General features: G+C 73.3%; 54 protein-coding genes, 1 tRNA gene and 2 pseudogenes (1 of these 57 only partly in view). 23 read left to right on the forward strand and 34 right to left on the reverse strand.

Annotated features, from left to right (window positions below):
• Positions 1-127 precede the first annotated feature (127 nt).
• Positions 128-214: transfer RNA gene (locus tag JJV70_RS08655), tRNA-Leu, on the forward strand.
• Positions 215-402: 188 nt separating this feature from the next.
• Here the strand turns inward: JJV70_RS08655 and JJV70_RS08660 are convergent.
• The 5 genes from JJV70_RS08660 to JJV70_RS08680 form a co-directional block, all read right to left on the reverse strand.
• Entirely contained in the window at positions 403-945 is a 543-nt protein-coding gene (locus JJV70_RS08660) for a GNAT family N-acetyltransferase (protein ID WP_219047191.1), read from the reverse strand.
• Positions 942-1634: a lasso peptide biosynthesis B2 protein gene (locus JJV70_RS08665; protein WP_219047192.1), complete on the reverse strand. Its 693-nt coding sequence runs from the start codon at positions 1632-1634 to the stop codon at positions 942-944. Before JJV70_RS08665 ends, JJV70_RS08660 begins: the two co-directional genes overlap by 4 nt.
• On the reverse strand, positions 1577-3274 hold the full coding sequence (locus JJV70_RS08670; protein ID WP_219047193.1) for an albusnodin/ikarugamycin family macrolactam cyclase: 1698 nt from the start codon (positions 3272-3274) through the stop codon (positions 1577-1579). The genes JJV70_RS08665 and JJV70_RS08670 overlap by 58 nt, the downstream gene beginning before the upstream one ends.
• Positions 3275-3341: 67 nt before the next feature.
• The gene (locus tag JJV70_RS08675; RefSeq protein ID WP_219047194.1) at positions 3342-3470 is read right to left on the reverse strand and encodes an albusnodin family lasso peptide; all 129 of its coding nucleotides are present in this window, start codon (positions 3468-3470) and stop codon (positions 3342-3344) included.
• A 173-nt stretch (positions 3471-3643) separates the two neighbouring features.
• Complete coding sequence (locus JJV70_RS08680; RefSeq protein WP_219047195.1) at positions 3644-3829, reverse strand: hypothetical protein; 186 nt, start codon at positions 3827-3829, stop codon at positions 3644-3646.
• Between the two features lie 155 nt (positions 3830-3984).
• On the opposite strand from JJV70_RS08680, the gene JJV70_RS08685 reads away from it, so the two are divergent.
• Together JJV70_RS08685 and JJV70_RS08690 are read left to right on the forward strand one after the other, a co-directional pair.
• Positions 3985-5238 carry a helix-turn-helix transcriptional regulator gene (locus JJV70_RS08685; RefSeq protein WP_219047196.1) on the forward strand — a complete coding sequence of 418 codons (1254 nt, stop codon included), beginning with the start codon at positions 3985-3987 and terminating at the stop codon, positions 5236-5238.
• A 14-nt stretch (positions 5239-5252) separates the two neighbouring features.
• Positions 5253-5612, forward strand: coding sequence for a hypothetical protein (locus JJV70_RS08690; RefSeq protein ID WP_219047197.1), 360 nt, complete (start codon positions 5253-5255; stop codon positions 5610-5612).
• Positions 5613-5929: 317 nt separating this feature from the next.
• On the opposite strand, the gene fxlM is transcribed toward JJV70_RS08690, so the two are convergent.
• The gene (fxlM, locus tag JJV70_RS08695) at positions 5930-7159 is read right to left on the reverse strand and encodes a methyltransferase, FxLD system (RefSeq protein ID WP_219047198.1); all 1230 of its coding nucleotides are present in this window, start codon (positions 7157-7159) and stop codon (positions 5930-5932) included.
• 36 nt (positions 7160-7195) lie between these two features.
• Here fxlM and JJV70_RS08700 point away from each other — a divergent pair, with 36 nt between their 5' ends.
• The 3 genes from JJV70_RS08700 to JJV70_RS08710 all read left to right on the forward strand — a co-directional run bounded on the left by JJV70_RS08700 (position 7196) and on the right by JJV70_RS08710 (position 9295).
• On the forward strand, positions 7196-7549 hold the full coding sequence (locus JJV70_RS08700; protein ID WP_308294743.1) for a Scr1 family TA system antitoxin-like transcriptional regulator: 354 nt from the start codon (positions 7196-7198) through the stop codon (positions 7547-7549).
• Positions 7546-7782, forward strand: coding sequence for a DUF397 domain-containing protein (locus JJV70_RS08705; RefSeq protein ID WP_219047199.1), 237 nt, complete (start codon positions 7546-7548; stop codon positions 7780-7782). The genes JJV70_RS08700 and JJV70_RS08705 overlap by 4 nt, the downstream gene beginning before the upstream one ends.
• Before the next feature lie 253 nt (positions 7783-8035).
• Entirely contained in the window at positions 8036-9295 is a 1260-nt protein-coding gene (locus JJV70_RS08710) for a glycoside hydrolase family 26 protein (protein WP_219047200.1), read from the forward strand.
• Here the strand turns inward: JJV70_RS08710 and JJV70_RS08715 are convergent.
• The 8 genes from JJV70_RS08715 to JJV70_RS08750 form a co-directional block, all read right to left on the reverse strand.
• Positions 9261-10451 (reverse strand): GNAT family N-acetyltransferase, encoded by a 1191-nt coding sequence (locus JJV70_RS08715; RefSeq protein ID WP_308294744.1) that lies wholly within the window; start codon positions 10449-10451, stop codon positions 9261-9263. The two genes, JJV70_RS08710 and JJV70_RS08715, sit on opposite strands and share 35 nt — an antisense overlap.
• Positions 10448-11443, reverse strand: a complete 996-nt coding sequence (locus JJV70_RS08720) for a hypothetical protein (RefSeq protein ID WP_219047201.1) — start codon at positions 11441-11443, stop codon at positions 10448-10450. Before JJV70_RS08720 ends, JJV70_RS08715 begins: the two co-directional genes overlap by 4 nt.
• A gap of 321 nt (positions 11444-11764) precedes the next feature.
• Positions 11765-12913 carry a glycosyltransferase gene (locus JJV70_RS08725; protein ID WP_219047202.1) on the reverse strand — a complete coding sequence of 383 codons (1149 nt, stop codon included), beginning with the start codon at positions 12911-12913 and terminating at the stop codon, positions 11765-11767.
• A complete protein-coding gene (locus JJV70_RS08730; RefSeq protein ID WP_219047270.1) occupies positions 12910-13650 on the reverse strand; it encodes a polysaccharide deacetylase family protein in 741 nt (246 codons plus the stop codon). Before JJV70_RS08730 ends, JJV70_RS08725 begins: the two co-directional genes overlap by 4 nt.
• A gap of 181 nt (positions 13651-13831) precedes the next feature.
• The gene (locus JJV70_RS08735) at positions 13832-15589 is read right to left on the reverse strand and encodes a lipid II flippase MurJ (RefSeq protein WP_308294745.1); all 1758 of its coding nucleotides are present in this window, start codon (positions 15587-15589) and stop codon (positions 13832-13834) included.
• A complete protein-coding gene (locus JJV70_RS08740) occupies positions 15586-16941 on the reverse strand; it encodes an O-antigen ligase family protein (RefSeq protein WP_219047271.1) in 1356 nt (451 codons plus the stop codon). Before JJV70_RS08740 ends, JJV70_RS08735 begins: the two co-directional genes overlap by 4 nt.
• 50 nt (positions 16942-16991) lie before the next feature.
• Positions 16992-18524, reverse strand: a complete 1533-nt coding sequence (locus JJV70_RS08745; RefSeq protein WP_257573626.1) for a sugar transferase — start codon at positions 18522-18524, stop codon at positions 16992-16994.
• Positions 18521-19699, reverse strand: coding sequence for a glycosyltransferase family 4 protein (locus JJV70_RS08750; protein ID WP_219047203.1), 1179 nt, complete (start codon positions 19697-19699; stop codon positions 18521-18523). Before JJV70_RS08750 ends, JJV70_RS08745 begins: the two co-directional genes overlap by 4 nt.
• Before the next feature lie 364 nt (positions 19700-20063).
• Here JJV70_RS08750 and JJV70_RS08755 point away from each other — a divergent pair, with 364 nt between their 5' ends.
• Positions 20064-20303 carry a chaplin gene (locus JJV70_RS08755; protein ID WP_219047204.1) on the forward strand — a complete coding sequence of 80 codons (240 nt, stop codon included), beginning with the start codon at positions 20064-20066 and terminating at the stop codon, positions 20301-20303.
• 231 nt (positions 20304-20534) lie between these two features.
• On the opposite strand, the gene ligD is transcribed toward JJV70_RS08755, so the two are convergent.
• A complete protein-coding gene (ligD, locus tag JJV70_RS08760; RefSeq protein ID WP_219047205.1) occupies positions 20535-21542 on the reverse strand; it encodes a non-homologous end-joining DNA ligase in 1008 nt (335 codons plus the stop codon).
• A gap of 128 nt (positions 21543-21670) precedes the next feature.
• Between ligD and JJV70_RS08765 the strand changes: the two genes are divergently transcribed.
• The 4 genes from JJV70_RS08765 to JJV70_RS08780 all read left to right on the forward strand — a co-directional run bounded on the left by JJV70_RS08765 (position 21671) and on the right by JJV70_RS08780 (position 24115).
• Entirely contained in the window at positions 21671-22732 is a 1062-nt protein-coding gene (locus JJV70_RS08765) for an ATP-dependent DNA ligase (protein WP_219047206.1), read from the forward strand.
• 110 nt (positions 22733-22842) lie between these two features.
• Positions 22843-23241 carry a YidH family protein gene (locus JJV70_RS08770; protein ID WP_219047207.1) on the forward strand — a complete coding sequence of 133 codons (399 nt, stop codon included), beginning with the start codon at positions 22843-22845 and terminating at the stop codon, positions 23239-23241.
• Positions 23238-23621, forward strand: a complete 384-nt coding sequence (locus JJV70_RS08775) for a DUF202 domain-containing protein (RefSeq protein WP_374227263.1) — start codon at positions 23238-23240, stop codon at positions 23619-23621. Before JJV70_RS08770 ends, JJV70_RS08775 begins: the two co-directional genes overlap by 4 nt.
• The gene (locus tag JJV70_RS08780) at positions 23618-24115 is read left to right on the forward strand and encodes a gluconokinase (RefSeq protein ID WP_219047208.1); all 498 of its coding nucleotides are present in this window, start codon (positions 23618-23620) and stop codon (positions 24113-24115) included. The genes JJV70_RS08775 and JJV70_RS08780 overlap by 4 nt, the downstream gene beginning before the upstream one ends.
• A 247-nt stretch (positions 24116-24362) precedes the next feature.
• On the opposite strand, the gene JJV70_RS08785 is transcribed toward JJV70_RS08780, so the two are convergent.
• A complete protein-coding gene (locus JJV70_RS08785) occupies positions 24363-24896 on the reverse strand; it encodes a putative immunity protein (RefSeq protein WP_219047209.1) in 534 nt (177 codons plus the stop codon).
• Positions 24897-25109: 213 nt separating this feature from the next.
• On the opposite strand from JJV70_RS08785, the pseudogene JJV70_RS08790 reads away from it, so the two are divergent.
• Together JJV70_RS08790 and JJV70_RS08795 are read left to right on the forward strand one after the other, a co-directional pair.
• Positions 25110-25529 (forward strand): annotated as a pseudogene (locus tag JJV70_RS08790) (hypothetical protein); the annotation flags it as partial.
• A gap of 179 nt (positions 25530-25708) precedes the next feature.
• Positions 25709-26170, forward strand: coding sequence for a MaoC family dehydratase (locus tag JJV70_RS08795; RefSeq protein ID WP_219047210.1), 462 nt, complete (start codon positions 25709-25711; stop codon positions 26168-26170).
• Between the two features lie 71 nt (positions 26171-26241).
• Here JJV70_RS08795 and JJV70_RS08800 read toward each other — a convergent pair whose 3' ends face one another.
• The gene (locus JJV70_RS08800; protein ID WP_219047211.1) at positions 26242-26886 is read right to left on the reverse strand and encodes a TetR/AcrR family transcriptional regulator; all 645 of its coding nucleotides are present in this window, start codon (positions 26884-26886) and stop codon (positions 26242-26244) included.
• A gap of 80 nt (positions 26887-26966) precedes the next feature.
• Positions 26967-28394 (reverse strand): aldehyde dehydrogenase family protein, encoded by a 1428-nt coding sequence (locus JJV70_RS08805; protein WP_219047212.1) that lies wholly within the window; start codon positions 28392-28394, stop codon positions 26967-26969.
• Positions 28395-28717: 323 nt separating this feature from the next.
• Here JJV70_RS08805 and hmgA point away from each other — a divergent pair, with 323 nt between their 5' ends.
• Together hmgA and JJV70_RS08815 are read left to right on the forward strand one after the other, a co-directional pair.
• Positions 28718-30028 carry a homogentisate 1,2-dioxygenase gene (gene hmgA / locus JJV70_RS08810; RefSeq protein WP_219047213.1) on the forward strand — a complete coding sequence of 437 codons (1311 nt, stop codon included), beginning with the start codon at positions 28718-28720 and terminating at the stop codon, positions 30026-30028.
• Between the two features lie 48 nt (positions 30029-30076).
• The gene (locus JJV70_RS08815) at positions 30077-30889 is read left to right on the forward strand and encodes a GntR family transcriptional regulator (RefSeq protein ID WP_219047214.1); all 813 of its coding nucleotides are present in this window, start codon (positions 30077-30079) and stop codon (positions 30887-30889) included.
• Positions 30890-30998: 109 nt separating this feature from the next.
• Here the strand turns inward: JJV70_RS08815 and JJV70_RS08820 are convergent, their stop codons facing one another.
• Entirely contained in the window at positions 30999-31262 is a 264-nt protein-coding gene (locus tag JJV70_RS08820; RefSeq protein ID WP_219047215.1) for a hypothetical protein, read from the reverse strand.
• Positions 31263-31483: 221 nt separating this feature from the next.
• Entirely contained in the window at positions 31484-31861 is a 378-nt protein-coding gene (locus JJV70_RS08825; RefSeq protein ID WP_219047216.1) for a GntR family transcriptional regulator, read from the reverse strand.
• Between the two features lie 146 nt (positions 31862-32007).
• Here JJV70_RS08825 and JJV70_RS08830 point away from each other — a divergent pair.
• Positions 32008-32205, forward strand: a pseudogene (locus JJV70_RS08830) (GNAT family N-acetyltransferase); the annotation flags it as partial.
• A gap of 80 nt (positions 32206-32285) precedes the next feature.
• Here the strand turns inward: JJV70_RS08830 and JJV70_RS08835 are convergent.
• Positions 32286-32696 carry an SH3 domain-containing protein gene (locus JJV70_RS08835; RefSeq protein ID WP_219047217.1) on the reverse strand — a complete coding sequence of 137 codons (411 nt, stop codon included), beginning with the start codon at positions 32694-32696 and terminating at the stop codon, positions 32286-32288.
• A 545-nt stretch (positions 32697-33241) separates the two neighbouring features.
• Here JJV70_RS08835 and JJV70_RS08840 point away from each other — a divergent pair.
• Positions 33242-34318, forward strand: a complete 1077-nt coding sequence (locus tag JJV70_RS08840) for a lytic polysaccharide monooxygenase (protein WP_219047218.1) — start codon at positions 33242-33244, stop codon at positions 34316-34318.
• A gap of 231 nt (positions 34319-34549) precedes the next feature.
• Here JJV70_RS08840 and JJV70_RS08845 read toward each other — a convergent pair whose 3' ends face one another.
• Both JJV70_RS08845 and JJV70_RS08850 read right to left on the reverse strand, forming a co-directional pair.
• Complete coding sequence (locus JJV70_RS08845) at positions 34550-35542, reverse strand: hypothetical protein (RefSeq protein WP_219047219.1); 993 nt, start codon at positions 35540-35542, stop codon at positions 34550-34552.
• A gap of 5 nt (positions 35543-35547) precedes the next feature.
• Entirely contained in the window at positions 35548-39036 is a 3489-nt protein-coding gene (locus JJV70_RS08850; protein ID WP_219047220.1) for a DNA polymerase III subunit alpha, read from the reverse strand.
• Positions 39037-39219: 183 nt separating this feature from the next.
• Here JJV70_RS08850 and JJV70_RS08855 point away from each other — a divergent pair, with 183 nt between their 5' ends.
• Positions 39220-39813 carry a histidine phosphatase family protein gene (locus JJV70_RS08855; protein ID WP_219047221.1) on the forward strand — a complete coding sequence of 198 codons (594 nt, stop codon included), beginning with the start codon at positions 39220-39222 and terminating at the stop codon, positions 39811-39813.
• Positions 39814-39857: 44 nt separating this feature from the next.
• Here JJV70_RS08855 and JJV70_RS08860 read toward each other — a convergent pair whose 3' ends face one another.
• On the reverse strand, positions 39858-40274 hold the full coding sequence (locus JJV70_RS08860) for a VOC family protein (RefSeq protein ID WP_257573627.1): 417 nt from the start codon (positions 40272-40274) through the stop codon (positions 39858-39860).
• Between the two features lie 210 nt (positions 40275-40484).
• Here JJV70_RS08860 and JJV70_RS08865 point away from each other — a divergent pair, with 210 nt between their 5' ends.
• Entirely contained in the window at positions 40485-41513 is a 1029-nt protein-coding gene (locus JJV70_RS08865; RefSeq protein WP_219047222.1) for an aspartate-semialdehyde dehydrogenase, read from the forward strand.
• 179 nt (positions 41514-41692) lie between these two features.
• Here the strand turns inward: JJV70_RS08865 and JJV70_RS08870 are convergent, their stop codons facing one another.
• Together JJV70_RS08870 and JJV70_RS08875 are read right to left on the reverse strand one after the other, a co-directional pair.
• A complete protein-coding gene (locus tag JJV70_RS08870; RefSeq protein ID WP_219047223.1) occupies positions 41693-42634 on the reverse strand; it encodes a slipin family protein in 942 nt (313 codons plus the stop codon).
• 153 nt (positions 42635-42787) lie between these two features.
• Positions 42788-43669, reverse strand: coding sequence for a DUF1684 domain-containing protein (locus JJV70_RS08875; RefSeq protein WP_219047224.1), 882 nt, complete (start codon positions 43667-43669; stop codon positions 42788-42790).
• A gap of 384 nt (positions 43670-44053) precedes the next feature.
• On the opposite strand from JJV70_RS08875, the gene JJV70_RS08880 reads away from it, so the two are divergent.
• Positions 44054-44500 carry a cell division protein SepF gene (locus JJV70_RS08880; protein WP_219047225.1) on the forward strand — a complete coding sequence of 149 codons (447 nt, stop codon included), beginning with the start codon at positions 44054-44056 and terminating at the stop codon, positions 44498-44500.
• A gap of 95 nt (positions 44501-44595) precedes the next feature.
• Here JJV70_RS08880 and JJV70_RS08885 read toward each other — a convergent pair whose 3' ends face one another.
• Both JJV70_RS08885 and JJV70_RS08890 read right to left on the reverse strand, forming a co-directional pair.
• A complete protein-coding gene (locus tag JJV70_RS08885) occupies positions 44596-45786 on the reverse strand; it encodes an acyl-CoA dehydrogenase family protein (RefSeq protein WP_219047226.1) in 1191 nt (396 codons plus the stop codon).
• A 109-nt stretch (positions 45787-45895) separates the two neighbouring features.
• The gene (locus tag JJV70_RS08890; protein ID WP_219047227.1) at positions 45896-47590 is read right to left on the reverse strand and encodes an MFS transporter; all 1695 of its coding nucleotides are present in this window, start codon (positions 47588-47590) and stop codon (positions 45896-45898) included.
• A 377-nt stretch (positions 47591-47967) separates the two neighbouring features.
• Here JJV70_RS08890 and JJV70_RS08895 point away from each other — a divergent pair, with 377 nt between their 5' ends.
• Positions 47968-48909, forward strand: a complete 942-nt coding sequence (locus JJV70_RS08895; protein ID WP_308294747.1) for a phosphatase PAP2 family protein — start codon at positions 47968-47970, stop codon at positions 48907-48909.
• A gap of 71 nt (positions 48910-48980) precedes the next feature.
• On the opposite strand, the gene JJV70_RS08900 is transcribed toward JJV70_RS08895, so the two are convergent.
• From JJV70_RS08900 to JJV70_RS08910, 3 genes are all read right to left on the reverse strand, one after another.
• Positions 48981-49196: an I78 family peptidase inhibitor gene (locus tag JJV70_RS08900; RefSeq protein WP_219047228.1), complete on the reverse strand. Its 216-nt coding sequence runs from the start codon at positions 49194-49196 to the stop codon at positions 48981-48983.
• Between the two features lie 419 nt (positions 49197-49615).
• The gene (locus JJV70_RS08905) at positions 49616-50476 is read right to left on the reverse strand and encodes a hypothetical protein (protein WP_219047229.1); all 861 of its coding nucleotides are present in this window, start codon (positions 50474-50476) and stop codon (positions 49616-49618) included.
• A gap of 327 nt (positions 50477-50803) precedes the next feature.
• Positions 50804-51487 (reverse strand): transglycosylase family protein, encoded by a 684-nt coding sequence (locus JJV70_RS08910; protein ID WP_219047230.1) that lies wholly within the window; start codon positions 51485-51487, stop codon positions 50804-50806.
• Between the two features lie 546 nt (positions 51488-52033).
• Between JJV70_RS08910 and JJV70_RS08915 the strand changes: the two genes are divergently transcribed.
• Together JJV70_RS08915 and JJV70_RS23465 are read left to right on the forward strand one after the other, a co-directional pair.
• Positions 52034-52837, forward strand: coding sequence for a hypothetical protein (locus tag JJV70_RS08915; protein WP_219047276.1), 804 nt, complete (start codon positions 52034-52036; stop codon positions 52835-52837).
• Between the two features lie 275 nt (positions 52838-53112).
• Positions 53113-53373: a hypothetical protein gene (locus JJV70_RS23465; RefSeq protein ID WP_306823427.1), complete on the forward strand. Its 261-nt coding sequence runs from the start codon at positions 53113-53115 to the stop codon at positions 53371-53373.
• A 369-nt stretch (positions 53374-53742) separates the two neighbouring features.
• Here JJV70_RS23465 and JJV70_RS08925 read toward each other — a convergent pair whose 3' ends face one another.
• From JJV70_RS08925 to JJV70_RS08935, 3 genes are all read right to left on the reverse strand, one after another.
• Positions 53743-54405: a hemerythrin domain-containing protein gene (locus JJV70_RS08925; RefSeq protein ID WP_308294748.1), complete on the reverse strand. Its 663-nt coding sequence runs from the start codon at positions 54403-54405 to the stop codon at positions 53743-53745.
• A gap of 64 nt (positions 54406-54469) precedes the next feature.
• Positions 54470-55108 carry a DUF6875 domain-containing protein gene (locus JJV70_RS08930; protein WP_219047231.1) on the reverse strand — a complete coding sequence of 213 codons (639 nt, stop codon included), beginning with the start codon at positions 55106-55108 and terminating at the stop codon, positions 54470-54472.
• Positions 55105-55111, reverse strand: the final stretch of a protein-coding gene (locus JJV70_RS08935; RefSeq protein WP_219047232.1) for a histidinol-phosphate transaminase. 1142 nt of this gene lie beyond the right edge of the window; only the last 7 of its 1149 coding nucleotides appear in the window; its start codon lies beyond the right edge, outside the window; its stop codon occupies positions 55105-55107. Before JJV70_RS08935 ends, JJV70_RS08930 begins: the two co-directional genes overlap by 4 nt.

The following is a 55111-nucleotide window of genomic DNA, read 5'->3' on the forward strand; positions in this document are numbered from 1 at the left end:
GTGACTTCGTTCCGTTCCCCATCCTGACCCGTCCCGCGCCCCGCCCCAAGACCAGGGTGATCAGCGGGCCGGTATCCAGTGCTATCGTGGGCGGCGCGCCGAGCGGCACGGCCCGCACGGCCCACCGGTCCGGGTGGCGGAATGGCAGACGCGCTAGCTTGAGGTGCTAGTGCCCGTTAAGGGCGTGGGGGTTCAAGTCCCCCCTCGGACACCAACTAGGACCCCGGCTCGCCTGGGGTCTTTCTGTTTCTTTGGCTGTGGCGTGTCCAACCACGTGACGGAATCTCCCGGGCCACCTTGTACCGGCACATCGGTGAGAGTGCCTGAGGCAGGGGTACGGAAGCCGGACGCCAGGCCCCGGCGGAGGGAAGCCCGCCAGGGCTCCGGGATCAGTTCGTCACCTCAGAGGGCAGCGGGAAATTCTTCCGCTACCGCGTCCATCAGGAGTTCATCGCAGGGCCGACCGCGCCAGTAGCCGGACTGACGCAGGCGACCGGCGGGTTTGAACCCGGCCTTCTCATAGGCGGCGAGCCCTCCTGCGTTGGGCTCCAGTACCTTCAGCCAGACCATCCGCAGCGCGGCGTACTCGAATGCCCACCGCAGCGTCAGGGCCGTCGCCTCCGTGGCCAGCCCTTTGCCTCGCGCGTCCGGCGCGAGCAGGATGACGTACTCGGCGGTTCGAACGGCTGGGTCGATCTGGAGGGTGGTGAGACCGACCGGAGTGCGCTCCTCAGTCGTGATCACCTCGAACTGGGGGAAGTCCCGGTTCCGTCCGGCCGCTTCCCATCCGCCGGCACGGACCTCCCAGGACTGGGGGACCTGTGTCCCGAAGCCCAGGATCGTGCCGGGGTCGTTCTCCCAGCGGTGGTAGTCGGGCAGGTGGTCGCGGTCCGGCATGGCCAGGCTGACGCGCTTGCCCGGGAGCAGGATGTACGGGTCGGTCATCGATACCTCTTCGACGTTGGCTCTGGCCCGTTGATGGGCGAGTAGTCCCCAGTGTGAGCCGGTTCCTCGACGGGCTGACCGTGAACGTCACAGATCCACGCGTGCATCCGAATCGGATCGGTGGCGACGCCGTGCCGCCAGGCTCCTCCACGACCGCCAGCCGCCAGCAGGAGCGCGGCTGTCGTGGACTCCTCCAGACATGCCACACGGGCGGGGAACAGGCGCGCGGCCCAGCGGACTGACCGGACTGCCAGGCTGGCGTGCGCCCGGGTCGGGCGAGGGAGGTTGCCGCCTGCTTCCGCCAGCCGTACCAGGCGGCCGAAGCTCGTGCGCCCTCGTCCCAGATGGCGCGTTGCGAGGGTGCCCGCGAGAAGCACGCTCGCCGCGATGCGCCACGACCACGGGGGCGGTGCCAGAGCGGCCAGCCGTGCGGCTGACTCACTCGTCCCCCATGAGGTTTCCGAAGGACGGACCGTGACGGGGGCGGGTGCTTCGCTGTGTTCCAGGCTGTCGAGCCAGCGCGAGAGGGAATCGCCGGTAAGGACCATGGTTGTTCCGGTCCGGTAGTTCACGACTACGCCCGCCGCTCCGGTCAGTGCGGTACGGGTGTGACGGCCCGGAGCGGGGACCTTCACGGCCTGTCCTCCCAGCGGACTCGTTCGGTTGCGGTGTCGCTGATACGTAGCCATAGCTCGGTGCCGAGCAGCGGTTCGAGTAGTCCCCAAGGAATGTCCACTCCGAGCACGGCGCGCCGGAGAAGCGAGCGGAGGACCGCCGGGTGTACAAGTCCGAGGTCCGCCAGGTACCCGTCAGCCAGCTCCAGGACGTTCGCCTGGTTAGCACGTAGGCCGTGGTGGTGGTCCACCGCGAACAGCCCTTTTGAGCCGCGCCGCACCACCTCCCCGGGCAGAAGGCCCACGACCGCATCGGCAAGCAGCGGCTTGTACCGGCGGGCCGACCATCGGTCCGAGGCAGGGACCGACATCACCGCTTCCAGAACCCGGGCGTCCGTGTACGGGTTGTGCATCTCGATGCCGTACGCCCCGGCAAGCTGGTTCTCCGTCGCGGCGGTACGGCCGACGTACCGTGCTTCGGCGAGAAGGTGGCGGTCGGCGTAGTCCAAGCCGTCAACGTCCGTCTCCGGCGAGATGACCGACGCGGCCAGGGTGGTCGCCTGGTGGGTGAGCCAGGGCTTCGGGAGCGCTACGCCTGCCAGCCGATCGGGCGCGTTCCAGGCCGCCGCCACAGCAGGCCAGGGGCTCGAACGGTAGAGGCGGCTCCACGCCTGAGCATCACGCGCTAGGCGGACAAGGCGGCCGGAGCGGGCCAGATCTGCCAGGTGGACCGGAGGCGGCATGAACAGGGTGTCACCACCATCCCCGGTCAGATGCACGGAAGCACCCTCCTCCGACAGTAGAGCGAACTCGTGGCAGAGCTGCGCGACGGTCACGGCGGACGGTGCCGGCTCGTCGGTCAGGACCAAGGCGTCCAGGTCGGTGAACGGAAGGTGCTCGCGCCCCAGGGCCATGAACCGGTGCCGGATGGAGGGGAACGCACGGGCCACTGTGCGGGCGTGGTCCACGTCCCCACCCGACTCCCGGTCCTTGGGGTGGAAGGTGACTCCCAGGACTGGCCCGCACTGCGCGGCATAGGCCGTGAGAGTGCTGGAGTCCAGACCGCCGGACAGGTCAGAGGAGACTTCCCGCCCGCTCACCCGGACCAGCACGCCGCCCGACAGGTCGAGTCGTAACCTTTCCACCACCTCCGACCACGTGGAAGAACATGGCCGCCAGTACGGCACGGAGAACGGCGACCCGTCACGCGGAGCCGTCCACCGGAAGCCCGGCGGTATCTGCACTACCCCGGTCCATGCCGACCGCCCCGGGACACAGGCGGTCGGGTGTGCGAGGTGGGCTGCCAGCCAGGCCGTGTCCGGCCGACTCCCCAACAGGGAGGCGAGCGCCAAGGAACTGGAGGCCCACACGGGCACGCCATCGACTTCTGCCACGTACAGGGGGCAGGAGCCTGCCGGGTCGGCCCACAGGGTGAACGATCCCGCGCCGTCGTCCAGGGCAAGGGCATAGGAGCCAGGCCAGGCCGATGCCGCCGCGTCGAACTCTCGCAAGTCCGTGGAACGGACCAGCCGCTCAAGTTCCGGGTTCGTCGCTCCGCACGGGCCGAACACCCCCAACCTCCGCCCGCCCTCGCTCTCCGCCTGACGCACCGTAGTGCCCACGGCCCAGGCGTCCGGCTTCTGCCATAGGGCATCAGCGCCCACGGGTCTCGGGGCCTTGCCATAGGGGGCGAGTGCCCCACCGAACCAACGCATGCCGTCACCTCCTTCTGCGAGTGGCAAAGGGCGCGGCGGCACCCCGCGGGAATGCCGCCGCCGGGCGTCAGGCCCCGTAGGGCGAGCGCTTGTTCTCCACGCTGGAGTTGGTGTTGCCCTTCGTCAGGCGCGTCGCGTCCTCCAAGGGCACGACCTCCTCCTCCGGCTCGGTGTCGAGCTGGGAGCGGTTCTCCATGGTGTTCACCTCCGTTCGATATCCGTAGGGCGTGGAGGGGCGGCAGCCCCTGCACGGTGGTGCAACCTCCCGGTGCGAGTGATGCGGCCCGGGAGGAGCGTGGGCTGGATCGCTGCGTGCTCCACGCAGCTCCCCTCAGCCGGTCGGTTTCTGGTCCGGTACCGACCGATCGGTCAGGGCGACATGAGGTCTTCCACTTCGCTGTGCTGAGTCACGGTGACGCCGAGGAGGAACGGAGCCAGGACGTGGCCCAACACCCAGGTGGCGGTCAGCGCCGATCCGATGGGGTCGTGCCGTTCCCCACGATGCCGGCACCTGGCCCGGCCCGGCCCAAGATCCACCTCGTTCTCCGCTGCCATGTCCGCACTCCTCCACAGGTTCACCACCGTGTCCGTTTGCGACAACCCCAAGAAAAGCGGAGGGAGTCCAAGCGCTCCACGGCATCAATGCGCCAGTCTTGATGCACCTCCGTGCACGGGGATGCCACACGTTCAGGTCAGGGGAAGGGACCGTCATGGGACTGGCGGAACGACGCAAAGCCCTGGGCTACAGTCAGGAGAAGCTGGCCGAGTTACTCGGGGTGGACCGAACCACGGTCGGGCGCTGGGAGAGCGGCAGGATCAAACCTCAGCCACCGCAGCGACGGGGCTTGGCCATCGCCCTCGAAGTCACTCTCGCCGAACTCGACGCCCTCCTGGCGCAGCCACGAGCAGCCATCCAGGAGGCCACAGCGCACCAGTCCAGTGACCACCCAGGCCCGGGAGACCCCGACGAAATGATCCGCCGCGAATTCCTCCGCATCCTCACCGTCAGCGGAGCCCTCACCGCCCTGCCGTTGGAGGAGGCGGAAGCCCTCACCGAGGGAGTACGCAGGGGTGCACCCGCCGACTTCACGCGGATGAACAGCCACCTGTGGCAGGTCTACCAGCTAGCCCGCTCCAAAGGCTCCGTCTACCCCATCGTCCGCGACCAGCTCTCGACACTGAACGAAGCCCTGGCGGACACCCGTGGCAACTCACGCCCTCTCCTCAGCGCGGCAGCCGACCTCTTCCAGCTCGCCGGAGAAGTCGCCTTCGACGCCAACCGATACACCGACGCGGCAGCGTCCTACTCCCTGGCGGCGTCCGTCAGCAAGGACGCCCAAGCCTTCGACCTGTGGGCATGTGCCCTCGTCCGGCACGCCTACGTGGACGTGTACGAACACCGTTACGAGCAGGCGGCACAGATACTCGGAGCGGCGGAGACACTGGCTCAGCGGGGAGACAGCAGCCTCGCCACTCGTCATTGGGTCGCCGCTGTCCAGGCCGAGGCGTACGCCGGCATGGGCGACCTGACCTCGTGCGAGCGCGCGCTGGACGAGGCCGAGCGGGTGTTAGAGCTGGGCACGGACAGCACCAACGGAGGCTGGCTGCGCTTCGACGGCACTCGGCTGGCCGAGGAACGGGGAGCCCGCTACGTACAGCTTGGCCGCCTTGACCTGGCAGAAGAGACCTTGAAGCAGGCACTGACCCAGACCGCCCTTGCCTCTGGGCAGTCGTACCGGCGCAGGGGCGCCGTACTAGCCGATCTTGCCGCCGTCGGGGCGAAGCGGCGTGACCCGGAACAAGTCGTCGTATACGGGCGGGAAGCCATCCGGTTGGCCCAAGCATCATCGTCCGGGTACGTCGCCCGTAGACCCCAAGCCTTGTGCGATGAGTTCGGCCCCCTGAGCAGGGACCGCCGGGTAGCGGAGCTGGGGGCGGAGATCGCCACGCTGAGCACGCCGTGACGAGAGGGGTTGGCATGTCGCAGGTCGAAGGCGCACGAGTGTTCCGGGAATCCTGGATCGAAGGAGTGCACCGCCACTTCCCGGGGGAGCCGAAGCCCGGGTACGTCACCCCTTGGGAGGACACGCCCCAGTGGGAGCGGGAGGCCGCAGGCGCCGTGTATGACCAAGTCCGCCAGTTCATCGAGATCAGCGGCGGTCACACGGCGAAGCTGTCTCGTGAGCAGAAGGGCCGGTTCGTGGCGGTGTGCTGGACGGCGCAGATGTTCAAGCACTTCGAAAGCCCCAAGCCGGGGTACGTCGCCGACTGGCCCGACCTCCCGGCATGGCAGCAGGAGACCGACGCCGATATCTTCGAGGTCATCGAAAAGTCCTGATCGAGCCCATGGCCCGAGGATTGGTCACGTGACCAACGCGTGACCAGCACAGGTCCGAGAGAGCCCGATACAGCAGCCAAGAACAGGGGAAACGCCTACCGAAACCAAGCCTGTATACGGCCTTTCTCCAGGTCGGAGCGGTTGCGTGTTGGTGCCCGAGCGGAGAGTTCAAGTCCTTCTCGCACACCTGCTAAGACCCCTGCTCACCTGGGTTTTTCTGTTGCCGGGAGGCAGCCGTGATCAGCGGCCGGGAGCCACCGGCCGGGCCGAGGGCCGGAGCAGGCGTTGAGGCCGGGGAGTCCGTGACGGGCCGGGTATCAGGCCCGGGAGATGGTGAGCCGGGAGTGGCGGTTGCTGACCACAATCCCGTCGAGTCCGTCCTCGGCGGCGTCTGGCGGGAAGACACGGATGATCGGCTCCGGTGTCGCACCGCGCCCCAGGCTGTTCCAGGTCCGGATACTCTCCGCCATGGCGTGGGCCGGTGCTGCGTGGTCAGTGCCGTAGGCACGGACACCCAGTTCGAATCCGCCCGAGGAGCCGGGCCGCATGGTGAGGTAGGCAACCGTGTCGTGGGTCCAGGTGGCGGTCGCGGCGATAGTCCACCCCGACAGGCCCATTTCCGCCGCCTGCGAACTGGCATACACCGTTCCCGAGGGGTCGGTGGTGCTGGTGAGCCACAGCTCCAGTGACGGCAGCACACCCTCATCACCCCGCAACACCACCCCGGTCCACTCCGTTGACTCCTCGCCCGAGGCAACGGCCTCCCGCAGGGCGTCTGAGTCAGCGGCTTGGTCGCGGCTGATCACCAGCCGCAGATCGCTGCCTGCCAGTTCAATCGACTGTACCGAGTGGGTGTTATCCCCCTGCATACCGACGAAGCCACACCGGGTGGAGTCCCTGCTCACCAGGTGGTCGCCCTCATGCTCGAACGTCAGGACGCGATGGGTCCCCCGAAACGTCAAGGGCACCACCAGGCGGCCGTTTGTCGCGAGCTGAGAACGCCAAGCGGCCGGGATGTCGGGGGCCTGCACCGTGACGATGATCGCGTCGAAGCCGCCCTCGGCTGCCAGCTCCGCAGCTCCGTAGGTGCCGTCCCCCGTCAGCACCTTCACCCGGCCGTAGCCTGCCCTCGCCAACAGCTTCTCGGCGCGCTCGGTCACCTCGATATCAATGTCGAGGCTGACGACCTCTCCCTCCGACCCGACTACCTCAGCCATGAGCGCGGCGTTGTACCCACCGGAACCGATCTCCAGCGCCCGCATCCCCGGCCGCAGCCCGGCCAGCTCCAGCATCCGCGCCTGTACCCACGGCGCGGACACCGTACTCAGCGCAACTCCCCGCACATCACGCTTCGTCGCGAAAGAATCATTCGTGTACGCCTGCTCCAGTGAGCATTCGGGGATGAAGAGGTGCCGAGGGACCGTACGCAGGGCAGCCAGTACGCCGTCGGACAGCTTCCTGTCCCACCCCGACACAATCGCCTCGACCATACGGTCCCGCAGTGCAGCGGCTTCGGATGCGCCATCCTCGATCTGGACGCCAGTCACCCAGTCAGTCCCCTCTGACACTCTCAGTTGTCGATTGTGGCGACCCTAACCCCGGGTCGCGACACGTTCCTGGCCGGTGGCCCAGCCGTGATGCGGCGCCAGCTCCAGCACTTGATCACGATGGCCGGGCACCCGAACATCACGCTGCGCGTCATCCCGTACTCGGCTGGTGCTCCCAGCATCTCCAGCGCCGCCTTCACCATCGTCGACTTCCCCGGGGCGGTGAACCGCAGCGTCGTCTCCCAGGAGAAACTGACGGGGGAGATGCTGCATGATGTCCCAGCCGAGGTCAGGCAAGCCCGGCGCACGTTCCAGGACCACGCGGAGCACGCGTTGAGCCCCGAGGATACGATCACGTTTTTGCGAGCTGTGGAGAAGACAGTCCGATGAGCCACGCCAAGCAACAGCTGTACGCCACTCCCCTCGACGGTGAGTGGGTGAAGTCCTCGTTCAGCAACGGCAGTGGCAACAACTGCGTGCAGCTCATGGCCATCGAGGGCGGCGTCGCCGTGGGCGACTCCAAGCGTCCGGATCTGGCCCCCCTGCGGTACACCCGCTCCGGGCTTGCGGCGTTCGTGGCGGCAGCCAGGGCCGGGGAGTTTGATCACTTTCCCCGGCGCTGACCCGACGGCCCATCACCGGCGAGGACGGTGACACGCTGAACGCGCCAGCGGTTGGTCGTTCCCTCCGGCGTTCCAGGGGTGCTGAGCTGTCTGCTGGGGCAGGGTTCCGGGCCGGGGCGTAAACATGGTGCCGCGTCGGTGTCAGCCATACGGGCGGACGGGGAGCGCGAACGGGCTAGCGGGGCCGTTGGGAACCGGCCGCGTGCGGGGGCGCTGCCTAGGCTCGGGGGCGAGTCTCCCGGGAGGACCCGCCATGCCTACCTCGCACCGCCGCCTGACGGGCTTTTGCCTCACCGTCGCCACCGCCGTGACCGCCGGGATGCTGGCGACGTCGGTGCTGGCCGTGGAGCCCGGGGCGCGCGGCGTCGCTGACGGACGCGTCGTCGCGGCCCCGGCGACGGCGCAGCCGACGCCCGCCAGCCCCACCCCGCCGACGCCGCCCCCGGCCAGCGAGCCACCCCTCAGCCTGCCGCAGGTCGAGAAGCCGTCGGCGCCGGAGCTGCCCGCGCTGGGCGCGTTCCTGGCGTCCGGCGCGGACGGGGTGCGGCGCATCCCGGAGCTGGAGCGCTGGCTGTCGGGCACGAACCTGCGGGTCGGGCACACCTACCTGCCGGGCGACCTGTGGTCGAACATCGAGGGCCGCCCCGCCTTCCTCAACGCCTGGGCCCAGTGGCGGCGCGCGGACGCCGACCGGATGCTCGTCCTCAACGTGCCCATGCTGGAGCGCAACGAGGCCGGGGTGCCCGACCAGGAGGTGCGCGAGCTGTTGCGGGCCGGGGCGGACGGCGCGTTCGACCACCACTTCCGCCTGCTGGCCGAGCGGCTGGTGCGCATGGGCGTCCCCGAGACCGTCATCGTGCTCGGCTGGGAGATGAACGGCACCACCTACACGCACCGCTGCGGCCCCGATCCGCAGGCGTGGAAGGCGTACTGGCGGCGCATCGTCACCACCATGCGGTCCGTGCCGGGCGCGTGGTTCCGCTTCGACTTCACGCCGAACCGCGGGCGCGACGCGATCCCGTGGCCGCAGTGCTATCCCGGGGACGACGTCGTGGACATCATCGGCCTGGACTCCTACGACCAGCCGCCCGGCGAGGACTTCGAGGACCACATCAACCAGCCCTACGGGCTGCGGCACCACGTGGAGTTCGCGAAGGCGCACGGCAAGCCCATCTCCTACCCCGAGTGGGGGCTGTTCCGCAACGGCGACAATCCCGCGTACATGCGCGGCATGCTGGCGTGGTTCGCCGAGCACAAGCCGCTCTACCAGACCATCACCGACTACTGCCCGCACGGGGTGTGGCAGTGCGACGAGAACCCCAGGGCGGCCGCCGTCTACCGCCAGGCACTCTCGGATCTGGCACACGTGACCGACGCGAACTCCGTGGCGGTCACCCCCGCGCACCCGGGTGCCGCCGCGACGGCGGAGCAGGACGGCTGCCCGCCGCCGCGACTCGGGGACCCGTTGCAGCGTTCACTCACTGCCCGCCGGTGTCAGCATCCGGCCGTCTGACCAGACCGCGCGGCAGCCGGCCCGCCAGGCGGGTGCGCCACTGCCGCACCTGCGGGAGGCGGACGCGGGCGGCGTCGGCGGCCACCGCCCGGCCCGCCGCCTGCGCGGTCAGCAAGCGCAGCGCCGGGGCGAGGCGGCGGCGGGCGAGCAGGAAGCGCTGGTTGGTGACGGTGACGGGGCGCCAATGCAGCTTGTACGGCTCGGTGCCGCGCAGCAGGCTCAGCACCCGCCGCCCCGACGCCGTCACCTGCTGGGCGTCGTGCCGCAGCAGCATGGTGGTGATGTCCACCTTGCGCTCCCGCAGGCCGGGGTGGGCACCGTAGAGGTAGCCTCCGGCCAGGTCGGCGGAGAGCAGGGTGACGTCGGTGGCCACCACCTCGCCGTCGAGGTGGTACTCGGTGAGCACCGCGTCACCGTTGCGTGCCATCTGCCGTGCGGCGCGGGTGAGGTGTTCGGCGAACCGGGGGCGCAGGTGCTCGGGCGTCACGCCGCGCCCGCGCCACTGGAGCCCGTGCAGACGCAGCAGGGTGGCGACGGCGCCGGGCACCTCGTCAGCGGGCACGACGCGCTCGGTGACGCCGAGGGCGTCCAGCTTGCGCAGCTTGGCGCGGAACCGGCGGGCCTGCCGCCCTGGCAGGCGCTCCAGCAGGGTGTCCAGTGGGGCGCCGGGGAGTTCCAGGCACACGGAGTCGCACAGTCGGCTGCGCGGTCCCGGCCAGTGCCGGAACAGCCGCTCGGCGTTGGCGCCGGGGCGGACCTCCCGCAGGTCGATGACGGCTCCGGCGGCGGCCTGGCGCAGGCCGCGCTGGAGGGCCGCGGGGGCGTCCTGGCAGCTGGGGTCGAGGAGCACGTCGAAGAAGTCGGAGATCGGCCCGCCCAGTGGCAGGAGCACCGGCACCGGCCGGTAGGCGAGGCGCAACGGCGCGGCCGCGACCAGGTCGGTGCCCCGGTGCACGAGGACCAGGCGCAGCCGTCCGGGGCGGCCGTAGGACAGCCACCACGAGTGCAGCCAGGCGTGGCTTTGGAACGGGGTGACGGACGGGCTGCGCCGGTGCAGGGCGTCCCAGCGCGGGCCGAGTTCGGCGAACGTCTGCGGGTCGCAGCAGACGCTGACGGTCAGGGCAGGGGTGGCGGGCGTGGGTGGCAGAGCGCTCACCGGGCCGATTCCTTTGTCCGGGGGGTGGGCTGGGCGGCAGTCGGCTTCGCGGGCGGCTTGGCAGTGCCCCGGCCGCCGCGCTTGCCGCCGCCCCTGGTCTGCGTGCGGGTGGTGGACCTGGGCTGGGTTGCGCGGGCGGGCTCGGTGGTGGTGGCGGCCTCGGTCCCGGGCTCGGTAGCAGTCTCGGTCCCAGGCTCGGTAGCGGTTTCGCTGCCGGGCGCGGCGACGGTCTCCGGGGCGGGGCGCTCGGGTGTGGTCCTGCGCGTGGTGGGGGTGCTGTCGGCGCCGGAGCCGGGCACCGTGGGCGCCTTCGCCGTGGGCTTCCCGGCGGCGTCCGGGGCGTGGGGTGCGGGCGGTTCCGGCGCGGGCGGTGGCGCCGGGTGTTCGGTGGCGGGGGCCGGGGCGGGGGCCGTCGGCTGCCCGGTACGGCTGGCCGGACGCGGGCGGACCAGCAGGAGCAGGCCGCCCACCAGGCCCCCGGCGCTGGCGCCGACGGCGGCCGACAGCGGGGCGGCGGGTGAGGAGGGGGCACGCGGCGGCAACGCCTGGGCGAAGCGTACGAGTTTCACGCCGGTGGACTTCGCGGCCTCGTTGCCGCCCGCCGTCAGCGCCTCGGCAACGGCGTTCGCCCGGTCGGCGGCCAGCCGGGCGCTGGTGGCGGTGCCGGTGATCTCGATCATCGGCGCGTCCGGCGATGTCGCGGACCGCACCGCGTCGCTGAGGTCAGCGGCCGGTGCCCCGGCGGCCTGCTGGGCGTCGCGCAGCACGGTGCCGCTGGTGGCCACCCGGCCGTATGCCTGGGCGAAGCCGAGTGCGGCCGCCGGGTCCGAGCCCTCGCCGGGCACCACGACGACGTAGCTGGTGGCGGCGTACTGCGGGGTGCTCAGCAGGCCCCAGCCGCCGCCGAGCGCGGCCCCTAGCACCGTGCACAGGCCCACGGGCCACCAGCCGGGCAGCGCCAGGCGCCGCCTGCGCTGCGGCCGGGTCCGCACGCGGCGGAAGCGGCGGCGAGGGGCGGGGCGGGGCGGGGCCAGGCGCAGGCGCGAAGGCAATAGCCGCCGGGATGGCGTTACTCCCTTGGGGGTGGCCGGAGCTTCAGCGGCTTCCGCCGGACGCGCGGTCTGAGCGCAACCCCCGGCATCCACCGGACACGCGGCGTCCGCCGCCCGGTCAGGGGCGTCCGCCGCCCGGTCAGGGGCGTCCCCCACGCGGCCAGGGGCGTCCTCCGCGCGATCGGAAGTCTCCGGTGCGCGGGCAGCGGCTTTCGCCAGGCCGTGCGCGGTGTCGGCCGGAACGGTCTCGGGCATGCCAGGTCACCTCTTCGGTGGGGTCGGTGCGGTGGCGGCACGGGTGTGCACGGACTCGTAGACGGACATCAGACGGTCGGCGCTGCGGCTGATGTCGTAGCGCCGCACGGCGGCCGGTACCGGCTGCCGGGGCAGCCGGGCGGTGGCGAGCGCCCGCAGTTCGGCGACGAGTTCGGGCACGCCCGGGCCGATGCGGCGGGCGCCCGGCGCGTCGGCGGGTGGCAGCTCGTCCAGTGCCGGGCAGGTGACGTGGCGGACCGGCAGCCCGGCTGCCAGGGCCTCCAGCGCGGCCAGCCCGAACGCCTCCTCCCGCGAGGGGGAGACGAAGGCGTCCATGGCCGCGAGCAGCGCGGGCAACTCCGGCTCGCCGCTGTCGGCGTCGGCGACGGCACCGCCGCGCTCGCCGGTGAGCAGCACCCGGTCGGCGGCCCCGAGCCGGGCCGCGAGCCGCCGCAGGGGGAGCCGCTGAGGACCGTCGCCGACGAGCAACAGGCGCGCGTGGGGCAGGGCGGCGACGGCGCGCACGAGCACGTCGAACCGTTTGCCGGGCGCCAGTCGGCCGACTCCGCCGACGACGAACGCGTCCCGCGGCAGCCCGAGCCGGGCCCGGGTCTGGCGGCGCACGCCCGCCTGGAAGCGGAACCGGGCGGGCTCGATGCCGTTGGGAATCAGCTCGATGCGCGGCTCGGGCACGCCCCAGTCGCGCAGCCGCCGGGCGACGGTGGCGGAGACGGCGACCGTCGCGCCGCCCAGCCGTTCGGTGGCCAGGTACAGTCCGCGGGCGGCAGGGGTGAGCGGGCGGCCCTCGATCTGCGCCTCGCCCAGGGAGTGTTCGGTGGCCACCACCGCCCGCACCCCGGCCAGGCGCGCGGCCAGGCGGCCGTAGACGCAGGCGCGGTAGAGGTGGGTGTGCACCAGGTCGTAGTGGCCGGTGCGGATGAACCGGGCGAGGCGGGGCAGGGCGCCCAGGTCGCGGTTGCCGGTCATGCCCAGGTGGGCGACGCGGTGGCCGTCGCCGCGAATGCCCTCGGCGACGGTGCCGGGGTTGGTGAGGGTGACGACGTCGCAGCCGAGCGGCAGGTGGCGCAGGAGCAGGCGCAGTTGCTGCTCGGCGCCGCCCACGCCGAGCCCGGTGATGACGTGCAGCGCTCTCACCGCGCCCCTCCGTCCACCGGTCCGCCGGGGCTGCCGGGGACGGTGAGGGCGTGCGGCGGCAGCGGGGTGCGGCGCAGCGGGTGCAGCAGGCGCTTGGCGTGCAGCCGCCAGGCGGTGTCGCGTTCGCCGACGTGGACGCGGGGCACGGCGTGCGGTCCGGTGAGGTGGCCGGGGTCGATGGCGCAGGCGTAGGCGTAACCGGCGTCGCGCACGGCGCGCACGGCACGGGCGTCCACGGCGCCGTAGGGATAGCAGAACCCGGCCGGGGGCTGTCCGGTCAGCTCGGCGAGCAGTTCGCGGCTGCGGGCGGTCTCGGTGCGCAGCACGGTTTCGCTGGCGGTGGTGAGGCGTTCGTGGCGCAGCCCGTGGGAGCCGATCTCCATGCCCGCGTCGGCCACGGCGCGGATGCCGTCGGCGTCCAGCAGGGGTTTGCGGGGGCCGAGCGGGTCCCAGGCGTTGTCGCCGCCGAGCCGGCCGGGCAGCACGAAGACGGTCGCGGTGCAGGCGTGGCGGCGCAGCACGGGCAGGGCGTGCTCCAGGAAGTCGGCGTAGCCGTCGTCGAAGGTGAGGCCCACCAGCCCGTGCGCCTCGCCCCTGGCGTGCGCGCGCAGCAGTTCGCCGACGCCGACGGCGGCCAGCCCGCGCCGTCCGAGCCAGGCGAGTTGCCGCTCCAGGCGCTGCGGGGAGACGGTGACGGCGTAGGGGTCCTCGGTGGTGGTGTCCACCGAGTGGTACATCAGCACCCAGGGGCGGCGGTCGGCGCGTGCGGCCCGGGGCGGGGCTGCCGGGGTGGGGACCGGCCGGGGGAGGGTGCGGGGCCGGGGCGGGCTGTCGGCGGCAGCGGTGGCGGGCAGGGCGGCGGCAGCGGTGGCGGTGGCGGGCGGGGCGGCGGGGGAAGTGGCGGGCGGGGCGGCCTGGTCAGCGGACACGGTGGTTCTCCTGGGTCGGTCGGGGCCGGTGGATGCGGGCGGCCCGGCGCAGGGTCGCGGCGACGAGGGCGGGGACTTCGGGCGCGCGCAGCGCCCAGCCGGCCGTGGCGAAGGCGAGTGTCACCGCCACTCCCCCGGCCAGTGCGGCGGTCAGCGCGGGGCCGCACAGCGCGGCGGCGGCCCAGCCGGCGCAGGCGGCCAGCGCGGCGGTGACCAGCAGCCGGGCCAGCCCGGCGGCGAGGTGGCCGACGGCGATGCGGATGATCCGCACGCCGAGTCCGTACAGCAGCAGGGCCGCCGTGGCGGTGATCCCGGCGGCGTTGGCGGCGGCGATGCCGTGGAGTCCGAGGGCCGGTGCCAGCGCCGCGCCCGCGACGACGGTCAGGAGCAGCCCCGCCGCCATGGCCGCCGCCGGGTACCAGGTGGGCCGCGCGGCGGAGAAGAAGGGCCGCACCAGGGCGCCGACGAGGCTGTGCCCGAGCAGGCCGAGGGCGTAGACACGCATGACGGAGGCGGTGGCCGCGGTGTCGGCGGCGGTGAACGCGCCGCGCTGGAAGAGCACTTCGATGATGGACGGGGCGCAGCCGAGCACGAAGGCGGCCCCCAGCAGGACGACGACGGCCGCCAGGTTCAGGTCACGCTCGACGCGGCGCCTGGCCTGCTCGGCGGCGCCCTCGGCCATGGCGCGGGCGACGACGGGGAAGGTGACGGTGCAGATCATCAGCGACAGCACCATCGGCATCTGCGCGACCTTCTGCGCGTAGTTGAGGTGCGAGATGGCTCCGGCGGGCAGCTCGGAGGCCAGGTACCGCTCGATCAGCACCTGCGACTGGCGGCTGATAGCGAACAGCACCACCGGCGCGAGCAGACCGAGCCCGAGCAGCGCGGGCCGGGAGGGGTGCGGCGCCCGCCCGGCCCGGCGCACCCACCTGCGGGTACGCGGCGTCCGTCCCGCGCCCGCGGGCGCCGCACCGCCCCTGGGCCGTACGCCGTGCGCCCGCACCGGCAGCAGGCGGACGACGGCGGGGAGCTGGACGAGCACCATCACCGCCCCGCCCAGCGCCACGCCGAGCGCCGCGCCGCGCACCCCGAGCACGGAGTGCGCCGCGATGACGGTGGCGATGATGGCCAGGTTGTAGGCGGCGTAGATCGCGGCGGGCGGCACGAAGGAGCGGTGGGCGCGCAGTGCGGCGCTGAAGTACCCGGCGATGCCGAAGGTCAGGACGGTCAGCGCGGTCAGCCGGGTGCAGTCGATGGCGAGCCGGGGGTCGTCGAGCCCGGGCGCCAGGGTGTGGACGAGGACGGGCGCGGCGGCGGCCAGCAGCGCGGCGGTCACCGCGAGCGCCGCGAACAGCCGGGGGAAGGTGGCGGTGAGCAGGGCGCGGACCGGGTCCTCGCCCGGCTGAGCGGGACCGTCGGCGGTGGGGGTGGCGGCGCGCCGGGAGAGGGCGAGACTGAACGCGGGCACCAGGAGCAGGGCCATGGCGTCCTCGATGAGCAAGGTGGCCGCCATCTCGGGCAGCGTCCAGGCGACGAGGAAGGCGTCAGTGCCGCTGCCCGCACCGAAGAGGTGCGCGAGGGTCTGGTCGCGCAGGAGGCCGAGCAGGGAGCCGGCGGCGGTGAGCGCGGCGGTCAGCGCGGCGGCCCGGGCTAGGGTCTGTCCGGCAAACCGCCCGGCGCCCGCCCGCCCGGCGTGTTCCCCGGCGGTCGGCTCGCCCAGGTCCGGCACGTGCCGCACGCCGCTCACCGGGCGTCCGTCCGGCCGGGGCCGAGCGCCCACCAGGCCGCCAGCCCGAGGAGGACGGCGGTCAGCATGGTGGAGGGGCCGCCGATGTCGGCGTAGGCGAAGTCGAACAGCTGCCAGCTCAGCAGGCCGACGGCGATGAGCCCCACGTCGGCGTCCCCCGCGCGCTGGCGGCGCGCGGCCCGGTACCGGCGCAGGGCCAGCACCGCGAGCGCCGCCCAGCTCCCGGCGAGCGCGGTGAGTCCGATGAGCCCCTGTTCGCCGAGTACCAGCAGGTACATGTTGTGCGGGGAGAGCAGTGGTTCGCGCCGGAAGCCGCGCCCGGCGCCCGCGGTGTCGCTGCCGGAGGACAGGGCGAGGGAGGCGTGGCTGTCCCGGTGGGCGGGGAAGCGCTTGGGGCCGACGCCGGTGACCGGTTCCGCGCGCCACATGCTCACCGCGGCGGCCCACATGGCGTACCGGTCGGTGACCGACTGGTCCGGGGCGGCGGTGACCCGGGTGATGCTGGTCAGCCGCTCCCCGATGAGCTGCGTGCCGACGCCGAGCCCGCCGACGAGTACCGTGCCCGCGCACACCAGCACCGCCAGCGTGCGCAGCGCGATCCGGCGCCCGGCCAGCACCAGCACCACTGCGGCGGCGAAGGCCGTGGCGAGCCAGGCACCACGGCTGAAGGAGAGGGCGAGCGGCACGGTGAGCAGCGCGGCGCAGCCGAGCGCGGCGGGCCGTACCCAGCGCGGGGCGCGTGCGGGCGGCGCGAGCCCGATAGCGAGCGCGACGACGAGGCCGAGCGAGACGGCGGTGGACATGCCCATCACATCCAGCGGCCCGAAGGTGCCCACGGCCCTCAGGTCGCGGCCCTGGTAGGAGGCACCGGTGCCGGTGGCGTACTGGTGGACGCCGACGGCGCCCTGCACCAGCGCGGTCAGCAGCACGGCTCCGGCGACCAGGCGGGCGTCCCGGTGGTCGCGCAGCAGCAGCGCCACCGCCGCCGGGACCAGTACGAACACCTGGGCGTAGCGCACGAACCCGGGCAGACCGGCGGCCGGGTCGGCGGAGGTGAGGGTGGCGAGCGCGCATCCGGCGACGGGGGCGGCGAGCACGCAGGCGGCGAGCGGCGTCAGCGGCCGGGCCCGGGTGCGCAGGAGGCGTACCGCGCACCACAGCACGAGCAGGGCGGACCCGGCGTCGGCGGGCGAGACCCGGGCGTCGTCCCGGCCGGGCGGGGCGCACAGCAGCAGCACCGTGGCCACCACCGGCAGCACCGGGCCGAAGTGCCGGGCGTGGCGGGCGAGGTGGCCGCAGGCCAGGCCCGCCGGGCTGGTGCGGAACCCGGCGGGCGGCGAGGGTGCCGTCATCGCCGTGGCCGCCGTGGCCGCCGTGGTCGCCGTGGTCGCCGTGGACACCCTCAGCTCCCTCCGTGCCGGAAGAGGGAGGTGGCGGTGCGGACGAGGATGCGGACGTCCCGCCACAGCGTCCAGCTGGTGATGTAGTGGTTGTCGAAGCGGGCGCGGTCCTCGATGGAGGTGTCGCCGCGCAGGCCGTGCACCTGGGCGAGTCCGGTGATGCCGACGGGCATCCGGTGCCGCTCCCCGTAGCCGGGGAATGCCTGGCTGAACTTGGCGACGAAGTACGGGCGTTCCGGACGCGGCCCGACCAGGCTCATGTCGCCGCGCAGCACGTTCCACAGCTGCGGCAGCTCGTCCAGCGAGGTGCGGCGCAGCAGCCGCCCCGCCGCGCTCATGCGCCGGTCGTGGGCGACACTCCACAAGGTGGCGGACTCGTAGGCGTCGGCGGGGCGCAGGGTGCGGAACTTCAGCAGCGTGAAGGGGCGGCCGTCCTGGCCGATGCGCTCCTGGCGGAAGATGACGCCGGGCCCGTCACTCAGGCGTACCGCGGTGGCGCACGCCAGCAGGACGGGCGCGGCCAGCACCAGGGCGGGGACGGCCAGGGCGACATCCAGCAGCCGCTTGGCCACGGCGCCGGGCAGGCGGCTGGGAGGCGGGTCCAGACGGCGGCAGCCGTGGCCCCACAGGTGGGTGTCGGGCGGGGCGGCACCGGGCGTGCCGCCGCTGATCACCCACAGGGTGCAGCCCTCGGCGGTGAGCAGGGCCGCCATGTCGGCGAGGTGCGGGGCGTGCTCGGGGTCGCGGAGGAGAACGGCGTCCCGCACGGCGTTCTGGATGACGGCCCGGGTGACGTCCTCCGGCGTGCTGAGCACGGGCAGCGCGGGCGTGCCGCCGCCGTCGGCCTCGCCCGGTTCGCCGACGAGGCCCACCGGCCGCAGGCCGTACTCGGGGTGCTCGTGCAGCGCCGCCGCGAGCCGCTGCCCGGCCGCCTGGCCGCCGACGAGCAGCGTGGAGCGCGGGCGGCAGCGGGCGCGGCGCCGCCAGAGAGCCAGGACGAGGCCACGGGCGGCGGTGGCGGCCAGGACGTGGGCGGCGACGACGGCGAGCAGGTCGCCCAGCTCCAGCGGCTGACGCGGGCTCAGTCCCGCCCACGCCGCGGCGGCCAGCCCCCAGGCGGCGCCGAAGCGGGCGAGCAGGTTCGGCAGCGCGTCGGCCGCGGCGGCCAGTGGACCGGGCCGGTACAAACCCGCGCGGGAGCCCAGCATCAGCGCGAGCGGCAGCGCGAGCGCCAGGACGGCGGGCGGGGTCGCGACGGTGCCGGTCAGCGCGAGGGCAATGACGGCGGCGGCCCCGGCGAGGCAGTCCGCCACGCCCAGCGCCCGGCCCACCCGGCCCCGGCCCCGGGACGCGGACCGTCCGGCGCCCGGGGCGGGCCGGGCGGCCGAACGGGGTGGCGGGAAGGCCGCCGGGGCCGAGGGTCCGGGGGCGACAGTGGCCTCGTCGGCCGCCGTGGTGGTGGGGCCGGCCGGGGTGGCGTGCTGGGCGGCCATCACGGGGCCCCGGCCGGCGGCGTCCGCGCTCTCGGTGGTCATCGCTCGATGCGCTCCCTGTGCTCCGGGTACGGGCCGCCGGTGAGGTCCCGGTACAGCTCCGAGACGGCGGCGGCGGTGTGCCGTACGTCGTGGGTGGTGCGGACGTGGTGCTGCGCACGGTGGGCGATGTGCTCCCGCAGCGTGGCGTCCGCCAGCAGCCGCCGCAGCGTGCGCGCCAGCGCGGCCGGGTCCTCAGGCGGCACCAGGCAGTGCCGTCGCAGGTCGGCGGGCAGGCTCTCGCGGGCCCCGGTGACGTCGGTGAGCACCGCTGGACGCCCGCAGGCCATGGCCTCCAGCGGGGCGAGCGCCATGCCCTCCCAGCGCGAGGGCAGGACCGCGAGGTCGGCGGCGCGGTACCAGCTCACCGGGTCGGCCGTGGCCCCGGCGAGGAGCACGCCGCCGGGTGCGGCGTGCAGCAGGGCGGCCCGGTCGGGTCCGTCGCCGACGAGGGCGAGGCGGGCGCCGGGGTGGGCGGCGTGCACCTCGGGCCAGGCGCGCAGCAGCACGTCCTGACCCTTCTGGCGGCACAGCCGGGCTACGCACACCACCAGCGGCGCGGCGGCGGACACGCCGTCCAGCGCGGGCAGGGCGGCACGGGCCGCGACCCGCTCGGCGGGGGCGGCGGGACGGAAGCGGCCGAGGTCCACCCCGTTGGGGACCACGGCCCAGCGCGCGGCGATCCGGGCCTCCGCGCCGCGCCGCCGCTCCTCCTCGCTGACGCACACCACCCGCGCGGCCCAGCGTGCGGCGGCCCGCTCCCAGCGCAGCGCGAGCGCGGCGGCGGCCCCGTCCACGGCCTCGAAGGACCAGGCGTGCGGCTGGAACAGCGTGGGGAGACGGCCGCGCAGGGCCAGCCGGACGGCGAGCCCGGCCTTGGCGCTGTGGGCGTGGACGACATCGGGTCCCAGGCGGCGCACCAGCCGGGCGAGCCGCCGCGTCTCGGCGGGCAGCGCGGGCCCCGGCGCGCGTCCGGCGGGCCAGGGGTGGACGGTGGCACCGGCCGTGGCGGCGGTCTCGGCGAGCGTGCCGCCGGGCGGGCAGGCCAGGTGGACCCGCGTTCCGGCCCGGCCCTGCGCGTCCGCCAGATCGGTGACGACCGCGGCCACACCGCCGTCCACGGGCTGGGCGACGTGAAGCACGGTGAGCGGGCGCGGTGGCTGGCGGTCGTGCGGCACGCGTGGTCCTCCCCCGGGCCGGGTGCGGCGGGTCAGCGGGTGTGGGGCGGGCGGGGTCCGCCGGTGGACGGTGGACGGCTGAGTCCGGGCTGCGGACTCGGGCGGCAGCACCGGTGGGCATCCCCGGTGCGTGCTCGGCGGAGCGCGCCGGACATCGACCAGCACCTTGACAGAAAATGATCCGATGAGATGTGAGACGCGCTGATATTCACGCGATAGGACTGATACGTCCAGTTCTCTCCCGTATCTCCCTGCCGCCGGGCGGCGCACGGAACGTCACCAACGGGTGATGAGGCGTATCCCCACGCGCGACCCGTCGTTGAGCGGGATGCCCAACGAACGCCATTTCCAGAAGGAGATCGTGATGAAGCGCATCGTCAAGGCCACCACCATGGCCGCTGCCGCCGGCGCCCTGGTCGTCGGTGGGGCGGGTGCGGCGATGGCCGACGCCGACGCCGACGGCGCGGCCGTCAACAGCCCCGGCGTGCTGAGCGGTAACGTCATCCAGGTTCCGGTCCACATCCCCGTGAACCTGTGTGGCAACACCGTGAACGTCATCGCCCTGCTGAACCCGACCTTCGGGAACGTCTGCATCAACGACTGACGCAGCGGCAGCAAGCGGCCCGCAGACGCCGTCGCGTCTGCGGGCCGTCGCATGCCCAGCCGGAGCACTTCCGCTGGCGCGTTTCAGCTTCTCGGCTTCTCGGCCTCTCGGCCTCTCGGCTTTCAGCGACTCCCGGCGCGCGAGGACGCGGGGACGACGACAGCGGCCCGCGCGGCGGGGAAGCCGAAAGGGGTGCAAGGCCGCCCCGCCCGGGTTTCCGCCGCGCGCGGATCAGGGGCGGCGTGCCCGGCTCGGCTGCACCCGCTTCGGCTCGCCCGGCATCTTCGGATAGTCCGGCGGATACGGCAGGTCACCCATGCCGTGTTCACGCATGTCCCGCTCGGCCATCTCCAGCAGCGGTTCCAGCGCGAACGCGTGTTCCTCCATGTCCGCGTGCACGTCGCCCAGGCGCGTGAACCGTTCCGGCATCGTGGCCAGGTCGAAGTCCTCGGGGCGGGCGTCGTCCAGTTCCTCCCACCTCAGCGGCGCGGAAACCCGCGCCCCCGGGTGCGGGCGGATGGAGTAGGCGGCGGCGATGGTGCGGTCCCGGGCCGTCTGGTTGTAGTCGACGAAGATGCGCTCCCCGCGCTCCTCCTTCCACCAGGCGGTGGTGATCCGCTGTGGCGCGCGGCGCTCCAGTTCCCGGGCCACGGCGATCGCGGCCGCCCGCACCTGCACGAACGTCCAGCGCGGTGCGATCGGTACGAAGACGTGCAGGCCCCGGCCGCCGGAGGTTTTGGGCCAGCCCCGCAGGCCCAGCTCGTCCAGCAGTTCCTGAAGGCGCCGCGCGGCCCCCACCGCGTCGGTGTAGTCGGTGCCGGGCTGCGGGTCGAGGTCGATGCGCAGTTCGTCGGGGTGGTCGGCGGCGCCGCGCCGCACCGGCCAGGGGTGAAAGGAGAGGGTGCCGAGGTTCGCGGCCCACACCACGGCGGCCACCTCGGTGGGGCAGATCTCGTCGGCGTGCCGACCGCTGGGAAAGGTGATCCGTTCGGTGGGAATCCACTCCGGCAGGTTCTTCGGCGCGCGCTTTTGGAAGAAGAACTCCCCCGTTACGCCGTCCGGGTGGCGTTGCAGGGTGGTGGGGCGGTCGCGCAGGGCGCGCAGGATGCCCGTGCCGACCGCCGTGTAGTAGTCCGCGACGTCCCGCTTGGTGAAGCCGCGCTCGGGGAAGTACACCTTCTCCGGGTTCGACAGTCGTACGGTGCGTTCACCGATCTCCAGTTCCACCGCCTGGCCCATGCGCCCACGCTAGCCGCGTCCGCCGCACCGCGCCCGGTGGCGGGCACGCGTCCCCGCCACCGGGCGCCCACCGCCCGGCGGGCGCGGGCCGCCTCGCGGTCAGACACTCGCGGTCAGACAATCGCGGCATGGACCTACCGGTGATGCCCCCCGTGAAACCCATGCTCGCCAAACCGGCGGCGAAGATCCCGCCGGGCATGCACTACGAGGCCAAGTGGGACGGTTACCGGGCGATCGTCTTCCGGGACGGCGACGAGGTGGAGATCGGCAGCCGCTCGGCCAACCCGCTCACCCGCTACTTCCCCGAGGTGGTCGAGGCGCTGCGCGCCAACGTGCCACGGCGCTGCGTACTGGACGGCGAAATCGTCGTCGCCCGCGAGGGGCGGCTGGACTTCGACGCGCTTCAGCAGCGCGTCCACCCGGCGGACTCCCGGGTGCGGATGCTCGCCCGGACCACCCCGGCCAGCTTCGTCGCCTTCGACATACTGGCCCTGGACGACACCGCCCTGCTGGAGGTGCCCCTGGGCGAGCGCCGCGAGGTGCTGGGCGCGGCCCTGCGCGACGCCGCTCCCCCCGTGCACCTGGCGCCCGCCACCACGGACCACCGCGTCGCCCAGCGCTGGTTCGAGCAGTTCGAGGGCGCCGGGCTGGACGGCGTCATCGCCAAGCGGCTCACCCTGCCCTACCGGCCCGACCAGCGCCTGATGATCAAGGTGAAGCACGAGCGCACCGCCGACTGCGTCGTCGCCGGGGTCCGCTACCACAAGAGCGGTCCCGTCGTCGGCTCGCTGCTGCTCGGCCTGTACGACGGCACCGGCCGCCTCCAGCACGTCGGGGTGTGCGGGGCCTTCACCATGGCGCGGCGGCACCAGCTGATGGAGGAGCTGGAACCGCTGCGGATGGACAGTGCGGCCGGGCACCCGTGGGCCAGCTGGCAGGACGAACAGGCGCAGGCGTCCAGCCGGATGCCCGGCGGGCCGAGCCGGTGGAGCGGCCGCAAGGACCTGTCCTGGCTGCCGCTGCGGCCCGAGCGGGTGTGCGAGGTGGCCTACGACCACATGCAGGGTGACCGCTTCCGCCACACCGCGCAGTTCCGCCGCTGGCGCCCGGACCGCCGCCCTGAGGAGTGCACCTACGCCCAGCTGGCGGAGGTCGTCAGCTACGACCTGGCCGAGGTGCTGAACGGGTAGGGCGCCGCCCGCGACCGCCCCCCTGCGCGGGACCGGGCTCCGGATGGAAGCGGAATCCGGTATTCCACTTGCCGTCGGCGCGCGACCCCGTGCTCACCTACGCTCGTCCCATGATCAGACGGCTCGGACGCGCGGTGCGGCTGTGGTTCTCGCCCGGGCGGCTCCGGGACGCGGGCCCGCAGCCCGACTACCGCTTCTCCCTGGCCAACGAGCGCACCTTCCTGGCGTGGATTCGCACCGCGCTGGCCCTGGTCGCGGGTGGGCTCGCGGTCGATCAGTTCCTCACCCGGCTCGGCACCGGCGCGCGCACCGCCATCGCCGTGGCCCTGCTGCTCACCGGCGCGGTGTGCGCGGTGCGGGCCGTGCACCACTGGGTGCGGTGCGAGCGGGCCATGCGGCGCGGCGAGGACCTGCCCGCCTCCCGCTTCCCCGCCGCGCTCGCCGTCGGCACCGGGCTGGCCGCGCTGCTGGTGGTGGCTGTGGTGGTGCTGGACGGCCCGGCCCGGTGAGCGGGCGCGCGCAGGACGGCGGTTCCCGTGGCGCGGACGGGCCGCCGCGCGACCCCGGAGTGCGGCGGGACCCGGGGGCACCGCGCGATCCCGGGGTGCAGCCCGAGCGCACCCGGCTGGCGTGGCGGCGCACGACGCTGGCCTACACCGTTGCCGGTGCGCTGCTGCTGCGGCAGGCTCTCGCCTCCGGTCCGTCGGCCGCCGGGTACGGTGCGGTGGCGGCCGTGCTGGTGACCGGACTGCTGCTCGCCGCCCTGGCGCACCGCAGGGGCCGCGCGCTGGGTCCGGCTCCCCCGGCCCCGCTGCGTCCGCGCGCCGCCTGGGCGGTCGCGGGCTGCCCGGTGCTCCTCGCGATGGTGGGAATGGTGATGCTCCGATGACAGCACTGGTCGTGGTCATGGGCGTGTCGGGCTCGGGCAAGACCACGGTGGGTGAGCGGCTCGCGAAGCGGCTGTCGGTGCCGTACGCCGAGGCCGACGACTTTCACCCGCCGCGTAACGTCGCGAAGATGGCCGCCGGTACGCCGCTGGACGACGCGGACCGCGCGCCCTGGCTGGACGCGATCGCCTCCTGGCTCGCCGAGCACGCCGGGGGAGGCGGCGTCGTCGCCTGCTCCGCGCTGGGGCGCCGGTACCGCGACCGGCTGCGCGAGGACGCGCCCGGCGTCTTCTTCGTCCACCTCGACGGCACGCCCGAGCTGATCGCCGAACGGCTCGCGGGGCGCGAGGGGCACTTCATGCCACCGGCGCTGCTGGGGTCGCAGTTCCACACGCTGGAGCAGCTGGACGCCGACGAGGCGGGCGGCGTCGTCTCCATCGACGGCACGCCCGAGCAGGTACTGGCGCGCACGGTGGCCCAGTTGCCGGAGGCTTGACCCTCCCCGGCTGAAGCATGACTGAAGCAGGGGATTCCTGGCTCCCACTGCTCGCCAGGTCTGCGACCCGACAGGTTTTCCACGATCAACACCAGCCGGGTGGGAACCACCCCGGTGGGGAACAGCAAGACGTGGAGGTGCGAGGGCCTCTTGGTTCTCGATCAGCACCGTGTGCGCGCTTGGTTCCCGCCACGCACGTCCCGCGATCTACCCGCTCAGGCGGCGCCACGGGGCACGGCCAACGGCCTCAGGCGCGCAGCGCCGCGTCGAGAGCGCGCATCAGCTCCCCCACGCGGCCGCCACCGGGTGGGGCGGCGGGCAGCCGGGCGAGGACGGCCCTCACCGCGGGCGGAGCGTGGTGGCGGGCCCAGTCGAGGGTTCCGGCGGTGACACACCGGTCTGCCACGGCCGCCAGCTCCTCCGCCCGCGCCGCGTGGGCTGCCGCGCCGAGTACGTGCTTGACCTGGTGCGCGTTGGCCAGGGGGTGGAGGAACGCGGCACCGGCGGCGTGGCTCGCCGCGCGGGCGGCATCGGCCGCGGCGGGTGAGGTGGCGCCCCGCGCCGCCCGGAACGCCGCCCATGCGCTCTGCCGCAGCGCGTTCGTGCGGCGACCGCCCCCGGCGAAAGCGCGTGCCGCCGCGATGGCCTCGCGCGGACGGGGGTCCGTGGGAGGGGTCTGCTCGAAGATCGGCAGCGTTCTGCTCGCGCAGGTAGCCGCGTAGCCCGTGAGGGCACGGAGTTCGTCGTCGCTCAGCTCGATCTTGTCCGGGGCGGTGGGCACGGGTCCATGGTGCCACCGGGCACGAGTGGCGCGGCACGTGGTTCCGGCGAACACCGACACCGGCCAGGCGCCGAAGCTCGCCGGGGCCGGACGGGAACTCGGGGCACTGGGTCCGTTCGTTGCGGGTAGGCGGGAGCCAATCGGTGGTGTGACACGTCCTATCGGCAGCCACTCGGTCCCGTGAGGTCCCTTGCAGACGGAGGTGGGATTACCTTGGCCGGTTTCAGAGCTCTCGCCGCGCAGGTCCGCGACCCCGCCCGCGCGCCGTCCCAGCGACGCCAGGCGCTGCGCAAGTGTCTGGAGCGCTTCGCCCCCTACGGCCACCGCGCCACCTGGCAGCACTTGTGCGCACGGGCCGGGTTCCGGCCCGAGGACCGCACGCCGGAGCCGGTGCGGCTGGTCGCCGCGCTGGAGGAGCTGGAGGAGGCACGGGCGGTATGGCTCACGTACGAGCAGGAGTTCGCGCGGCGGCGCCGACAGCAAAAGCACCTGGGCATCCGGCAGCCCACCGCGCTCGACGACTGGCACCGCCACACCTGGGGCGGCCGGGCGCTGCTGCGCTTCGACGATCCGGCGAGCACACCGCGCGCTCCGCTGGCCGTGGTGCTGCGCGGGCTGATCGCCGGGATGGAGGCGAGCGTGAGCGGCGCCGACACGCGCGCCCCGGTACTGGCCGCGAGCTGACCCCGGGCGGCCGGATGCCGGGGAGGCGGGGAGGCGGCCGTCCCGGCGTTGACAGCTCCGCACCCGCCACAGCATGCTGAGCAAGCGCTTAGCAGGGTCACAGGGCAGCGGAGAGGTGCGTGCGGCAGATGACGGAGCCCCGGGTTTTCACCTCGGCCGGCGAACTGCGGGCGGCGGTCGGTGCGGAGTTCGGCCCCAGCGACTGGCTGGAGGTGGACCAAAAGCGCATCGACCTGTTCGCGGACGCCACCGGTGACCACCAGTGGATTCACGTCGATCCCGGCCGCGCCGCGCGGGGTCCGTTCGGGCAGACGATCGCCCACGGCTACCTGACGCTGTCGCTGCTGCCCGCGTTCGTGCCGCAGGTGATCCGGGTCGAGGGCGTGCGCATGGGCGTCAACTACGGCGTCAACAAGGTGCGCTTCCCCGCCACCGTGCCGGTGGGTTCCCGGCTGCGCGCGCGGGTACGTGTCGCCGACGTCAGCGAGGTGGGCGGCGGCGTCCAGCTCACCGCCCAGGTCACGGTAGAGCGTGAGGGCGGCGACAAGCCCGTCTGCGTGGCCGAAAGCGTCAGCCGCTACTACCTCTAGCGTCCAGCCCGCCGCTTGCGCTGATCGCCCGCCCGGAACCGCTGCACGGTGGACCCGGACGCGGAGCCGGATCAGCGCGCGAGCGCGCCCACCATGCGCAGCGCCAGCCCGGCGTAGAAGGCGCCGATCTCGTCGGGCGTGCGGCGCCCGCCCGGCGAGAACCACCGCGCGACGTCAACGCACAGCGACAGCACCGCGAGCGCCGTGGCCCGTGGATCGTCCACCGCGAACTCCCCCGCCTCCGCTCCGGCCACCACCAGGTCGCACATGATCTTCTCCGAGCGCCGCCGCAGCCCGACGATCTCCGCGTAGTGCTCCTCCTCCAGCGCGCTCAGCTCGTACTGCACCACCCGCGCGGTGGTGTGGTGCTCGGCATGCCACCGCACAAACGTGCGCACCGCCCCGGCCAGCCGCTCGCGGTACGGGCCCTCGGCGTCGGCGGCCTCGGACAGCAGCCGCACCGAGCGCTCGTGCCCGACGCGGCTGATGTGGAAGAGCAGCTCTTCCTTTGTGCGGTAGTGGATGTAGAGCGCGGCCGGGCTCATCCCGGCGCGGCCGGCGATGTCGCGCGTCGTCGTGGCGTGGAAGCCGCGCTCGGCGAACGCCTCGACGGCGGCCACCAGCAGGCGGCGCGCCGCGTCGGGCGAGATGCCGTCCCAGGAGTCGTCCGGGGTGCCGCCCCGGGCCCGTGCTCCCGCTCTGGCCGCCTGTGCCATGTGCTCCTCGCCCCGCTTCGATCGACCGGGCGAACACCATACATCGGCGGCTGAGCGGCTGCTCAGGGCAACGACGCCGCTCAGAACTGGAGCGACTTGGTCTGCAGGTACTCGGCCAGCCCGTGCGTCCCCAGTTCCCGGCCGACGCCGGAGTGCTTGTACCCGCCGAAGGGGGCGAGCGGGTTGAAACGGCCGCCGTTGACGTGGATCTGGCCGGTCTCCAGGCGGCGGGCGAAGGCCACGGCCTCCTCCTCGTCGCCCGCCCACACCGCGCCGGACAGGCCGTACACGGTGTCGTTGGCGATCCGGGCGGCGTCGTCGGCGTCGTCGTACTTCAGGATCGACAGCACCGGGCCGAAGATCTCCTCCTGGGCGATCGTCATCTCCGGCGTGACGTCGGCGAAGACGGTGGGGCGCACATACCAGCCCCGCTCGCACCCCTCGGGCGCCTGGTCGCCACCCGCGACGAGCCGGGCGCCCTCCCGCACACCCTCGGCGATGTAGCCGGTGACGCGTTCGCGCTGGGCCGCGCTGACGACGGGACCGATGCGGGTGGCGGCGTCGGCCGGGTCGCCGGGCACGTACTTCGCGACGGCCGCGGCGGCCAGCTCCACCGCCTCCTCGTAGCGGTCGGCGTCCACGAGCATGCGGGTCCAGGCGCTGCACGTCTGACCGGAGTTGGCCATGACGTTGGCGACGCCCACCTTGACGGCCTTCGACAGGTCCGCGCTCGGCAGGATGACGTTGGCGGACTTGCCGCCCAGCTCCAGGGCCACCGGCTTGACGGCGGCGCCGGCGGTCGCGCCGATGCGGCGGCCGACGGCGGTGGAGCCGGTGAAGGAGACCAGGTCCACGCCTGAATGCCCGGCCAGTGCCTCCCCGGCCACGGAACCGTAGCCGGTGACCAGGTTGAAGACACCGGCGGGGAAACCGGCGGCGTCCACGGCCTCGGCGAACAGCTGGGCGACCAGGGGGGTGTTCTCGGCGGGCTTGAGCACGACCGTGCAGCCTGCCGCGAGTGCGGGCGCCACCTTGGCGACGATCTGGTGCAGCGGGTAATTCCACGGCGTGATGGCGCCGACCACCCCGATCGGCTCCTGCCACACCCGGGAGTTGCCCACCCGCTCCTCGAAGGCGTACTCCGTGGCGATGGTGGCGTAGGAACCGGCCACCGCGATGGGCAGGTCGGCGTGCACGGTCTGGGAGAACGACAGAGGCGCGCCGAGTTCGGCGGTGACGGTCGCGGCGATCTCGTCCCGCCGGGCGGCGAGCGCGTCGCGCAGCGCGGCGATGCGGGCGCCGCGCTCGGCGGGCGGCGTCTCCGCCCAGCCGGACAGTGCGGCACGGGCCGCGCTGACCGCCGCATCGACATCCTCGGCGGTGGCCGCCGGGACGCGGGCGATGACCTCCTCGGTGGCGGGGTTGCGGACCTCGATGGCGTCGGCGGTGGCCGGGCGCCGGGCCGCGCGCCACATGCCGGAGAGGTAGAGCGCGTCATGTGCCTGCATGCGTTCACGCTAACGGCGCTGGCCCGCGGGTGTCAGCGGCGCGGCGGGTGCGTTCGCTCACTCCGTGGGGTGCGTGTCTTCCTCGGTGGCTTCCCACGTGGGCGGCTTCCCGCCGAGGTGGGGCATGTCTGCGACCCTCCTCCGCAGGAGCCAGACGGGCTGGGGGCTGCCGCGTGCCACCCCCTATGAGCCACGGGGTGGCACGTGGGGCGGGTGGGCGCACCGGGTTTTCTCACTGCGAGAGCGTGGCGGGGGTTGCGGACCGACACGTGATTCCTATGATTCCGCATAGGAATAGGTTGGGCGGTCGGCAGGAGAAGCGGATGGGCAGCAGTGACGCGGAACTGGAATACCTCTCCGGGTTCGGGAACGAACACAGCAGCGAGGCGGTGCCCGGGGCGTTGCCGGTGGGCCGGAACTCACCGCAGCGCGCGCCGCTGGGGCTGTACGCGGAGCAGCTGAGCGGTACCGCCTTCACCGAGCCACGGGCGCACAACCGGCGCTCGTGGCTGTACCGCATCCGCCCCTCGGCCGCGCACCCGAAGTTCACCCGGCTGGCGGGCACGCGTGCCCATCCCACCCTGCACACCGCGCCGTTCACCGAGGTGCCGGACCCCAACCGGCTGCGCTGGAACCCGCCTCCGATGCCCGTGGCGGGGACGGACTTCGTGGACGGCCTGTGGACCGTGGGCGGCAACGGCGACGTGACGCAGCGCGCCGGGATGGCGATCCACCTGTACGCGGCCACCGCGTCGATGACGGACCGCGTGTTCAGCGACGCCGACGGCGAGTTGCTGATCGTCCCGGAGTCCGGGGCCCTGCTGCTGCACACCGAGTTCGGGCGGCTGCACGCCGCGCCCGGCCACGTGGCGCTGGTCCCGCGCGGGGTGCGGTTCCGGGTCGAGCTGGTGGACGGCAGCGCCCGCGGCTACGTCTGCGAGAACTACGGGCAGCCGTTCCTCCTGCCGGAGCTCGGCCCGGTCGGCGCGAACGGCCTGGCGAACGCGCGCGACTTCCTGGCCCCGACGGCCGCCTACGAGGACGCGGACCGCCCGGTGGAGGTGGTGAACAAGTTCTGCGGCGCGCTGTGGGCCGCCGAGTACGGCCATTCACCGCTGGACGTCGTCGCCTGGCACGGCAACCTCGTCCCCTACGTCTACGACCTGCGCCGGTTCAACGTGCTGGGCAGCATCAGTTACGACCACCCGGACCCGTCCCTCTTCACCGTGCTGACCTCACCCTCGGACACCCCGGGCCTGGCCGGGGTGGACTTCGTCGTCTTCGCCCCGCGCTGGCTGGTGGGCGAGGACACCTTCCGGCCGCCGTACTTCCACCGCAACGTGATGAGCGAGTACATGGGCCTGATCGAGGGCGCCTACGACGCGAAGGCCGAGGGCTTCACGCCGGGCGGCGGGTCGCTGCACAACATGATGTCGGCGCACGGCCCGGACCGGGACACCTTCGAGGCGGCGAGCGCCGCTCAGCTGCGGCCGCAGAAGATCGACGACGGCCTGGCCTTCATGTTCGAGACCCGCTGGCCGGTGACGGCGACGGCCCAGGCCCTCGGCGCCGGACACCGGCAGCAGGACTACGACGATGTGTGGCAGGGTCTGCAGCGACACTTCCGCGACTGACGCCGAGGCGCCACCGGCGTCCGGCCCGGGTGGCCCGGAGGCAATACGGTGACCCTCTTCGCTCCAGACTCCGTCGAGCTGAACCGCAAGCTGCCGCTGTGGTACCAGGTGTCGCAGTCGCTGCGGGCCTCGATACTCGGCCGGTCACCGCAGGCTCCGCTGCGGCTGCCCACAGAGGACGCGCTGGCCGAGCACTACGGCGTCAGCGTGCTCACCATGCGGCAGGCGCTCAAGGAGCTGGAGGGCGAGGGCCTGATCACCCGGCACCGGCGGCGCGGGACGTTCATCGAGCCCGCCGCCCGCCGGGGCCGCGCGGTGCGGCTGCTGGGCTCGGTGGACACCATCGTGGCCCAGCAGTCCGGCGAGGACACCACACTGCTCGGCCACGGCCCGGCCCCGGTACCGGCCGAACTGGCCGAGCACTTCCCGGGCGTCCCGCAGGCGGTGTCCTACCGCCGGGTGCGGCGCGACCGGGCCACGGGCGAACCCACGAACTGGGCGGAGAACCTGATCCACCCCGACATCGCGGCCCGGATCGATCCGGCCGCGCTCGAACGCATGCCGATGACGAAGCTGCTGCGGGATGAAGTGGGGGTCCGGATCAGCCGGATCACCGACACCGTGGAGGCGCGGCTGGCCGACCCGGAGACGGCCAGACTGCTCCAGGTGCCGCTGCTGAGCCCGATCCTGCACTACACGGGAGTGACGTTCGACACGCGGGACCGGGTGGTGGACGTGGCGCGGATTCACTACCGCGGCGACCGGTTCTCCTTCTCCGTCACGGTGGAGAACGTCACCGATGACCCCGACGACGGAGACGGGATCACCGGCGACGAGGCCACCGGCCAGGGACCTGGCTGACGCGGGGGCCGGGTGGCCGGACCGTGACCGTGCTCACCGGGACCCAGCCGCGCCGGCCCGGCAGCGCCCGCTCGGCGAGCGGCCGCTGAGCCCGGTCCGCCGAGGCCGCTTAGCCGTGACCGCCGAAGAGCGAGCGGCGCAGGCGGCGCAGGGGCGCGAACAGCGAGACGCGGGCGCCACGGCTGCCGCGGCCGCGGGTGACGTCGCGCGTGGTCAGCTCGCGCATCAGGGTGGTGGCCTCCTCCGCCTCGCCCTGCGGCACGGCCGGGCCGCCGATCACGCTGAGGTGCCGGTCAAGACGGGTACCCGTCCTACCGGTACGGCAGTTGATCGCGGGCACCCGCGCCCTGCTGCGAACTGTTATCTGTTCCATGTCACTCCCCACCCGTACGACGGCACCCGGCCCGGGCAGACCAAGACTATCGCCCGGCGCGGACCGGCGGGTAACCCGGGCCTGGGATTCACCTGCCCGGTAAGGCTGTTGACGAATCACCACCCCCCGCCGAAAGCACCGGAGGAACCCCCGGCAACCCCCGCACCCCCTGTCACTCCGGGCGTCAGACACGGCGGAGAGGCCACCACACATCCGCACGGTCAGTCCGTGCCGTAGGCGGCGCGCAGGGCCTCCTCGACGGCGGTGCGGGCCGCGGGGTGGTCCAGGCCGAGGCGCCGCACGTGCTGGGCGTACTCCCGGGCGGCGTGGGCAGCGGCCCGGTCAGCGGCGTCCCCGGCCGCGGCGACGAACGTTCCCGCCCGGCCCCGCGTCTCGATCACCCCGTCGCCCTCCAGCGTCCGGTACGCCCTCGCCACCGTGTTGGCCGCCAGCCCGAGCTCGCTCGCGAGCCCGCGTACCGTCGGCAGCCGGTACCCGACCGGGAGGCGGCCGGAGCGGGCCTGCTCGGCGATCTGAGCGCGCACCTGCTCATAGGGGGCGGTGGTGGCGTCGGGGTCGATGGACAGGCGCAGCGTCACGGGTGCTCCAGCGGGCGGGAAATTCACAGGCGCGGGGCGGCGGCGCCAGCGTAACGTCCGGCGCCATGACGATCGAAGTACGCGAGCTGCGGACCGAGGACGCGCCGGACGTGCTGGAGCTGCGGCGCCAGATGCTGCCGTTCCCGACCGGGACCCGGCGCGCCTTCCGGGGCCGGGGCCTGGCCCGCACCGTCAAGCACGACTCGCTCACCCGCAGCCGCGCGGCCGGTTACCGCGAGGCGTTCACCGGCAACGACGCGGACAACGCGCCCATGCTGGCGGTCAACCGGTGGTTCGGCTACGAGCCGTTCCTGTCGGAGTGGCGGTACGTCAAGGAGCTGTAGGCCCCGCCGGGCAGCGGCGGGGGCCGGGGCGGCGGTGCGCCGCGCCCGGCCCCCGGCGGTTCATCGCCGCTCGTCGCCGGTCAGTGGCACCAGGGGACGTAGTCGAGGTTCTTGACGTAGCGGGCGGTGACCCAGGCGTGGCGGTCGTACAGCTTGTACCAGATGTTGTTGCCGTTCACGTTCTGGCCGCGCACCTTGCAGTCGAGCGCGATCTTCGCGCCGTGCCGGTAGCTGCCGAGCACCTTGGAGTGGGTGGTGGGCTTGGAGCGGATGTTCACGGCCGTGCGGGCGACGACCCGGCCGTAGACGATGTGGCTGGCGTCGGCCACCTCACTGTGGTCGGCCGCCTCCTTTTGCGCGGGCATGGTCTCGGCGTTGCTCTTGGCCACCTCGGGGCCCTCGTCAGCGGCCAGCGTGGGTGCCGCGCCCAGCACACCGAGTGCGAGGGCACCGGCTGCCAGGGCGGCGGCTGTCTTCGCGGACTTCAGCACGGTTTCTCCATCGGTTCGAGTGGTTTCGCGGACGCCTCCGGGGTGCGGCGCACCACCGGTCGCTCAGCTCCGCGCGTGCCTTTGAGCATGCGGGCGCCGCCGGTGGCCAGGGCCGCGCCATCCCGGCACCTCACCCGTGCGGACGAACCGGGCACCGCTGGTGGAGTGGCCCGCACGCGTGCTCAGTTGACTGTCTGTCACCCATGCCTGACTGAACCGATGCCCGACGACCCGCCGACAGGCCCCAGCTGTTGCGCCCGCCGACGTTGATGCCGCGCAGCAGCGCGATGTGCCGAGTCGTCATGTTCGCCAGGCTCGCACACCCGTGGCGGTTCTTTAACCGGCTTTCAGCGCTTCCTTAACCGCACCATAAGGATCACCGCGGAGGCCGGAAGCCGGGCGGAATCGCTGGTCGGTGGGGCTAACGTGCTGTTCCGCCAGGCGGGTTCCGGCCGCGTCGGCGCCCGGTAGCGGGCCCCGGCTCAGGTACGCCCCCGGACCCGGCCCCCCACCTTTTGCCCCGTTTCTTCGAAGGAGTCCGCACGATGACTGCTCGCCGTACGACCAGGGCCGTCGCCCTCACCGCACTCGGTGTGGCGCCGCTCGCGCTCACCGGTCTGGCCGCGACGCCCGCCGTCGCGCACGGGTCCCTGGCCGATCCGGTCAGCCGGGTGGCCGCCTGCTACGCCGAGGGACCGGAGAGCCCCGACTCGGCGGCGTGCAAGGCAGCGATCGCGGCCAGCGGCACGCAAGCCTTCTACGACTGGAACGAGGTCAACATCGGCGACGCTGCCGGACGGCACCGCGAGATCATCCCCGACGGCGAACTCTGCTCGGCGGGCCGCGAGAAGTACCGGGGCCTGGACCTGCCCCGCGCCGACTGGCCCGCGACGGCGATGAACAGCGGTACCCATACCTTCCGCTACACCGCCACCGCCCCGCACAAGGGCTCCTTCGAGCTGTACATCACCAAGGACGGCTACGACCCGACGCAACCGCTGACCTGGGCGGACCTGGAGCCGGAGCCGTTTGCGAAGGTGACCGAGCCGAAGGTCGCGAACGGCGCGTACTCCTTCAGCGGCGACATCCCGGAGAAGTCCGGACGCCACCTGATCTACAGCGTCTGGCAGCGCTCGGACAGCCCCGAGGCGTTCTACACCTGCTCCGACGTCACCTTCGGCGGCGACGCCGGTGCCCAGCCGGGCGGTGACGATGCGCAGGCCGGGGCCGAGCCGCCCGCCGAGGAGACCTCGCAGCCCTCCGCACCGACGCGGGAGCAGATCGAGGCGGGCCGGGAGGAGTCCACGGTCAGCCACGACGGCCACGGCGGCGACGCGCCCCACGAGGAGCACGGGACGCGGTCCGAACGGGAGGACCACACGGAGGACCACGCACCGGAGCCGTCCCCGGCCGACGACCAGGAGTCCGTCGCCCACCACAGCGAGGACAGCGACGCGGGCCCCGCACCGGCGGGCGGCTCCGAGGACGTGAACCTGGCCGAGACCGGCGCCGACGACACCGCCCGCACGATCGCCCTCGGCGGCACCGCGGCCCTCGCGGTCGGAACCGCCATCGTGCTGGTCACCCTGCGCCGCCGCGCCGCAGGCCGTCACCGGGCGTGAACCATCGCGGTGCGGGTGGCCACAGTGGGGTCATGCGCCACCACCGCACCGCGCACCACCCCCGCCGGTCCCACCCACCCGGCGGGGGCCACGGCCGTCCGGTGAGCCCGCCCGCTCACCGGACGGCCGTCCCGCGTCTGACGCCTCGTCGGCACTCTGTGACCCGCGCACGGAGAACACGGGGAACGCGGTGCGACCGCGCCCGATGGTCACGGCGCCCGGGGCTGCCAACTACGCGACCTCCCCCAGCCTCCCCGCCGGATGGGCGGCACCGGCACCGAAGCGGTTCCGGGCCCGGTCGGCGGCGGCCTCGGCGCGGCGGGCCTTCTCCTCGCGCGGGTCGAGGGAGAGCTGCCGCGAGGCCAGGTCGGCGGCCGTGAGGTCGTCCGCGCGCAGGGTGAGCGCACGCACCCGGGCGCGCTGGAGGCCGAGCGCGTCGTGCAGGGCGTAGGCCAGGGCGGTCAGCGCCGCGGTGTGCGCGGTGGGTTCGGGCAGCGCGCGGGTGCGGGTGGTGGTGGAACGGTCGGCGTAGCGGACGGTGAGGGTGAGCGCGCGGGCCACCTGGGCGTCGCGGCGCATGCGGTATCCGAGACCGTCGGCGAGGGTGAGCAGGGCGCGGCGACGCTGGCTGGCGTCCAGTTCATCCCGTCCGAAGCGGTGTTCGGCGGCGGCCGAGCGGGCCGGAGCGCTGGGCACGACCGGGGTGGCGTCCTCGCCCCGGGCACGGGCCAGCAGACGGCGGGCCGGGGCGGCGCCGAGGATGCGTTGCAGCGTGGCGGGCGGCGCGGCGGCGACGCGGCCGACGGTGTCCAGGCCGTAGGTGCCCAGCGTCTGGGCCGTCGCGGGACCGACGCCGTACAGCGCGGCCACCGGTTTGGGGTGCAGGAACGCGGTGACGGCGGCCGGTTCGCCGGGTACCGAGCGCACCTGTCCGGGTGGCCCGGACTGAGCGGCCATACGGGCCAGCAGCGGGTTGCCCCCGGCTCCGACGGTGCAGAGCACGTCGTAGTGAGCCAGGGCGCGGACCCGGATCAGCTCGGCCAGTTCCGGGGCGGTCCGCCCGAAGTAGCGCAGCGCGCCGCGCACGTCGGCGAGCGCGGCGTCCGGTGGGAGTGCTTGCACGACAGGGGTGATATCGGCGAGCAGGTCCAGCAGCCGGGGGTAGCGCTCCTCGGTGAGCCCGGCACCGAAGTGCACGTAGAGGACGGCCGGGGAGGGAGGCATGGTGCTCACCCCGCGCTTCCGGGACTGGAGTGCCACAGCTTGCGGCCGCCCTGTGGGGACGAGGGTGACTCGCCGGCCGGGCGGAGATCGGCCCAGGGGTGCATCTCGTAGCCGGTGGCCAGGCGGATGCGGCGTCCGGAACCGCCATCCGGCGCGGCGCCGGGCTGTTCGGCGAGACGGGTGGCGACGGCGTCCAGTCCGCCAGTGCGGCGCAGTTCGGCCAGTTCCGTCAGGTTCCAGGCGGCGGAGCCGACGACGCTGAAGCCGCGTGGCCCACGCCGCTGCACCACGCCGCGCACCAGCAGCAGCCAGGAGTGGAAGACGGTGTGCGCGCAAGCGGCGTGGCTGTCTTCGAAGAACGCCAGGTCGGTCAGCCCGGTGCCGTCGTCGAGGGAGACGAAGATAACGCGCTTGCCGGACCGGATCGCCGGGGTTTGGGTGGCCACCTTGGCTCCGGCGACGAGCACCGTCTCGCCGTGCGGCACGTCGGTCAGGGCGCGGGCGGGGCGCACGGCGAGTTCGTCCAGGAAGCTGCGGTGGTCGCCCATCAGGTGCCGGGAGGCGTCCAGCCCGAGGATGCCGAGTTCCGCGCCGAGCCGTTCGTTCTCGTCCAGGTCAGGCAGTCCTGCGGGTGGCGCGGCGGGACCGTCGCTCCGTGTGCCCGTCGCCGGGCCGCCCGAGGCCGCCCGGGGCTCCTGGGGGGCGCCGTCGAACGGCAGTTGCGGCGCGTCGCTGCCCCGGCGGCGGCCGCGGTGCAGTTCGGCCAGGTGCAACAGCAGGTCACGCCGGTTGCCGCCGAAGGCGTCCAGCGCGCCGGCCCGGGCGAGGTTTTCCGCCACCGGGCGGGAGGGGCGGGCGCGTTCCATCAGGTCGTGCAGTGAGCGGTAGGGCTGCCCGGCGGCGATGCGGGCGGCGTCCGTCTCGCTGATGCCGCGCACCTCGCCGAGCGCCAACCGCACACCCCAGCACCCTGACTCGGACTCCAGTTCGATTCGATAAGGAACGTCGGACCGGTTGACGTCCAGCGGCAGGATCGGCACCCCGCGCCGCCGGGCGTCGGCGAGCAGCAGCCGTTTGGGGTACATGCCCGGGTCGTGGGTGAGCACCCCGGCGTAGAAGGCGGCTGGGTGATGGGCCTTCAGCCACGCGGACTGGTACGTCGGTACCGCAAAGGCGACAGCGTGCGCCTTGCAAAAACCATAGGCGCCGAACGCCTCCACGATCTCCCAGGTCTGTTCGATGACGTGCCCGGCGTAGCCCCGCCGGGCGGCGTGGCGTTCGAACCATGCCTTGATGCTCGGCTGGAGCCCGGGGTCGGCGAGCGCACGCCGGGTCTCGTCGGCGAAGGAACGGTCGCAGCCGGTCATGACGGCCACCACGTGGATGATCTGCTCGTGGAAGACGACGACGCCCCGGGTCTCGCGCAGCGCCGGTTCCAGGTCCGCGTGCGGGTAGCGCACGGGGGCGCGGCCGTGCCGGGCCTCGATGAACGGGCGCACCATGTCGGCGGCGACCGGGCCGGGGCGGAACAGACTGATGTCCACCACCAGGTCGTGGAACGTGGACGGCTGGAGGCGGCCGATCAGGTCGCGCTGCCCCGGCGACTCGATCTGGAAACAGCCGAGGGTCTCGGCCGACCGGATCAGCTGATACGTCTTCTCATCGCTTCCGCCGACCAGATCGAGGGCGTCCAGGTCAAGGCGGGTGCCGGTGGTCCGCTGCACCTCCTCGACGGCGTAGGCGAGCGAAGACTGCATCCGCACCCCGAGCACGTCCAGCTTCAGCAGGCCGAGCCTTTCCACATCGTCTTTGTCGAACTGGGACATGGCGAAACCCTCGCCGCTGGTGGGCGCCACCGGGGTGCGCTCCCGCAGGCCCGCGTGCGAGAGCAGCACACCGCACGGGTGCATGGCCATGCCGCGCACCAGACCGTCCAGCGCTTCGACCAGCTCCCATATACGCGGCCCGTACCGCTCGGCATCCACTCCGCGCAGCTCCGGCAGCTCGGCGAGCGCGGACCGGGCATCGCGGGCGCGGATATGCGGAAACGCCTTGGCCAGCCGGTCCACCTCGGCCGGGTCCAGGCCCAGTGCCGCGCCGACATCACGCACCGCGTGCCGCACCCGATAGGTCTCCGGCATGGCCACGGTGGCCACGCGCTGCTCGCCGAACCGCTGGAAGATCGCCCGGTAGACCTCCAGACGGCGGGCGGACTCCACGTCGATGTCGATGTCCGGCAGCGCCCTGCGGTGCTCGGAGAGGAACCGCTCCATCAACAGGCCGTGCTCGACCGGATCGGCGGTGGTGATGCCCAGCAGATGGTTGACGAGCGAACCCGCCCCGGAGCCGCGCGCGGCGACCCGGACGCCGAGCGCACGCACGTCATCGACCACCCGCGCGACGGTGAGGAAGTACGAGGCGAAGCCGTGCCGCTCGATAACGCCAAGTTCCCGCTCCAGCCGCTCCCAGCGATGGCGGTCCCGGTCGTAGCGGCGTACCAGCATCTGCCCGGCACAGCGCGAGCGCAGCACCCGGTCGGCGGTGCGGGCGTGCGCGCCGACGAGGTAGGGCTCGGGGAAGTGGGCGCTGCCGATGCCCAGGTCGTCGCCACCGTCCACCCGGCACTGGGCCGCCGTCTCCTCGGTGCGGGCCAGCAGGCGGTGCGCCAGCTCGCGGCGGAACCCGGCCGCTTCGGCGATACCGCGCGCGACGTCGGCCATCGCCTCCGGACCCTTGAGCCAGCGCTCACCGTTGTCCAGCCCCTTCGCCGGATCGATGGGCACCAGCCGCCGGGCGGCGTCCAGTACGTCGGCGACCGGTCCCAGGCCCGCGTCGGCATAGCGCACGGCGTTGGTCAGCACCGGCACGACGCCCTGCTCGGCGGCCAGCCCCAGCATCCGCGCGGCCTGGCGGCGCGGCGCGGAGCCGACGACCTCCAGGCGCAGCGCGTCTCCGTACACCTCACGCCAGGCGCGCAGATGACGCGCCGCTTTGTCCGGGCGCCCTGCGGCCAGCGCCTGGCCCACGTCGGACGACGGTCCGAGCAGCACGGTGACACCATCGGCCGCCGCGTCGGCCCAGGCCAGCTCCGGACGGGTGCCCATGCCAACGGGTGCGCCCGCCGTGACGTCCCGGTGTGCGGCTGTCACCAGCCGGCACAGCTCCGCCCAGCCGCGAGCGCCGTCCCGGGCGAGGAACACCACACGCTGGCCCGGTTCGTCCACGAAGGCCCCGCCGCGTGCCGGTGGGCGCCGCCTGCCCGGCGCGTCCGCGTGTGCCTGAGCCACGGCCAGCTCGACGCCGTACAGCGCCCGGACCCCCACTCGCTCACACGCCTGCGCGAACCGCACCGCCCCGCCGAGCGTGTCCCGGTCGGTCAGCGCGAGCGCGTCCATTCCCCGCTCGGCGGCCCGCTCGGCCAGCTGCTCGGGGTGGGAGGCGCCGTATCGGGCGGAGCAGCCGGAGACGGCGTGCAGATGCGTAAAGCCGCCCATCCGCGCCTCCTCGCCACCTCAGCCACCCCCTCGCACCCCCGCCCAACTGGACCTTCCGCGTTCTACTGTAAACCGATATTCGAATGCGCGTTCGACTGACCCTTGGTGTCGCTCGGCTCGCCGATACCGAAGGCGGGCTGCGTCCCCGCAACCGATCACCCCGTCCGTGGCGTCCGGAGAAACATGACGGCGACGCGGTACCTGTACCTGACGCGGCACGGCGAGGCCGTGCCCGACGAGAGCACGCTGAGCGAGACCGGACGGCGGCAGGCGGCACTGCTGGGCGTGCGGCTGCGGGACGTGCCGCTCGCGGCGATCTACCACGGTCCACTGGCCCGGGCTACGGAATCCGCGCACGTCATCAGCGGACGGCTGCCCGGCGTTCCGCTGGTCCGCTCGGAGGAGGCCGGGGACTACGTTCCGTACCGGCCGGGCCAGGACGAGCTGCCGTCCGGATCGACCGACCGGTACCTCGGCTTCCTCGCCCGGCTCCCGGCGGGCGGCGGGGCGCAGCTGGCGGCTCGCGCGGTGGCCCGGTTCACCGGGCCGGTGCCAGGAGACCGCGAGCGGCACGAGCTGGTGGTGACGCACAACTTCCTGGCGGGCTGGCTGGTCCGAGATGCCCTGGACGCGCCCCGGTGGCGATGGCTGGGGCTGAACCATGACAACGCCGCGCTGACCGTGATCCGGTATGTGCCGGGGCGGCCCGCGCAACTGGTCGCGTTCAACGACGCGGGGCATCTCCGTCCGCCGGGCGCGCCGCGCGACGTTCGGTGAGGGCCGCCTCGAAGTCGATGCCGGGTGGCTTGCGCTCGGTCATCTCAGACCTCCGGGCTCAGGAACTCCAGGCGGTTGCCGTGGCAGTCGTGGACGTAGAAGCGGCGGTATCCGGGGAAGGCGGCGTCCCAGACGACGTGCACGCCTTTGTCGGTGAGCCGGTCCGCCAGCGCGTCGAGGTCGGCGACGAGGATGCCGGGGTGGGCCTTGCGGGCGGGACGGAAGTCGTCCTCCACGCCGAGGTGGATCTCCAGGTGGTCCGCTCGCACCCACAGCCCGCCGCGCCCGGCCAGCTCCGGCGGCCTGGCCACCTCCGTCATGCCGAGCACGTCCACGTAGAAGGTGCGGCACAGCTCCTCGTCGCCGGGCGGGAGCGCGAGCTGCACGTGGTGCAGGCCGAGCCCGAAATCGGAGGCTGCCGGAGGGTTCTCGTACGGCTGGGGGGTGACGCGTTCTCTCATCCTCAAGGCCCTTCCCCTGGGAGCGGCAGCTGTGGCCGATCCTACTCAGCGGCCCACTGTTTACGATGAAGAGGACGTTTCGTCCGGTCCGCCCGTGCCTGTGGTGCGGTCACCGGGTGTGACGGATGTCAAAGAACTGGCACCCGTAGCCTTCCCCGAGCAGGGTAGGGGCCAACCTCGGGACACCAGTCACTCAAGCGAAGGAGCCCCATGAGAATCGGCATCGTCGGCGCCACCGGCCAGGTCGGAAGCGTGATGCGCGACATCCTGGCGCAGCGGGACTTCCCCGTGGACGAGCTGCGCCTGTTCGCCTCCGCACGGTCGGCGGGACGCACGCTGCCGTGGAAGGACGGCGAGGTCACGGTCGAGGACGCGACCACGGCCGACTACGCGGGGCTCGACATCGTGCTGTTCTCCGCCGGCGGCGCCACGTCCCGCGAGCTGGCACCCAAGGTCGCGGCCGCCGGTCCGGTCGTGATCGACAACTCCTCCGCCTGGCGGCTGGACCCGGAGGTTCCGCTGGTGGTCTCGGAGGTGAACCCGCAGGCCGCGCTGGAGCGGCCGAAGGGCATCATCGCCAACCCGAACTGCACCACCATGGCCGCGATGCCCGCGCTGCGTCCGCTGCACCAGGAGGCCGGGCTGGCGGCGCTGGTCGTGGCCACCTACCAGGCGGTCTCCGGCAGCGGCCTGGCCGGGGTGGCGGAGCTGGACGGCCAGGCGCGCAAGGCCGTCGAGGCCGACGCCACGCAGCTGGCCTTCGACGGTTCGGCCGTGGACTTCCCGGCCCCGGACAAGTTCAAGCGTCCGATCGCCTTCAACGTGCTGCCGCTCGCGGGCTCCCTCGTGGACGACGGCCTGGAGGAGACCGACGAGGAGCAAAAGCTCCGCAACGAGAGCCGCAAGATCCTCGGCATCCCGGAGCTGAAGGTGTCGGGCACCTGTGTGCGCGTGCCGGTGTTCACCGGTCACTCGCTCCAGATCAACGCGCGCTTCGAGCGGCCGATCAGCCCGCAGCGGGCGCGGGAGCTGCTGGCAGGCGCACCGGGCGTGGCCCTGTCGGACATCCCCACCCCGCTACAGGCCGCCGGGCAGGACCCGAGCTACGTGGGCCGCATCCGCCGCGACGAGACGGTGGAGCACGGCTTGGCGCTGTTCCTGTCCAACGACAACCTGCGCAAGGGCGCGGCGCTCAACGCCGTGCAGATCGCCGAGCTGGTCGCGGCCGAGCTGACCTGAGCTGACCGGCTGACGTCCCCTGTGAGGTCTCCGGTGCCGTGGCGGCGCCGGAGACCTCGCGGTGTGCGGGGCGGAGTGGGTCAGCGGCTTCCCCGCACCGTCGCCCCGCTGGCCGCCGGTTTCCCTGGCCCGCGCCGTGTCGTCCGCTCCAGCCGGACGTTCCTCCCGCTCCCAGCGGGTTACGGCTGCGGGGCGGGCGGGGTCGGTTCCAGCGCGTCGGGCGGAACGCTGTCGGGGACGGCAGCCGCGGGCTCCACGGGGCGGCGCCCGGCGGGGTCCGGGGGCTCCACCGGTACCGGAGACTCGGCGGAGGCGGGCGCCTGGGCGGGGGCGGAGGCGGGCGCCTGGGCCTCGGGGTGCGGCGGCCCGTGCTGCGCCGCGCGCTCCAGGAAGCGCAGCAGCTCCACCGGGAAGGGCAGCACCAGGGTGGAGTTCTTCTCGGAGGCCACGGACACGACGGTCTGGAGCAGGCGCAGCTGCAGCGCCGCCGGGGTGTCGGCCATCTGCTGCGCCGCCTGCGCGAGTTTCTTGGACGCCTCGAACTCCGCGTCGGCGTTGATGACGCGGGCGCGGCGGTCCCGCGCGGCTTCGGCCTGCCGGGCCATCGAGCGTTTCATCGTCTCGGGCAGGGAGACGTCCTTGATCTCCACCCGGTCAACGTTCACGCCCCACTCCACGGCCGGGCTGTCGATCATGATGGCCAGGCCCTGGTTCAGCTTCTCGCGGTTGGACAGCAGGTCGTCCAGGTCGCTCTTGCCGATGATGGACCGCAGTGAGGTCTGCGCCATCTGGGAGACGGCGAAGCGGTAGTCCTCGACGCGGATGATGGCGTCGGCCGGATCGACGACCTTGAAGTAGACGACCGCGTCCACCCGCACCGTCACGTTGTCCCGGGTGATGCCCTCCTGCGCGGGTACCGGCAGCGTGACGATCTGCAGGTTTACCTTGTGCATCCGGTCCAGCACCGGAACGATCAGGTGGAAGCCGGGCTCCTTGACGTCGGAGCGGACCTTGCCCAGCCGGAAGACCAGCCCGCGTTCGAACTGCCGGATGACGCGTGCGGCGGCCAGGAAGTACGCGGCGCCGCCCGCCACCCCCGCGATCAGCAATTCCATGACCATGGTGGCCCCCTGCCGTGGCCCGTGCGAGCGGCCGGCACGACGCGAGGCGGGCGCCGCGTCAGGCGCCGTACAGGAGCTTATGGAAAATTTGTCCCAAATTTCAGGGTAGTCGCCGGCCGGCCGGGGGTCGAGACCCGACAGCCGGGGGCACCGTCAGCGGGCCAGGCCGCGCTCCCCCACCGGCACGTCGAGGGCGAGGGTGTTGCCCGGCGGCGGGTAGGGGCACAGAAAGTGCTCGGCGAACGCGCACGGCGGCAGCGTGGTGCGGTTGAAATCGACGGTGACCGTGCCGTCGGGGGCCGGGGCGCCGGTGCGCAGGAAGCGGAACCGGTAGCTGCCGCGGCCGCTGGTGCCGTCGGCGAAGACGGCCCACAGCGCACCGCTGCCGACCACGGACACCCGCAGGCCGTGTTCGCTGCCGTCCGGCGCGGTGAAGCGCACCTCGCCGCCGAGATCGAGCCCGCGCTCCTGGCAGTCGGCGTTGGGCACCGGCACCCGGCGCGCGGCCTCGTAGGCGTGGAAGGTGCCGGGCAGCGCCCAGCGCCCGTCGTAGGGCATGGTGCGGATGCCGGTGAAGGCGCGGCGGGCGGGGGCGGCCGGGTCGTGGACGCGCACGGCCCACTGCCCCTCGCGCCGCAGCAGCTCCAGCCGCCGGTCGCCCCAGGTGACGCGAGTGGGCTCGGCGCTGCCGGGTACCCCGAGGCGGCGTTCGCCGACCAGCATCTCGGCGCCGGCCGACAGCTCGTCGAGGACGTCGGCGCGCACGACGACTCCGGTGCCGTCGGGCGTGGTGTGCCACTGGCCGGGCAGCCCTTCGATCCACCCCTCGTCGTCGGCGTCGGCAAGCCAGTAGGTGCCGGTGACGGAGAGCGGGCCGTACGGGGCGACGACGGTCTCCAGGCGCTGCTGGTGCCACTCCTGCCACTGCTGCGCCGCCGAGGAGCCCGGCGCCCTGGGGTTGGCGGTGCTCGCGGCGCCGAGCGGATGGTCGGCGCTCACCGGGTTCAGGAAGTCTGGTGAGGTTTCGGCGTTCATAGGGTCAACTTGCCACATACCGGACGCCCACGACGTGATCCGCGGCGGTCCGGTCGGCCGTGGGACGTCCGGGCGCGCGCGACGCCCCCGGCAGACGAGGCGAACCGGGCCCGGCGGGGCTCGGCAGGCTCATGACACCGCGTCACACCGGGGCGCGGTTGCCGCTCACCCGGTTGTCGGCGGTGCTCACCCGCGCGGCCCCCTGCCCGTGATCTTTCTGCCTTTCACCCGGTATCCCGCTCGCGGACGTTTACGCGGGGCATGATCTGTGCAGCAGAACTGTCACGAAACCTGTCCACGAGGTATATCCGCTTGGCGCCACATCCGCATCATGGACGACCATAGGCGTGCGGACGGCTGGACTGCACGCGAGAGGAGGCGTCCATGGGATCGGTGCGCAAGGCGAGTGCCTGGCTGGGCCTCGTCGACGACAGCGAGATGCGGTACTACGACGACGACTACGCCGAAGGGCCGGAGTCCTCGGACGCCGCGCCTGAGGCGTGGGTCACTGATCCGCGCATCCGGGCCACGGCCGAGACGGCCCAGGACGCGGGCACCCGCATCGCGACCATCACCCCCGACGGCTTCCGGGACGCCCGGGCGATCGGTGAGATGTTCCGCGAGGGCGTCCCCGTCATCGTCAACCTGACGACCATGGAAGCCAGTGACGCCAAACGCGTCATCGACTTCGCGGCCGGTCTGACGTTCGGCCTGCGCGGCTCCATCGAGCGCGTGGCCAACCGGGTATTCCTGCTCACCCCGGGCGCCTACCAGATCGTGGGCGGTGAACACCGCCGCCGCACGGAGGGCGGTTTCTACAACCAGAGCTGACGCGGGGTGGGGGCCGCGCACCCGGCCCTCCCCCGCCGGTCCGCCGGTCTCCCGCTGCCGGGTCACGACGCCGGGCTCCGGAACGCCTCGCGGGTTTACCGGAACGCGTCGCAGCCCGTCAGCGCCTTGCCCAGCACCAGTTGGTGCATCTCGACGGTGCCCTCGTAGGTGAGCACCGACTCCAGGTTCGTCGCGTGCCGCATCACCGGGTACTCCAGCGAAATTCCGTTCGCACCCAGGATCGTGCGCGCGGTACGGCAGATCTCCAGGGCCTCGCGCACGTTGTTGAGCTTGCCGAAGCTGACCTGCTCGGGCCGCAGCGTACCGGCGTCCATGCGGCGTCCGAGATGGTGGGCCAGCAGCATGCCCTTGTGCAGCTCCAGCGCCATGTCCGCGAGCTTGGCCTGCGTCAGCTGGAACCCGGCGATCGGGCGGCCGAACTGCTCCCGCTCCCTGGAATACGCCAGGGCGGCCGCGAAGCTGGCGCGCGCGGCGCCCATCGCGCCCCACACGATGCCGTAGCGGGCGTGGTTGAGGCAGCTGAGCGGGCCGCCCAGCCCGGTGGCGCCGGGCAGCACGGCGTCCTGCGGCAACCGCACGTCGTCCAGGACCAGTTCGCTGGTGACCGAGGCGCGCAGCGACCACTTGTGCCGGATCTCCGGCGCGGAGAAGCCCGGGGCGTCGGTCGGGACGACGAAGCCGCGGATGCCCTCGTCCGTCTGCGCCCAGACGACAGCGACCCCGGCGACCGAGCCATTGGTGATCCACATCTTGCGCCCGCTGAGTACCCAGTCGCCGCCCGGCTCGCGCTTAGCGTGCGTCCGCATGCCCGCCGGGTCGGAGCCGTGGTCGGGTTCGGTGAGGCCGAAGCAGCCGATGATCTCCCCGGCGGCCATGCCCGGCAGCCACCGCCGCTTGTGTTCCTCGGAACCCCAGCGGTGGATGGCGTACATCGCCAGTGAGCCCTGCACCGAGACCAGGGAACGGATGCCGGAGTCGGCCGCCTCCAGCTCCAGGCAGGCCAGACCGTACTGGACGGCGCTGGCGCCCGCGCAGCCGTAACCCTCCAGGGACATGCCCAGTGCCCCGAGGCCGCCCAGTTCGCGGGCGAGTTCCCGCACGGTCGGCAGCTCACCGGTCTCGTACCACTCGGCGATGTGCGGCAGCACCCGGTCGGCGGCCCAGCTGCGCACGGTGTCGCGCACCGCGCGCTCCTCCGCGCTGAGCAGGTCGTCCAGGCCCAGCGGGTCGGCGGGGTCGAACGGCGGCAGGGAACGGCGGGACATGCTCGGCCTCCGGGTCGCGGATGTCGGCGTAGCTGGTGTGGAAGGCGTGGGGCGCGTGGGTAGCGAAGCAGGCGCCGTGGGGGTGGCGCGTGGGGGTGCGCCGTTGAGACTACTGGCGGGTAATTCCCGTGGGCAAGAGGCTCTGGTCCCCGGGCGCGGACGGGCGCGGGACGCGTGCGGCACCGGTGTGGCCGCCGGACTCGCCGTCCCGCGCACGCGCCGTCCCGGCGGTGTGATCCGGTGCGTCCGACGCGGTGTGCGCCTGCCCGGCTGTCGTGCGGCCGTCGTCGGCGGGCGGCTGCGTCGTGCGCGGCAGCCGCAGCGCGGCCAGTGCTCCGGCGAGCAGCAGCACGGCGCTGACCAGCAGCGTGACGTGCAGCCCCTGGACGAAGGCCACCCGGGCGGTCTCGCGCAGCAGGTCCCCGGCGACGCCGCCGAGGTCGTCGGCCACCTCGTACGCCTCGCCGAGCGAGTGCCCGGCCGCGTCCGCGGCGGCCTTGGGTATGCCTGGCGCGGCGTGTACGGAGGCGCCGTAGGCGCTGTTCATGACGCTGCCCAGCAGGGCGATGCCCAGCCCGGCGCCGAGCTGGTAGGCGGTCTCCCCGATGGCCGCCGCGCCGCCCGCCTGCTGCGGCGGCGCGTCGTTCAGCATGGACTCGTAGCAGCCGAACAGCACCGTCTCCAGGCCGAAGCCGAGGAGCAGGAAGGCGCCGACGCACACCCCGGGATCGTCCTGGGTGCCGAGCGTCGTGAGCGTGAGGACGGCGAAGGCCGTCAGCAGGAAGCCGCCGGCGACCATCACGCGCGGTCCGAGCGCCCGCAGCAGCCGCGGCCCGGCCAGCCCGGCGGCGATGGCGGCCACCGACAGCGGCAGCAGGCGCAGCCCGGTCTCCAGCGGCGTCAGGCCGAGGACAAGCTGGAGGTACTGGGCGGCCATCAGCGCGAGGCCGACGAGCGCGAGCACGGTCAGCACGATGCAGCTCACCGCGGTGCCGAACGCCGGGCGGGCGAAGGCGGAGAAGTCGATCAGCGGGTGCGTCCGGGCCCGCTGGCGGCGCACGAACCACGTGAGCAGGCCGCCGCCAGCGATCAGGAGCAGCGCCGTGCCCGGGTGCGTCAGTTCGCCGCTGCCCATGCGTTTGACCGCGAGGACGGCGGTGAACAGGCCGCTCGCCGCCAGCACGGCGCCGGTCACGTCCCAGGGCCCGGTGCCCTCCCCCTTCGACTCGGGGACCAGGCGCAGGGCGACGGGCACGGCCAGCACCATCAGCGGGATGTTGAGCAGGAAGACCGCGCCCCACCAGAAGTGCTCCAGCAGCAGCCCGCCCACCAAAGGTCCCGCGGCGGCCCCGACGGCGGCGACCGCGCTCCACACGCCGATGGCCAGCGCGCGCTCGCGCCGGTCGGGGAAGACGTGCCGGAGCAGGGACAGGGTGGCCGGCATGATCATCGCGCCGCCCGCGCCGAGCAGGGCCCGCGCGAGAATCAGCACTCCCGGGGCGTGCGCGAAGACGGCGAGCGCCGAGGCGAGCCCGAACAGCCCGTAGCCGCACAGCAGCACCCGGCGGCGTCCGACGCGGTCGCCGAGCGTCCCGAAGAGGATGAGCAGGGAGGCGCACACCAGCGGGTAGGCGTCCACGATCCACAGCAACTCGACCGGCCCGGGCCGCAGGTCGGCGCTGACGGCGGGCACGGCCACGTGCAGCACGGTGGCGTCGATGGCGACGAGAAGAAGGCTGGCGCACAGGACGACGAGTACGGTCCAGCGGCCGCTACCCTGTCCGGCCCGGCTCGTCTCTGCCATGCACGCTCCTCCTCGCTGCTCGCACGCCGCGCCGCTCGACAGCCGTGATGGGCCGGACGCGGGCGGGGCCCGGCCAGGTGGCGCGGGGTTGAGTCGTCCGTAGCGTACGCGAGACGCGGCCGGACTCCTGTGGCCCGCTTCACCCCGGGCCCGGGGTCCGCGCCGGGAGAAGGTTAAGCGCGGATGGACGGAAACGGAAGTCGCGGGTAATGCGAAGCATGCCGCGCGGGAAATCCGGCCACGCGCGAAAACTTCCCCGATTTCCCCGGGAAAACCGTCGGCGCGGGTGCGCGCGAGTCGCGCACCACATCACATCGCCATTACGAACGCCGGTTCCGCGCCACCGGCGCATCTCCGCCCGCTGTAATGTCGATTGAGTGCGTACCGACCGAATCTTCGCCCGCCTGGAACAGGAGCCCGCGCGGCCGCCGAACCCGGCCCCGGGGATGAGCGGCACCCGCAAGCTGTTCTTCGGCGGCACGCTGGCGTTCTACGGCGCCGTCGTCGCGGCGGTGCTGCAGACGTCGTACCTGGTACGGCTGGACTGGCAGCTCATGCTGTTCCGCCCGTACAAGCAGTGGCCCGGCCTGCACCCGTTCCTGGACTACTTCGTGGTGCTGGGCCAGCGCGGGCCGACAGCGGTGCTGGTGGCGGCCTGGCTGGGCTGGCGTTCGTGGCGGCAGCGCACCCTGCGGCCCCTGCTGGTGCTGGGGGCGGCACTGCTGCTGCTGAACGTAACGGTGGGCGCGGCCAAGCTGAGCATGGCGCGGGAGGGACCGCACTACGCGAACCTCATCGGCGCCAACGAGATGTTCCTGACCGGCGACATATTTCCCTCCGGTCACACCGCGAACGCCGTGGTGACCTGGGGCGTCCTCGCCTACCTGGCCAGCACCGCGCGCGCGCGGCGCTGGCTGTCGGTGCTGGCCGCCGTCTTCGCGCTGGGCGTCGGCGCCACCACCGTTTACCTGGGTACGCACTGGGCGAGCGACGTACTGCTGGGGTGGGCCGCCGGGCTGCTGATCCTGCTCGGGCTGCCGTGGTGCGAACCGCTGGCCGCCCGCGTCGAGGAGCATGTGCTGGCGTACTGGATGCGGCTGCGGGCCGCCGGGCGGCTGGTGACGGCCGGGGTGGTACCCACCGCCGCCCCCGGGGGCAGCGCCGCCTCGGTCGCCCCGGGCGCCGAGGGCGCGCGTACCGTGGCCCGGGCGACGCGGGCTGGTGCGCCGGGTCCCACCACCGGGGCGCCCGCCGGACCCGCCAAGCGCCCGCACGCCGTCCGCACGGAGCGCACGCGTCCTACCCCGGCCGGCCGGTAGGCGGTTCGGCCGGGCCGGGTGCTCCCGGCGGGCTCGTGGGGGCTCCTGCGGGCTCGTGGGGGCTCTCCCGGTCAGCCCTTCCAGCTGCGGAGGACCCTGCCGTCCTCGACGGTCAGGTTCAGGCGCCCGGCCACGTATTCCATGGTGATCACGGCATCGGGCGGCAGCACCCGTACCGGTGACCACCCGTGGGCCGTGGCCCGTTCCTCCGCCTCTCGCGCGGGCATCCCGGCGTAGGCCTCCGGGTCGTCGTCCGGTTCCCGCGCCGCGAACGGTGTCTGTGCCATGTCCGCCACCGTACCGGCGCGCCCGGGGCACCGGGAAGTCCCGGCTGGATCGTCGCGTCGTCACGCTTGTGTCACAGTCCGGCGGCTCCGCCCTCGCCCGGTTGGCTCACCCTTCCGGGGTTTTTCCGGGCCGTGGAAAGACGTGGCGGTCAGCGCTCCCGGAATCGCTGGGTAAAGCGTTACCGTGCGACGTCCGAATTCCTCGCGACCGCGCTTTCCGGCGCACTGCGCGGCGCAGGTTCGGACCTTTTCCGGACGCGGCCGAGACACTCGCGGACAGCTGTGATACAAGCGGTGAGTTCTGCCGGTTCGCGCACCTCGAAGCCGGCGTCGAGCAGCAGGTGCGGCAGCCGTCCGGAGCCTCGATATGAGGGTGAGTCTCCCGGCCCTCGCGGACCGCCGGGTGCCGCGCGGGAGGATCAGCGCGCGGCGCGGGGCTGCTCGAAGCGCAGCAGGAGTTCATTGGCCTGCGAGTAACAGGGCCGCACGCGGCACCGACCGTCGGCCAGCCGGACGGCCGGGAAGCGCACGTGCGTCCGCTTGTCGGCGACGTCGTCGAGGATGCGGGCGACGCGGACGGGCGCACCGGCGCGGGCCGGGCGCAGCCACACGGCGCACTCGCTCTCGGCGCGGGCGGGCAGCGCGGCCAGCGGCAGGCGGGCGGTGAACCACGCGCCGTCGGGTTCCGCGGGCACGGCCACCAGCGGTTCGGGGGCTGCCCCGGCGTCCGGCGGCCCGACCTCGACGCGGGCGCCCTCGCCCAGTTCGGCGCCGTACAGCTGGCCGCGCAGGGTGAGCACGCCGTCAGCCAGCTTCACGTCGGCGGCCTCGGCGTGCGGCCAGCGCTGCCAGGCCCGCACCGCGAGGGTGCCGCCGGTGGTGGTGCACGGTATGCGCACGCCGAGCCAGGTGCGGTCCGGGCGCGGCCTGCGGTCCACCAGGGAGCGCAGGTCGTGCGTGCCGGGCAGCAGGCGGCTGCGGCGACGCTCCCCGTCGCTGAACCAGGCGTGCCACACCCCCTCCGCCAGCGGCATGGTGCTGGGCAGCGCGGCCCGCAGGACGCCGGGCGACGTGGGCACCAGCGGCAGCCGCACCTCCTCGGCCGCACCGCGCCCGCTCGCCGGCCGGCGTCGCAGCAGCAGCCCGGTGTCCCAGCGCCCGGCGGCGTCGTCATGGGCGACGCCGAGGGCGACGTCGAAGGTGAGGCCGCCCGCGCTGTCGGCCGTGCAGTGGGCGCGCGGGCGCACCCGCTCGGCCGGGCGTCCGGCGGCGGCGTTCATCCGCGCCGCCCCCGTTCCGTCCCCGGCCCGAATGCCGTGCTGGTGGCCGTGGCCATGGGTAGGTGCATGCGTCCCTGATTCCGAAATCGACGCGGAGGCGGTCTCCCGCACCGGAGACCTGTCCGCCGTGCACCCGTTAAGACCGGGATGCGGGGCCCGGGGTTGGCCCGGGGGACGGAGTTCTTCACCACATCGCCACCACGTGCGGACCGCAGCGGGGTGCGGTCCGTCACGAGGCGCGGCGCCCCGCCACGGTGCGGGACCGTGACGGGGCGCCGGGTGCGCGTGCCGGACGCGCCCGCGAGAGCCGCGGACGCCGCGCCTGGCTCAGACCTTCAGGCCCTGGCCGGGCACGATGAGGTCCGGGTCACCGCCGATGACATCCGCGTTGGCCTCGTAGACCTGCCGCCAGTCCGCGCCGTGCGCCTCGGCGATGCGGCTCAGCGTGTCACCGGCCTTCACTGTGTAGGTGGCGCGCGGGTGGCTGCGGTTGGCACGCGGCTCGGCGGTCCGCTCACGGGCCTCGGAACCGCCCACGGACTGGCTGGGCGCGCTCGGCTGAGCGGGCTGGGCCGGCTGCTGCGGAGCCGACTTCTGCGGGGCCGGCTGCTTGGCGGGAGCGCCGGAGCCGGACGACTGCGTCGCGCCCGGGTCCGTGCCGTACAGGCCGAGCTTCGCCGAGCAGGCCGGCCAGGCGCCCCAGCCCTGGGCGTTCTGCACCTTGCCCGCGATCTCGATCTGCTGCGCGCGGGTGGCCTGGTCGGCGGTCGCCGCGTAGGCGGAGCCGCCGTACGCCGCCCAGGTGCTGGCGGAGAACTGCAGGCCACCGTAGTAGCCGTTCCCCGTGTTGATCTGCCAGTTGCCGCCGCTCTCGCACTGGGCGAGCCGGTCCCACACGCCGCCGTCCGCCGCGTGGGCGGGGCCGGTCGTGAGGGCGAGCAGCGCCAGCGGAGCCGCGACGGTCAGCGAGACCGCGCCCGCACGTGCTGCTTTACCACGACGATCGAACAAGACGAATCCCTCTCATACGCCCCGGGGTCCCCCGGCCCCGCCGGACCCCCAAACGCGCTCTAGTGCGTCCTGAAGGCTCCGCGCGGCCCGTCCGCCACGGGGTACTGCTGGGTTGGTGCGTGGGGCACTCCGGGCGGCGGCACGTGGTGTGTGCCCGCTCGGCGTGCCCGGGCGGCGGACTGCCCCGGGTGGTGCTCGGTGCACCGCCGGAAAATGTAGGGACGACTCCGGGCCATCTCCAAACAACGGGCCGAATATGCAGGCCAGTTGGCATTTACTTCTGGTAACGACGAAAGCCTGGGCAGTAGTTTTGCGATACTAAATCCCTCTATGTCAGATTCTGCGTCGTCCACGCTGTGCTCCACGTCACCGGCACAACATCTACCGCTTGTCCCTTAATTGACTGACCGTGACCGTTTTCGACAGTCTGCTCACCATGCGCGTTCACCGAACGGACACGGTGCCGCCGGTTGCGTGACTGTCACCACAGGTCCGCCGTTGTGCAGTCGAACCAGTACCGAACGCCAGGAGCCCCCTGTGTCCTCCATGCTCGACGTCAGTGACGAGGTACGTGCCGAGATCGGCGACGATGAAGCGGCCAAGCTGCTCGCCGGTGAGACGCTGCCCGAGAGGTACGACTGCACGTCCTGCCGCACGCCCGGCAGCGCCCACAGCGAGCGCACCAGCACGGTGTTGTTCGTCGGTGAGGAGACGGCCGTGCTGGCCTTCGCGCACGCGGGCTGCATCCCCTCGCAGATCGTCCGCGTCTCCGAAGAGCAGATCCAAAGCGCCGTCCGCACCATCTCCGGTGAGGCCGACAGTTCCTCCGCCGCTCCCGCGACTACCCCCGGCATCCCGGAGCTGGCGTATGAGCGGCAGGCCGTCCTCGGCGTGACCTGCGGTCAGGTCCTCATCGGGGACCAGCTGCACCCGGCCATCGTCGTGGAGCCGACCGGGCCCATCGCCCGGCCGGGCACCACCGGCGGCAACGACGAGTTCCTGACGCTGCTGACCGAATCCGGGTTCACGCCGGTGACGGATGTGGCTCAGCGTCCCGGCATGCTGCCCGGCTGGTCGGTTCTGATGGCCATGGGCAAGCTGCACGCCGTGCTCCAGCCGGCCGAGGAGGGGCAGCAGCCCGTGTCCTGGTGGCAGGCGCACCAGCCGCTGGCGGTCACCGACGAGTGGCGGGCCACGGTCAACAAGACGAACTCCGTCGTCGTCTACGCGGCACCCGTCGGCGCCATCGGCCAGCAGGCGCGCGAGGATCTCCTGCGGGACGCGCTCGACAAGGCCGCGGCGAGCGGGGTACTCGTCGCCGCGACGATGCCGCTGGCGGGCACGTCCTGATCCGCGGCCCGCACCCGGGGTGCCGTCCCTGCCCGGCCCCGGTGGCCGGGCAGGGACGGTCTGCCCTGCTCCCGCCCCTTTCCGCTCCCGGGGCAGCCCGGGAACCTGGCCGCAGGCCAGGCAGCGGTCCGGGCTGCCGTAAACCCTCGCCGGGGAAGCCGCGTTCGGCGGTTACCCGCATCCAACGGCGGGCACCGCTCGTTGGCTCAGACGTGCACTCCTACGAACCTTCCCGCGCCCGATACCCGTACCCCGACCACGGTCAGATTCCCGGCATGCGACCCCCGCACGAACCCGTCGCCGAACGCCTGGGCCGGTCCGCGACGCCGATCTTCGACGCCCTGTACGCCGAATACCGCCGCCTCTTCCGCGCGCTGCCCGGCGACCGGACCGGCGAAGAGGAACTGCGCTTCACCGGGTTCGGCGCGGTCTACGGCACCGGGTTCAGCGCCGTGCGGTACGACGAGGGGCGGCACCGGGCGCCGATGCGGCCCGCCGCCGCGCTGCCGCCCGCCCCGCGCGACAGCGGCCGTTAGCCACTGCCCGCACCGGTCCGCTCGCGGCGGGGGCGGCCCTCCCCCACGGCCGCCCTCCCCAGCCACCCCCACGCGGGCACCAGGGACTGTCCGGCGGATCGTAGCGGGGCCGAGACGCCCCCACCCCAGCGGCCGGGCGGTGCCCCAGCTCCGGCGCCGGTCCGCGTTCCCGAACCGTCCGAACACGGCCCGGCATGAGGACGACCCGACGCCTTGCCGCGCACCGCATCTGTCGCGCGACCTGCCACCACGATCCGCAGGACTGGTCCTAGTTACTCCAGCAGTACCTTCCGTAGTCGTCTCCGGGTAAGGCCGCTAGCCGGACCCGTCGTGACTCGTCTGTCGCTGGTCAGCGGTCTGTGAAAGCAGTTACCAGCGCTCTGTCCCCGGCGGCTGGTCACCGAAGGCGGCGCGGTGACGGCGGCGCAGGCTGCCACGCATCAGCCGGGCCACGGGGCGGGCCGGAACCCCCGCGCGCTCCTCCGGCTCGGCGACCGAAGCCAGCCAGGGGGGCATGAACGACAGCGTCCACTTCGGGGCGGACCTCACCATGCCCCGCTCGAAGTTCTTCCAGAGGGCGGCATCCAGGTGCGGGGCCAGTCGGCCCACCAGCTCGCGCTCCTCGTCGGCGGTATGGGTGCCCAGCAACTCATGAGTGGCCCGCGCGGCCTTCTCCAGTTCCCGCGCGCTGTCGGCTCCGCCGCGGAGGCCGGCCACGGCCCGCACCAGACGGGCCTGCCGCGCCTCCAACTCGGCGTGCTCGGTCTGCAGCAGCTCCAGGGCCTCGGCGTCCGCGCCGCGCTCGTGCAGGGCCGGCCACAGGATCTCGTCCTCACCCTCGTGGTGGTGGGCGATGAGTTCGCAGATCCGGCCCGCGTAGCGGGTCAGATGCGGCACCCGGCCGTCTCCGGGCCGTTCCGCCAGGTCGGCGGCGGTCCGGGAGACCCGGTCGAGGTCTCGCAGCATCGCCCGATGGGCCAGAATCATGGTCAGGTGGGGCTTCGGCAGGCGGTGGGGGCTGGGGTTGTTCACGGAGAGGTCCTTTCACAAGAGCGGGCCGACGGGTCGGGGCGCGGCGGGAGCTGCCGCCGGGCGGTCAGCACAGGCTGCCGCCCGCGGCCAGCAGGGCGCCGGAGTCGAAGAGCCGGACAAAGGACGGGTCCACCTTCGCCGCTGAACGGTAGTGGGAGCCATACCGCTCCCGGTACTGCTCGAACCACGCGGGGCGCTGATGGAGGAACAAGATGTCATGAAAGGCCATGCGCCGGACGGCGGTCAGCGGCAGTGGTGAGCGGTTCACCGGGAAGAGCGGGTTGTGCGCGGCGGGCGCGGCGCACTCCGGGTGCATCTGGCCAAGCATCAAGCCCCGGCTCACGGCGGTGTCCTTCGCGGCCCGGTGGGCCTCGTCCACCAGGATCCACTCCTCGCGTCGCATACCGTCGAAGACGACGATCAGGCTCTCCAGAGCGGGGTTCGCGGAGACTGTCAGCAGCGCGTCGAAGTGGTCCATGGCGGCCTGGAGCAGTTCCACCAGCCGGGCCGTGTCTGACCCCGCGGTCCAGTCGCAGCGCACCAGCGTCAGGAAGTTGGCGCGCCGCGCTGGTGCCACGAAGGGGCAGACCGCTCCGGAGCGGCCCAGCCTCGGGTGAGGGGCTCCGATGTAGTCGGCGAGCCAGGCGTCCAGCAGCTCATGCTGGCGACTGGAGAGCGGCCGGAACGGGGACGCGCGGTTCATGAC

Source organism: Streptomyces sp. JJ66, assembly GCF_019303495.1.
GTDB lineage: Bacteria > Actinomycetota > Actinomycetes > Streptomycetales > Streptomycetaceae > Streptomyces.

Bases quoted from the DNA above. Each gene is read 5' to 3' on its own strand.
- JJV70_RS08855 (WP_219047221.1), top strand. From the start codon at position 39,220: ATGACGGCGACGCGGTACCTGTACCTGACGCGGCACGGCGAGGCCGTG.
- JJV70_RS08865 (WP_219047222.1), top strand. From the start codon at position 40,485: ATGAGAATCGGCATCGTCGGCGCCACCGGCCAGGTCGGAAGCGTGATG.
- JJV70_RS08660 (WP_219047191.1), bottom strand. From the start codon at position 945: ATGACCGACCCGTACATCCTGCTCCCGGGCAAGCGCGTCAGCCTGGCC.
- JJV70_RS08795 (WP_219047210.1), top strand. From the start codon at position 25,709: ATGACGGAGCCCCGGGTTTTCACCTCGGCCGGCGAACTGCGGGCGGCG.
- JJV70_RS08705 (WP_219047199.1), top strand. From the start codon at position 7,546: ATGAGCCACGCCAAGCAACAGCTGTACGCCACTCCCCTCGACGGTGAG.
- JJV70_RS08665 (WP_219047192.1), bottom strand. From the start codon at position 1,634: ATGGCTACGTATCAGCGACACCGCAACCGAACGAGTCCGCTGGGAGGA.
- JJV70_RS23465 (WP_306823427.1), top strand. From the start codon at position 53,113: ATGCGACCCCCGCACGAACCCGTCGCCGAACGCCTGGGCCGGTCCGCG.
- JJV70_RS08900 (WP_219047228.1), bottom strand. From the start codon at position 49,196: ATGGCACAGACACCGTTCGCGGCGCGGGAACCGGACGACGACCCGGAG.
- JJV70_RS08905 (WP_219047229.1), bottom strand. From the start codon at position 50,476: ATGAACGCCGCCGCCGGACGCCCGGCCGAGCGGGTGCGCCCGCGCGCC.
- JJV70_RS08745 (WP_257573626.1), bottom strand. From the start codon at position 18,524: ATGACCACCGAGAGCGCGGACGCCGCCGGCCGGGGCCCCGTGATGGCC.
- JJV70_RS08930 (WP_219047231.1), bottom strand. From the start codon at position 55,108: ATGAACCGCGCGTCCCCGTTCCGGCCGCTCTCCAGTCGCCAGCATGAG.
- JJV70_RS08765 (WP_219047206.1), top strand. From the start codon at position 21,671: ATGGACCTACCGGTGATGCCCCCCGTGAAACCCATGCTCGCCAAACCG.
- JJV70_RS08890 (WP_219047227.1), bottom strand. From the start codon at position 47,590: ATGGCAGAGACGAGCCGGGCCGGACAGGGTAGCGGCCGCTGGACCGTA.
- JJV70_RS08770 (WP_219047207.1), top strand. From the start codon at position 22,843: ATGATCAGACGGCTCGGACGCGCGGTGCGGCTGTGGTTCTCGCCCGGG.
- JJV70_RS08805 (WP_219047212.1), bottom strand. From the start codon at position 28,394: ATGCAGGCACATGACGCGCTCTACCTCTCCGGCATGTGGCGCGCGGCC.
- JJV70_RS08850 (WP_219047220.1), bottom strand. From the start codon at position 39,036: ATGGGCGGCTTTACGCATCTGCACGCCGTCTCCGGCTGCTCCGCCCGA.
- JJV70_RS08670 (WP_219047193.1), bottom strand. From the start codon at position 3,274: ATGCGTTGGTTCGGTGGGGCACTCGCCCCCTATGGCAAGGCCCCGAGA.
- ligD (WP_219047205.1), bottom strand. From the start codon at position 21,542: ATGGGCCAGGCGGTGGAACTGGAGATCGGTGAACGCACCGTACGACTG.
- JJV70_RS08800 (WP_219047211.1), bottom strand. From the start codon at position 26,886: ATGGCACAGGCGGCCAGAGCGGGAGCACGGGCCCGGGGCGGCACCCCG.
- JJV70_RS08730 (WP_219047270.1), bottom strand. From the start codon at position 13,650: ATGTACCACTCGGTGGACACCACCACCGAGGACCCCTACGCCGTCACC.
- JJV70_RS08875 (WP_219047224.1), bottom strand. From the start codon at position 43,669: ATGAACGCCGAAACCTCACCAGACTTCCTGAACCCGGTGAGCGCCGAC.
- JJV70_RS08885 (WP_219047226.1), bottom strand. From the start codon at position 45,786: ATGTCCCGCCGTTCCCTGCCGCCGTTCGACCCCGCCGACCCGCTGGGC.
- JJV70_RS08820 (WP_219047215.1), bottom strand. From the start codon at position 31,262: ATGGAACAGATAACAGTTCGCAGCAGGGCGCGGGTGCCCGCGATCAAC.
- JJV70_RS08840 (WP_219047218.1), top strand. From the start codon at position 33,242: ATGACTGCTCGCCGTACGACCAGGGCCGTCGCCCTCACCGCACTCGGT.
- JJV70_RS08780 (WP_219047208.1), top strand. From the start codon at position 23,618: ATGACAGCACTGGTCGTGGTCATGGGCGTGTCGGGCTCGGGCAAGACC.
- JJV70_RS08845 (WP_219047219.1), bottom strand. From the start codon at position 35,542: ATGCCTCCCTCCCCGGCCGTCCTCTACGTGCACTTCGGTGCCGGGCTC.
- JJV70_RS08685 (WP_219047196.1), top strand. From the start codon at position 3,985: ATGGGACTGGCGGAACGACGCAAAGCCCTGGGCTACAGTCAGGAGAAG.
- JJV70_RS08755 (WP_219047204.1), top strand. From the start codon at position 20,064: ATGAAGCGCATCGTCAAGGCCACCACCATGGCCGCTGCCGCCGGCGCC.
- JJV70_RS08680 (WP_219047195.1), bottom strand. From the start codon at position 3,829: ATGGCAGCGGAGAACGAGGTGGATCTTGGGCCGGGCCGGGCCAGGTGC.
- JJV70_RS08880 (WP_219047225.1), top strand. From the start codon at position 44,054: ATGGGATCGGTGCGCAAGGCGAGTGCCTGGCTGGGCCTCGTCGACGAC.
- JJV70_RS08870 (WP_219047223.1), bottom strand. From the start codon at position 42,634: ATGGTCATGGAATTGCTGATCGCGGGGGTGGCGGGCGGCGCCGCGTAC.
- JJV70_RS08710 (WP_219047200.1), top strand. From the start codon at position 8,036: ATGCCTACCTCGCACCGCCGCCTGACGGGCTTTTGCCTCACCGTCGCC.
- JJV70_RS08675 (WP_219047194.1), bottom strand. From the start codon at position 3,470: ATGGAGAACCGCTCCCAGCTCGACACCGAGCCGGAGGAGGAGGTCGTG.
- JJV70_RS08740 (WP_219047271.1), bottom strand. From the start codon at position 16,941: ATGACGGCACCCTCGCCGCCCGCCGGGTTCCGCACCAGCCCGGCGGGC.
- JJV70_RS08860 (WP_257573627.1), bottom strand. From the start codon at position 40,274: ATGAGAGAACGCGTCACCCCCCAGCCGTACGAGAACCCTCCGGCAGCC.
- hmgA (WP_219047213.1), top strand. From the start codon at position 28,718: ATGGGCAGCAGTGACGCGGAACTGGAATACCTCTCCGGGTTCGGGAAC.
- JJV70_RS08690 (WP_219047197.1), top strand. From the start codon at position 5,253: ATGTCGCAGGTCGAAGGCGCACGAGTGTTCCGGGAATCCTGGATCGAA.
- JJV70_RS08915 (WP_219047276.1), top strand. From the start codon at position 52,034: ATGCTCGACGTCAGTGACGAGGTACGTGCCGAGATCGGCGACGATGAA.